The organism is Bacillus sp. M5A3_1b, assembly GCF_053345335.1.
This window is the reverse complement of sequence record NZ_JBKEZY010000008.1, coordinates 56,565-105,315: the sequence shown is the minus strand read 5'-3', so window position 1 is coordinate 105,315 and position 48,751 is coordinate 56,565. Positions and strand designations below refer to the sequence as shown.

At 34.4% G+C, this 48,751-nt stretch carries 49 protein-coding genes and 3 pseudogenes; 33 read left to right on the top strand and 19 right to left on the bottom strand.

Features of this window, described 5'->3' with window-relative positions; translation table 11 throughout:
• Positions 1–240 precede the first annotated feature (240 nt).
• The 6 genes and pseudogenes from ACLBWW_RS21855 to ACLBWW_RS21830 form a co-directional block, all read left to right on the top strand.
• Positions 241–1,359 (top strand): lysozyme family protein, encoded by a 1,119-nt coding sequence (locus tag ACLBWW_RS21855; protein ID WP_447614235.1) that lies wholly within the window; start codon positions 241–243, stop codon positions 1,357–1,359.
• 106 nt (positions 1,360–1,465) lie between these two features.
• On the top strand, positions 1,466–2,428 hold the full coding sequence (locus tag ACLBWW_RS21850) for a M23 family metallopeptidase (protein ID WP_048543936.1): 963 nt from the start codon (positions 1,466–1,468) through the stop codon (positions 2,426–2,428).
• Between the two features lie 383 nt (positions 2,429–2,811).
• The gene (locus ACLBWW_RS21845; RefSeq protein ID WP_048543935.1) at positions 2,812–3,108 is read left to right on the top strand and encodes a hypothetical protein; all 297 of its coding nucleotides are present in this window, start codon (positions 2,812–2,814) and stop codon (positions 3,106–3,108) included.
• A 78-nt stretch (positions 3,109–3,186) separates the two neighbouring features.
• Positions 3,187–3,423: a hemolysin XhlA family protein gene (locus ACLBWW_RS21840; protein WP_048543933.1), complete on the top strand. Its 237-nt coding sequence runs from the start codon at positions 3,187–3,189 to the stop codon at positions 3,421–3,423.
• Positions 3,423–3,662 carry a hypothetical protein gene (locus ACLBWW_RS21835; protein ID WP_048543932.1) on the top strand — a complete coding sequence of 80 codons (240 nt, stop codon included), beginning with the start codon at positions 3,423–3,425 and terminating at the stop codon, positions 3,660–3,662. Before ACLBWW_RS21840 ends, ACLBWW_RS21835 begins: the two co-directional genes overlap by 1 nt.
• A 13-nt stretch (positions 3,663–3,675) precedes the next feature.
• A pseudogene (locus ACLBWW_RS21830) lies at positions 3,676–3,762 on the top strand (5-deoxy-glucuronate isomerase); the annotation flags it as partial.
• A gap of 71 nt (positions 3,763–3,833) precedes the next feature.
• On the opposite strand, the pseudogene ACLBWW_RS21825 reads toward ACLBWW_RS21830, so the two are convergent.
• Both ACLBWW_RS21825 and ACLBWW_RS21820 read right to left on the bottom strand, forming a co-directional pair.
• Positions 3,834–4,941: pseudogene (locus tag ACLBWW_RS21825) on the bottom strand (IS3 family transposase).
• 81 nt (positions 4,942–5,022) lie between these two features.
• Positions 5,023–5,580 carry a CatB-related O-acetyltransferase gene (locus tag ACLBWW_RS21820; RefSeq protein ID WP_000898178.1) on the bottom strand — a complete coding sequence of 186 codons (558 nt, stop codon included), beginning with the start codon at positions 5,578–5,580 and terminating at the stop codon, positions 5,023–5,025.
• 139 nt (positions 5,581–5,719) lie between these two features.
• Here ACLBWW_RS21820 and ACLBWW_RS21815 point away from each other — a divergent pair, with 139 nt between their 5' ends.
• The 9 genes from ACLBWW_RS21815 (at position 5,720) to ACLBWW_RS21775 (ending at position 10,834) form a co-directional block, all read left to right on the top strand.
• Positions 5,720–6,061, top strand: a complete 342-nt coding sequence (locus ACLBWW_RS21815) for an ASCH domain-containing protein (protein ID WP_048543930.1) — start codon at positions 5,720–5,722, stop codon at positions 6,059–6,061.
• Positions 6,058–6,453, top strand: a complete 396-nt coding sequence (locus ACLBWW_RS21810) for an NUDIX hydrolase (RefSeq protein ID WP_048543928.1) — start codon at positions 6,058–6,060, stop codon at positions 6,451–6,453. The genes ACLBWW_RS21815 and ACLBWW_RS21810 overlap by 4 nt, the downstream gene beginning before the upstream one ends.
• Positions 6,454–6,539: 86 nt before the next feature.
• The gene (locus ACLBWW_RS21805; protein WP_000070936.1) at positions 6,540–7,160 is read left to right on the top strand and encodes an acetate uptake transporter; all 621 of its coding nucleotides are present in this window, start codon (positions 6,540–6,542) and stop codon (positions 7,158–7,160) included.
• Positions 7,161–7,299: 139 nt separating this feature from the next.
• Positions 7,300–7,743, top strand: a complete 444-nt coding sequence (locus tag ACLBWW_RS21800) for a flavodoxin (RefSeq protein WP_001062763.1) — start codon at positions 7,300–7,302, stop codon at positions 7,741–7,743.
• 16 nt (positions 7,744–7,759) lie between these two features.
• Positions 7,760–8,659: a WD40/YVTN/BNR-like repeat-containing protein gene (locus tag ACLBWW_RS21795; protein WP_048543926.1), complete on the top strand. Its 900-nt coding sequence runs from the start codon at positions 7,760–7,762 to the stop codon at positions 8,657–8,659.
• A 216-nt stretch (positions 8,660–8,875) separates the two neighbouring features.
• On the top strand, positions 8,876–9,076 hold the full coding sequence (gene cspB / locus ACLBWW_RS21790; protein ID WP_001179147.1) for a cold shock-like protein CspB: 201 nt from the start codon (positions 8,876–8,878) through the stop codon (positions 9,074–9,076).
• Between the two features lie 192 nt (positions 9,077–9,268).
• Positions 9,269–10,114: an exonuclease gene (locus tag ACLBWW_RS21785; protein ID WP_048543924.1), complete on the top strand. Its 846-nt coding sequence runs from the start codon at positions 9,269–9,271 to the stop codon at positions 10,112–10,114.
• A gap of 192 nt (positions 10,115–10,306) precedes the next feature.
• A complete protein-coding gene (locus tag ACLBWW_RS21780; protein ID WP_048543922.1) occupies positions 10,307–10,462 on the top strand; it encodes a hypothetical protein in 156 nt (51 codons plus the stop codon).
• 24 nt (positions 10,463–10,486) lie between these two features.
• Positions 10,487–10,834, top strand: a complete 348-nt coding sequence (locus tag ACLBWW_RS21775) for a hypothetical protein (RefSeq protein ID WP_048543919.1) — start codon at positions 10,487–10,489, stop codon at positions 10,832–10,834.
• 392 nt (positions 10,835–11,226) lie between these two features.
• On the opposite strand, the gene ACLBWW_RS21770 is transcribed toward ACLBWW_RS21775, so the two are convergent.
• The gene (locus ACLBWW_RS21770) at positions 11,227–12,318 is read right to left on the bottom strand and encodes a DUF3900 domain-containing protein (protein WP_048543918.1); all 1,092 of its coding nucleotides are present in this window, start codon (positions 12,316–12,318) and stop codon (positions 11,227–11,229) included.
• Between the two features lie 117 nt (positions 12,319–12,435).
• The gene (locus tag ACLBWW_RS21765; protein ID WP_001997954.1) at positions 12,436–12,777 is read right to left on the bottom strand and encodes a hypothetical protein; all 342 of its coding nucleotides are present in this window, start codon (positions 12,775–12,777) and stop codon (positions 12,436–12,438) included.
• A gap of 361 nt (positions 12,778–13,138) precedes the next feature.
• On the opposite strand from ACLBWW_RS21765, the gene ACLBWW_RS21760 reads away from it, so the two are divergent.
• Positions 13,139–14,050: a VanW family protein gene (locus ACLBWW_RS21760; protein WP_000488987.1), complete on the top strand. Its 912-nt coding sequence runs from the start codon at positions 13,139–13,141 to the stop codon at positions 14,048–14,050.
• A gap of 189 nt (positions 14,051–14,239) precedes the next feature.
• Positions 14,240–15,148 (top strand): VOC family protein, encoded by a 909-nt coding sequence (locus ACLBWW_RS21755; RefSeq protein WP_048543916.1) that lies wholly within the window; start codon positions 14,240–14,242, stop codon positions 15,146–15,148.
• A gap of 21 nt (positions 15,149–15,169) precedes the next feature.
• On the opposite strand, the gene ACLBWW_RS21750 is transcribed toward ACLBWW_RS21755, so the two are convergent.
• Together ACLBWW_RS21750 and ACLBWW_RS21745 are read right to left on the bottom strand one after the other, a co-directional pair.
• Entirely contained in the window at positions 15,170–16,087 is a 918-nt protein-coding gene (locus ACLBWW_RS21750) for a GNAT family acetyltransferase (protein WP_447614234.1), read from the bottom strand.
• On the bottom strand, positions 16,084–16,602 hold the full coding sequence (locus ACLBWW_RS21745) for a GNAT family N-acetyltransferase (protein WP_048543912.1): 519 nt from the start codon (positions 16,600–16,602) through the stop codon (positions 16,084–16,086). The genes ACLBWW_RS21750 and ACLBWW_RS21745 overlap by 4 nt, the downstream gene beginning before the upstream one ends.
• A gap of 305 nt (positions 16,603–16,907) precedes the next feature.
• Between ACLBWW_RS21745 and ACLBWW_RS21740 the strand changes: the two genes are divergently transcribed.
• The gene (locus ACLBWW_RS21740; RefSeq protein WP_098068282.1) at positions 16,908–17,585 is read left to right on the top strand and encodes an MgtC/SapB family protein; all 678 of its coding nucleotides are present in this window, start codon (positions 16,908–16,910) and stop codon (positions 17,583–17,585) included.
• Positions 17,586–17,788: 203 nt separating this feature from the next.
• Positions 17,789–20,704, top strand: a complete 2,916-nt coding sequence (colA, locus tag ACLBWW_RS21735) for a collagenase ColA (RefSeq protein ID WP_447614233.1) — start codon at positions 17,789–17,791, stop codon at positions 20,702–20,704.
• Between the two features lie 30 nt (positions 20,705–20,734).
• On the opposite strand, the gene ACLBWW_RS21730 is transcribed toward colA, so the two are convergent.
• The gene (locus tag ACLBWW_RS21730) at positions 20,735–21,238 is read right to left on the bottom strand and encodes a GNAT family N-acetyltransferase (RefSeq protein ID WP_098641720.1); all 504 of its coding nucleotides are present in this window, start codon (positions 21,236–21,238) and stop codon (positions 20,735–20,737) included.
• Positions 21,239–21,493: 255 nt separating this feature from the next.
• Between ACLBWW_RS21730 and ACLBWW_RS21725 the strand changes: the two genes are divergently transcribed.
• The 6 genes from ACLBWW_RS21725 to ACLBWW_RS21700 all read left to right on the top strand — a co-directional run bounded on the left by ACLBWW_RS21725 (position 21,494) and on the right by ACLBWW_RS21700 (position 26,085).
• A complete protein-coding gene (locus ACLBWW_RS21725) occupies positions 21,494–21,892 on the top strand; it encodes a DUF2871 family protein (protein WP_087984040.1) in 399 nt (132 codons plus the stop codon).
• Positions 21,893–22,063: 171 nt separating this feature from the next.
• Positions 22,064–23,455 (top strand): FAD-binding oxidoreductase, encoded by a 1,392-nt coding sequence (locus ACLBWW_RS21720; protein WP_048543905.1) that lies wholly within the window; start codon positions 22,064–22,066, stop codon positions 23,453–23,455.
• Positions 23,456–23,459: 4 nt separating this feature from the next.
• Positions 23,460–24,428: a bile acid:sodium symporter family protein gene (locus tag ACLBWW_RS21715; RefSeq protein WP_447614232.1), complete on the top strand. Its 969-nt coding sequence runs from the start codon at positions 23,460–23,462 to the stop codon at positions 24,426–24,428.
• Positions 24,429–24,440: 12 nt separating this feature from the next.
• The gene (locus ACLBWW_RS21710; RefSeq protein WP_048543902.1) at positions 24,441–24,788 is read left to right on the top strand and encodes a DUF4260 domain-containing protein; all 348 of its coding nucleotides are present in this window, start codon (positions 24,441–24,443) and stop codon (positions 24,786–24,788) included.
• A 23-nt stretch (positions 24,789–24,811) separates the two neighbouring features.
• Complete coding sequence (locus ACLBWW_RS21705; protein WP_000813602.1) at positions 24,812–25,339, top strand: GrpB family protein; 528 nt, start codon at positions 24,812–24,814, stop codon at positions 25,337–25,339.
• A gap of 137 nt (positions 25,340–25,476) precedes the next feature.
• Entirely contained in the window at positions 25,477–26,085 is a 609-nt protein-coding gene (locus ACLBWW_RS21700) for an FMN-binding negative transcriptional regulator (protein WP_048543896.1), read from the top strand.
• 146 nt (positions 26,086–26,231) lie between these two features.
• Here ACLBWW_RS21700 and ACLBWW_RS21695 read toward each other — a convergent pair whose 3' ends face one another.
• From ACLBWW_RS21695 to ACLBWW_RS21675, 5 genes are all read right to left on the bottom strand, one after another.
• Positions 26,232–26,366, bottom strand: a complete 135-nt coding sequence (locus ACLBWW_RS21695) for a Phr family secreted Rap phosphatase inhibitor (RefSeq protein WP_000735069.1) — start codon at positions 26,364–26,366, stop codon at positions 26,232–26,234.
• Positions 26,363–27,475, bottom strand: coding sequence for a response regulator aspartate phosphatase (locus tag ACLBWW_RS21690; protein ID WP_048543894.1), 1,113 nt, complete (start codon positions 27,473–27,475; stop codon positions 26,363–26,365). Before ACLBWW_RS21690 ends, ACLBWW_RS21695 begins: the two co-directional genes overlap by 4 nt.
• A 215-nt stretch (positions 27,476–27,690) precedes the next feature.
• Complete coding sequence (locus tag ACLBWW_RS21685) at positions 27,691–29,157, bottom strand: protein adenylyltransferase SelO (RefSeq protein WP_098078001.1); 1,467 nt, start codon at positions 29,155–29,157, stop codon at positions 27,691–27,693.
• 176 nt (positions 29,158–29,333) lie between these two features.
• On the bottom strand, positions 29,334–30,332 hold the full coding sequence (locus ACLBWW_RS21680; RefSeq protein WP_000646410.1) for an NADP-dependent oxidoreductase: 999 nt from the start codon (positions 30,330–30,332) through the stop codon (positions 29,334–29,336).
• 18 nt (positions 30,333–30,350) lie between these two features.
• Positions 30,351–30,695, bottom strand: coding sequence for an ArsR/SmtB family transcription factor (locus ACLBWW_RS21675; RefSeq protein WP_048543892.1), 345 nt, complete (start codon positions 30,693–30,695; stop codon positions 30,351–30,353).
• A gap of 519 nt (positions 30,696–31,214) precedes the next feature.
• Between ACLBWW_RS21675 and ACLBWW_RS21670 the strand changes: the two genes are divergently transcribed.
• Together ACLBWW_RS21670 and ACLBWW_RS21665 are read left to right on the top strand one after the other, a co-directional pair.
• Positions 31,215–32,834, top strand: a complete 1,620-nt coding sequence (locus tag ACLBWW_RS21670) for an FAD-dependent oxidoreductase (RefSeq protein ID WP_048543890.1) — start codon at positions 31,215–31,217, stop codon at positions 32,832–32,834.
• Between the two features lie 387 nt (positions 32,835–33,221).
• Complete coding sequence (locus ACLBWW_RS21665; RefSeq protein ID WP_048543887.1) at positions 33,222–34,166, top strand: glycerophosphodiester phosphodiesterase; 945 nt, start codon at positions 33,222–33,224, stop codon at positions 34,164–34,166.
• A gap of 48 nt (positions 34,167–34,214) precedes the next feature.
• On the opposite strand, the gene ACLBWW_RS21660 is transcribed toward ACLBWW_RS21665, so the two are convergent.
• From ACLBWW_RS21660 to ACLBWW_RS21650, 3 genes are all read right to left on the bottom strand, one after another.
• The gene (locus ACLBWW_RS21660) at positions 34,215–34,892 is read right to left on the bottom strand and encodes a YdcF family protein (protein WP_431122613.1); all 678 of its coding nucleotides are present in this window, start codon (positions 34,890–34,892) and stop codon (positions 34,215–34,217) included.
• A 93-nt stretch (positions 34,893–34,985) separates the two neighbouring features.
• Positions 34,986–35,495, bottom strand: coding sequence for a DUF3916 domain-containing protein (locus ACLBWW_RS21655; protein ID WP_048543882.1), 510 nt, complete (start codon positions 35,493–35,495; stop codon positions 34,986–34,988).
• 2 nt (positions 35,496–35,497) lie between these two features.
• Positions 35,498–36,340, bottom strand: a complete 843-nt coding sequence (locus ACLBWW_RS21650; protein WP_048543881.1) for a LysR family transcriptional regulator — start codon at positions 36,338–36,340, stop codon at positions 35,498–35,500.
• An 84-nt stretch (positions 36,341–36,424) separates the two neighbouring features.
• Between ACLBWW_RS21650 and ACLBWW_RS21645 the strand changes: the two genes are divergently transcribed.
• The gene (locus ACLBWW_RS21645) at positions 36,425–37,657 is read left to right on the top strand and encodes an MFS transporter (protein WP_098221488.1); all 1,233 of its coding nucleotides are present in this window, start codon (positions 36,425–36,427) and stop codon (positions 37,655–37,657) included.
• 108 nt (positions 37,658–37,765) lie between these two features.
• Here ACLBWW_RS21645 and ACLBWW_RS21640 read toward each other — a convergent pair.
• Positions 37,766–38,001 (bottom strand): annotated as a pseudogene (locus tag ACLBWW_RS21640) (hypothetical protein).
• Positions 38,002–38,263: 262 nt separating this feature from the next.
• Between ACLBWW_RS21640 and ACLBWW_RS21635 the strand changes: the two are divergent.
• From ACLBWW_RS21635 to ACLBWW_RS21620, 4 genes are all read left to right on the top strand, one after another.
• Positions 38,264–39,391: a serine hydrolase domain-containing protein gene (locus ACLBWW_RS21635; protein WP_098221487.1), complete on the top strand. Its 1,128-nt coding sequence runs from the start codon at positions 38,264–38,266 to the stop codon at positions 39,389–39,391.
• 277 nt (positions 39,392–39,668) lie between these two features.
• Positions 39,669–40,826: an agmatine deiminase family protein gene (locus ACLBWW_RS21630; protein WP_447614231.1), complete on the top strand. Its 1,158-nt coding sequence runs from the start codon at positions 39,669–39,671 to the stop codon at positions 40,824–40,826.
• Positions 40,827–41,204: 378 nt separating this feature from the next.
• Positions 41,205–42,155 (top strand): agmatine deiminase family protein, encoded by a 951-nt coding sequence (locus tag ACLBWW_RS21625; protein WP_048544261.1) that lies wholly within the window; start codon positions 41,205–41,207, stop codon positions 42,153–42,155.
• A 48-nt stretch (positions 42,156–42,203) separates the two neighbouring features.
• Complete coding sequence (locus ACLBWW_RS21620; protein WP_098706347.1) at positions 42,204–43,025, top strand: MerR family transcriptional regulator; 822 nt, start codon at positions 42,204–42,206, stop codon at positions 43,023–43,025.
• A 54-nt stretch (positions 43,026–43,079) separates the two neighbouring features.
• Here ACLBWW_RS21620 and pepF read toward each other — a convergent pair whose 3' ends face one another.
• Both pepF and ACLBWW_RS21610 read right to left on the bottom strand, forming a co-directional pair.
• Positions 43,080–44,867: an oligoendopeptidase F gene (gene pepF, locus ACLBWW_RS21615; RefSeq protein ID WP_431122605.1), complete on the bottom strand. Its 1,788-nt coding sequence runs from the start codon at positions 44,865–44,867 to the stop codon at positions 43,080–43,082.
• 117 nt (positions 44,868–44,984) lie between these two features.
• A complete protein-coding gene (locus ACLBWW_RS21610) occupies positions 44,985–45,776 on the bottom strand; it encodes an arylamine N-acetyltransferase family protein (protein WP_098706349.1) in 792 nt (263 codons plus the stop codon).
• Between the two features lie 215 nt (positions 45,777–45,991).
• Between ACLBWW_RS21610 and amyS the strand changes: the two genes are divergently transcribed.
• Positions 45,992–47,533, top strand: a complete 1,542-nt coding sequence (amyS, locus tag ACLBWW_RS21605; RefSeq protein ID WP_048543867.1) for an alpha-amylase — start codon at positions 45,992–45,994, stop codon at positions 47,531–47,533.
• 94 nt (positions 47,534–47,627) lie between these two features.
• Here amyS and ACLBWW_RS21600 read toward each other — a convergent pair whose 3' ends face one another.
• Positions 47,628–48,179, bottom strand: a complete 552-nt coding sequence (locus ACLBWW_RS21600; RefSeq protein ID WP_098068267.1) for a collagen-like exosporium glycoprotein BetA — start codon at positions 48,177–48,179, stop codon at positions 47,628–47,630.
• Between the last annotated feature and the right edge of the window lie 572 nt (positions 48,180–48,751).

The following is a 48,751-nucleotide window of genomic DNA, read 5'->3' as shown; positions in this document are numbered from 1 at the left end:
TAATGTTACCTTTTTGTAGGCTACATGCAGTGTACAGAAAGTATTGAAAAAGTGATTTATAGTAGTAATATAAGATTTCGACGAAAGAGCAACTATTTTATGGTTGCTCTTTTTGTTGTGAAAGAAGCTAAGTACTATGGAGTAATTCAATAGGTTAATAGGTATTTAGAAGTTAAAAGTACTTAGTAAAATAGTAGTGTTTGGTCCAAAAATAATAGGGAAATAAGGAGATGTTTAGTAATGGGTATGTTAGCTGCGTCAGTTAAGACAAAGAATTTGCCGCAACGGGTCCTCCGATGGCAGACAATGGTAGAAAATGAATGTAATGCACAAGGGGTACCTGAGTTAGTACCTTATGTATTAGGAATTATTATGGTGGAAAGTGATGGTAATGCTGAACAGACGCCCGATATTATGCAATCAAGTGAATCACAAGGGTGGCCAATGAATACAATTAAAAATCCTAAAGATTCAATTTATTATGGAGTAAAGCATCTAAAAGGAGCTTTTGATGATGCGAAAAAAAATGGTATTACAGATTTAAGTGCCATTGTTCAATCATATAATTTTGGACGAGCTTACCTTCGCTGGTTAGCTTCAAACAAGAAACAACATTCATTACCGGTGGCGGATCTGTATTCTAAAACGGTTGTTGCACCATCTCTTGGAAATAGCACTGGCGCAATGATTCGATATAGTCATCCTATTGCTGTGGCATACAATGGTGGCTACCGATATAAAAACGGAGGGAATTTCTTCTACGCTGAAATTATTAAGCAATATGTTGATTTTGATGGGGGAACTAATCCTTCTGAAAATAAAGAACCATCAGAGTGGGCGAGAAGTGCATGGAAGTGGGGATTAGAAAAAGGAATTGTAGATGGGAATTCACATCCACATGGAACGGTAGTAGAAGAAATCTTGGTACACATGTTACAACGTGTATACAACAACAAAGTATTTTTAGGTATTGGAAGTGCAGTATCCTTCGCTATTGATACAAGTTACCGGAATGGAGAACCGTCAGAATGGGCGAGAGACGCATGGAAGTGGGGTCTAGAAAAAGGGATTGTAGATGGAAATTCACATCCACATGGAGAAGTGACAGAAGAAATTCTGGTACACATGTTGCAACGTGTATACAACAACAAAGTATTCTCAGGTACTGGAAGCTCAGGAGCATTTGTCACTAATGTAAGTTATCAAAATGGAGAGCCATCAGAATGGGCGAGAGATGCATGGAAATGGGGATTAGAAAAAGGAATTATAGATGGGAATTCACATCCACATGGAAAAGTAACAGAGGAAATTTTAGTACACATACTACAACGATGTACAAATAATGGGGTATTTAAGTAATTATAAGACTTTCATATTATAAAGATTCTTGTCAAATAAAAAAGTAAACGAAAGTACTCATTTAAGTACCTTGATTATACTGTGCAAAAAAGAAAGGAAGATTAGTATGGCAAAGTTTATTTATCCAACAGATACAACGAGAGTAACAAGTGGTTTTAGAGGCAGCAGACCAAATCACCATGGGATAGACCTTGCTGAAGCAGGGTATCATCCGATTTATGCAGCGGCTAATGGAAAAGTTAGTCGCTCGTATTTTTCATCTAGTTACGGTGAATGTATTATGATCGTGCATACTATTGATGGAGTTACATGGGAGACTGTATACGCTCATATGCGTAGTGGTTCTCGAACGGTGAACGTAGGAGATTCTGTTACCCAAGGACAAACTATTGGAGTTATGGGGAACACTGGGGATTCTAGTGGCCAACACTTACATTTTGAACTGCATAAAGGCGGCTGGAATATTAATAAGAGTAATGCTGTGAACCCATTAGACCATTTAGGAAAAGGACCTGATCCTTCTGAAAATAAAGAGCCATCAGATTGGGCAAAAGATGCATGGAAATGGGGATTAGAAAAAGGAATTGTAGATGGAAATTCTCATCCGCATGGAACAGTTTTAGAAGAAATTATAGTACACATGTTACAGCGTGTATACAATAACAAAGTATTCTTAGGTACTGGAAGCGTAGTATCGGTTTCTATTGATACAAGTTATAGAAATGGGCAACCATCGGAATGGGCGAGAGATGCATGGAAATGGGGACTAGAAAAAGGAATTGTAGATGGAAATTCTCATCCACATGGAGAAGTGACGGAAGAAATCCTGGTACACATGCTGCAACGTATATACAATAACAAAGTATTCTCAGATACTAGAAGTACAGTGTCAATCGCCTCTAATGTGAGCTACCAAAATGGAGAGCCATCAGAATGGGCGAGAGATGCATGGAAATGGGGATTAGAAAGAGGAATTATTGATGAGAACTCACATCCACATGGAAAAGTGACAGAGGAAATTTTAGTGCACATTCTACAACGATGTGCGAATAATGGAGTATTTAATTAAATAAAAAGCTTGATTCTTATTCTACTAATCCCTGTCTAATAGACAGGGATTAAAATTTATAATTAGAAGATTTAAATTCACAAATCGTTTGTTTTTAGTGTAGCTGAACTAAGTGTATACAATCTACGTTGTGTTTTAAAAATAGTATATGTTTACTAGAAACATATTTTTGATATTAGGTTACGACGTAAGTGATCCGAATTGGTAGTTTTTCTGTTAAATACTGCACTCATTAAATGTCTGAATATTCTTTCGAGTCGGAGAGTAAATATTACTCCTTTAATTAAATTAAGATATTATTTTGCAAACTACATAGCAAAATTTACGTACTAAATGAGATTGTTAGAAAATCAATAAACAAAATTAAAACGGGAGAGGAAGATATGACAAATACACATCCAGAGGAAAATCAATTTCAGAACCAAATTCTAAATCAAATCATGCCAAGTGATGACAATAAATTTATGGAAATTGATGACGTTGTGGATAATTTAGTGAATGCTGGGATTATTACCGCTAGCAATTTTAACGTCAACGTGGAGCTGTTTAGAGGAAGTTCAATTACTGTTTCCATTGTAAAAACGGGAAACCCAGCAACAGAGGTTCCTACAAAAGTAGTTACCGAGGATATTATTGAGGGACAAATTGAGGTGGACGTTAAACCAGAAGGGATTAAATAATGAGATGGAAAGACAAGTATATGCATATTAAGATTTTTAATTTTTAATTAAATACGAAGTAGGAAAGAGGTGGAAATAATGGATGGTTTGCAAGAGATGAAAGGTGATGTTCAGGAAATAAGACAAGATATTAAAGATATACGATTAGAGATTAGAGGTCTAGAAATGAGGACAGCAGGTAATGAAAAAGACATTATTAATATCAATAAGCAATTAGATAAGATTAGTGCTAATACAACATGGATCTTACGCCTTATTATTGGTGGATTAATTGGAGCAGCTCTGACCTTCCTCTTGAAAGGTGGCGGTATGTAATGATTGAAATTACGGCCATGATTGGGGTTGTTGTAGGGTTATCACAAATTGTAAAAATAAATGGATTGCAAACAAAATATATTCCAATATTTAATTTGACGCTTGGCATTATGCTAGGTGTTTTATTGTTGTCTCAAGATATCAAAATGAACATATTTCAAGGAATGATTATCGGTTTGTCAGCAAGTGGATTGTTTGACCATACGAAAATTATGAAAAAGGATGACAATAGGAACTGAAAAAGAAATCCAAATTAACCCATGGAATGATCGTATCATGGAAGAAGAACACAAGTGGTTATTAGAACCAAACGCGAAAATTTGGCCCGAAAAGGAATAGACGAAAATAAAAACGAGCACTCCTATTTATAGTGATGAAGTGACCCCTAAAAGTTAGACACGGTTATTTTATCAAGCTGCCTTAATCCGTTTTGTATTATAATAATCTATATATTTTTCTAATTCTATTTTAAAATGCTCTACACTTTCAAATTCTTTTATGTAGAGGAACTCCGACTTCATAATTCTGAAGAAATTCTCTATTACTGCGTTGTCGTAACAGTTACCTTTTCGAGACATGCTCTGTACAATAGCTCTTGATTCAAGTGTACGGACGTATTGTCTCATTTGATAATGTCACTCTTGATCAGAATCCATCAGTAGTTGGTGATTTTCAGGCAAATGTTCTAATGCATTCTCTAACATCTTTGAAACAAGTGAATACGTCGGTCTAGAACCAATTGTATAGGTAATAATTTCACCATTATACAAGTCTAATACAGGTGATACATACAGTTTCTCTCTAAACAATGTAAACTCTGTGATGTCCGTTACCTATTTTTGATTCGGTGCATCTGTATAAAAATTACGCTCTAAAATATTAGGTGCAATTCTACCGACTTTTCCTTTATAGGATTTATATTTCTTCATATGCACAACACACTTTAATCCAAGCTCTTTCATAATGCGTTGCACCTTTTTGTGATTCACTTTCTGACCACGATTCGTTAATTCATCACGAATGCGACGGTAACCATAACGACCTTCATTTTCCTCATAAATCGCTTTCATCTCAGCTTTCAAATCGGCATCTACATCTGGACGATTCATTTTCTTTACTAAATTATAATACGTGCTTCGTGGAATATTAGCTAGCTCCACGAGTGCCTTCACCGAATATTTATGCCTTAATTCATAAACTACTTGCGCTTCGTCTGGTCTCGTGATTTTTCCAAACAGAAATCGTTGAAGGGGCAGGAATGTTAAAAATAGCTGCCGTCTCAAATAAGGACATACCGTTTTCAATCATAAAGTTTAGTACGTCTAGTTTAAATTGTTGTGTGTAATTTGTACAACGTTTTAGAAAAGCTTCCACACCATTCTGTTTATACTGGTTTACCCAATTCAAAATAATTGTGTTACTTATACCGATCGCTCTACCCATTTTTCGATAACTTTCATTTCCGTTCAAATACCGTAGAACGATTTGTATTTTTTCATCAGCTGTAAATTTAGCCATAGAAAAACTGCACCTCCAATTGTTAGACTGTGTCTAACAATTGGAGGTGCAGTTCAGAATAGGATGCTCTTTTTGTATTAATCACATAGATTCATTTTCGGGTGAGGTAAAAAACTCGTTGATTTTGTTGGAAAGTAGAAATGGAATGGCTCCTTTTATAACAGAAATATCCCAATCCCACCATGCAAGATTCTCTAGTTTGTCAATCGTTTCTTGCGGGAAACGATATCGAATAAATTTTGCAGGATTACCAGCTACAATTGCATATGGAGGTACGTCTTTTGTGACAACACTCTTTGCCCCAATAATGGCTCCGTTACCAATTGTAACACCAGATAAAATGCAGGATTGATAACCAATCCATACATCGTTGCCGACTACGATGTCACCTTTTGAAGAAGGATGACCCGTAATATGTGCTCCTTCATTAAAAAATGCATTAAATGGGTATGTCGTTATCCAGTCTGCGCGATGTTCACCGCCAAGTATAAAAACGACTTCTTCTCCTAATGAACAAAACTTACCTATTTTTAATTTTGTTTCATCATTCCAAGAAAAAATGGTTGGACCTACTTTACTATAAGTATAATCACCAATATCATATTTATTATATTCAGGTTTTTGATTTAAAAATAACATAACCAATTTAGCATCCTCTCTAAAGCAAGTAATGGATATGGAACATTATATGCAACTTGGAATAAGTCGAACTGTGTTGTATGAATTGGTAATGCACAAAAATAGTAGTAGGCGCAATGCATAAAAAGGAGTGGAATGAATGATATACGAAATGGGATTATATAATAAACCTTTTCAATCAATTCAATTAGGAAAAAAAGTATATGAAGTACGTTTATACGATGCAAAACGTCAACTTATTAAACAAGGCGATCATATTGTATTTACGAACCTTACGACAGAGGAAATGATGACTGTAAAAGTAACGGAAATAAAACGATACGCAAGCTTTAAAACAATGTACGAACAAATTGATCACAAATTATTGGATTGTGAAAATGATAGTTTAGAGGAAATGCTAGAAAGTACATACAAAATATATACGAAAGAACAAGAAAAAAAGTGGGGAACAGTTGCGATTCGTATTGAGGTAATAAAATGATAAGAAATCGCGGCGGGGCTATCATTGTGCAGGAAGGGAAAATTGCTCTTATAAAACGTACTCGAGAAGGGGAAACATATTATGTTTTTCCAGGCGGAGGAATTGAAGAAGGAGAAACAGCTGAAGAAGCAACGAAGCGAGAAATTTATGAAGAATTAGGGGTACATATAGAAGTGGAGCATCTGATTGCAAAGGTGGAGTATAAAGGTACGGAGTATTATTTTAATGCCCATATTATAGATGGAGTTTTCGGAAGTGGTAAAGCTGAAGAATTCAAACTGAAAGATAGAGGGAGTTATATTCCGTTGTGGTTGCCGATACACGAGTTGGAAAAAGTGAATATAAAACCGTATGAAGTGGTCGGAAGTATATGTAATCATTATAAAAAGTAAGGTCTGACAACATACAAAAAAAACCATTGACATAGTCTTCTGATTTAAGTATTGTATTCGAGTATGTTTATAATCAGGAGGTTTATATGAGCAATCAAACAACTACACATCATGTGAAAATGACAACAGCAGATCCATCTGGAATTGGTCTATTTGGATTAGCGATGGTAACACTTGTAGCATCATCTCAAAAGTTAGGCTTAACAGATGGCGTTTCACTTGTATTACCGTGGGCAATCTTTTTAGGAGGATTTGCACAAATTTTTGCGTGCATTCACGATGCAAAGCATAACAATACGTTCGGTACAACAGCATTCGGTGCATACGGCCTATTTTGGTTAGGTGTTGGAATGACTTGGTTAATTCAACTTGGAGTATTTGGCGAAAAATTAGCACAAGCTGCAGATTCAAAACAGCTGGGTGTAGCCTTTATTGGATATTTGATTTTCACAATCTTTATGACAATTGGTGCAATGGAAACACATAAAGTATTATTTATGATTTTCGTCCTTATTGATTTCTTATTTATTGGTCTTTCATTAAGTACTTTAGGTGTTATGCCGCATGCAATGCATAATTTAGCAGCGTATTCTGAACTATGTATTTCATTATTATCTTTCTATGGTTCAGCAGCAGCAGTGTTAAATACACACTTCGGTAAAGTTGTATTACCAGTTGGAAAGCCGTTTGGTATTTTTAAAAAGTAATAAAAAAGCACAGGTGATTGTATAGTCATCTGTGCTTTTTTGTATGGAATAAATAAAAATGAAAAATATAATTGAAATTGATTCTCATTATTAATATAATGAGAATGAGAATCATTTATTGTAAGAGGGGGATGCCGAAGTGGCAAAAATTTTAATAGCTTATGCAAGTATGTCAGGAAATACAGAGAGTATTGCTGATTTAATAAAAGTTAGTTTAGATGCTTTTGATCATGAAGTAGTATTGCAAGAAATGGAAGGCATGGATGCTGAAGAATTATTAGCCTATGATGGAATCATTTTAGGATCTTATACGTGGGGCGATGGTGAATTACCGTTTGAGGCGGAAGATTTCCATGAGGACTTAGAAAATATAGATTTATCAGGAAAGAAAGTAGCGGTATTCGGATCAGGTGATACGGCGTATGAACTATTTTGTGAAGCGGTAACGATATTTGAAGAAAGACTTGTAGAACGCGGTGCAGAGCTTGTGCAAGAAGGATTGAAAATCGAACTAGCTCCAGAAGACGAAGAGGATGTTGAAAAATGCAGTAATTTTGCAATTGCATTTGCTGAGAAGTTCTAAGAATGGGAGTGTCAACGTGGAGACAATGTTAAGTGCGACCGCTATTACAAAGTTAAGAGATGGAAAACTTATGTTAGCTACTACATATGATGGCTTATTTATTGAACGAGACGGAGAATGGAAACAAATATTAAAAGGTTTTCAAAAACGAATTAGGGATTTACATAGCGAAGATAATGTAGTGTATGGTGTAGGTGACGAAGGGATTTTTATTCGTAGTATGAATGGCGGAGAGAACTGGACGGTTCAGCGTTTTCCAACAAAAGCAACGAGTTGGAATGTGTGTAGTAATGTACAAGGAACAGTCATTGCTCATGGAGATAAAACGTTGTATCGTTCTAATGATTTTGGTTCGACATGGGAAACCATTCATCCATTTCTTGAGTATGGTGGCGGGGCACCATCTATTCGATCGTTATTTTTATATAAACATTACTTATTTATCGGTACGAAAATACATGCTAAATATGGTGGTGTTTGGCTCTTTAATTTGGAGACACGTAAATTAAAGAGGATTAAAATCGTGATGAATCAGATGATCTCAGCGTTGACTGTACACAATTCTTATATAGTAGCAGCGAGTGGATCGTGCAAGGGGATTAGCGGGAATATTTCTTTTTGTAAAATAGATGAAAGTATTGAGAGTGAAAAAACATATTGGCACACATGTCAAAGTGAGCAGAAAGCAAGTAGCTATTTAGCCTTGAGTGTAGATCAACATGTGCTATATACAACGTCAACGCAAAATAAGGCGGGGATTAGTACGGTTTGTCGTGTACTTCTAGAAGAAAGACTTGTTACAGTGTGTGACTCAGTTAAAGGGCATGGCTGGCGCATCGTTAACCAAAAAGAGGGTTATGTTGTAGCTGGATCAGGTGAATCAAAAGCGATGCAATGGAAGAAAAAAATTATATAGCAAAAAAAACTTTACTTTTATTATATTGATATGATATAGTTACTTTAAACCATTTTACTTTTAATAATATAGAGATTTAAATGAGCTGTAACTTCCGAGGAGGATAGCAATGTTAAATCTCCTCTGGGGTTGCAGTTTTTTAATGTTTGAAGTATTATTGTAAAGTGGTTGAAAATGAATATGTACATATAGGTACATTGTAGGAGGATTTTTTAAATGCAAAACGGTAAAGTAAAATGGTTTAACGCAGAAAAAGGTTTCGGTTTCATCGAAGTTGAAGGCGGAGAAGACGTATTCGTTCATTTCTCAGCTATCCAAGGCGACGGCTTCAAATCTTTAGAAGAAGGTCAAGAAGTTACTTTCGAAGTAGAACAAGGTAACCGTGGACCTCAAGCTACAAACGTAAACAAGAAGTAATTACGGAAAAAAGAAGGGCTTGCCCTTCTTTTTTTTGCATTTTTATTGAATAACCTCCTATGTACATATAATAATGAGATTAAATTTTCGTTTATTAGACGAAGTATTTCATGCATAAAGTGTATGAATGAATAAATAAATACTGAAAATAGAGTATGTGTGTGAAAAGGAATTTAGAAAGAGGTAAATAAATTGGAAAACGCTACACATTTTATTGTGTTCGATATAGAGAGAAATTTCAGGCCGTATAAATCAGAAGATCCGTCAGAGATAGTTGATATTGGAGCTGTAAAAATAGAAGCAAGTACAATGAAGGTAATTGGAGAATTTTCGGAGTTAGTAAAGCCGAGTGCACGACTCACTCGGCATACGACAAAATTAACGGGAATTACAAAGGAAGATTTAATTGGTGTGGAGAAATTCCCGCAAATTATAGAGAAATTTATTCAATTTATCGGAGAAGACTCTGTATTTGTTTCATGGGGTAGAGAAGATTATCGTTTTCTATCTCATGATTGCACGTTATACGGTGTAGAATGCCCATGTATGGAAAAAGAGAGTAAATTTGATTTGCAGAAGTTTGTTTTCCAAGCGTATGAAGAGTTATTTGAGCATACACCAAGTTTACAATTTGCAGTAGAACAGCTCGGTTTAACGTGGGAAGGGAAGCAGCACCGAGCTTTAGCGGATGCTGAGAATACAGCGAATATACTTCTTAAAGTATATAGCGAGAGAGACATTCATAAACGGTACAAAAGACATGGTGAGCTTGAACTTGTAGAGAACGGAAAACTAACAGAAAAAGCGAAAAAAAAGATGCGAAAATGGGTATTTAAAGAAATGAGAAAAAATACAGAGCGTCCTTTCGTTTGGAGTGCATTTGAAAATAGTGACACGTGGGAAAGTATAACGGAAAGATATTATATAAGTGAAGCTACAGTAGAACTTCTGAAAAAGCATTTTCGTACGGCGGTGAGAAAAGCGGAAAGACAGATTAGATATTTGGCTGAGATGGAGGAGAATGTAGAGGTTAAATGACATTCTCCTCTATTTCTAGCTACATAAATTTAACGTCATTGTATTGATGGATGAATAAAGTATTCATATTAAATAGGAATTGATTTGTTGTGATTGGGCCATTATAATTGCTTTGAAAATTAAGGTGTGGTAAGGATTTTTAAATACATTCATAAAATTAGAGCCCATAGAAATAAAAGAGGGTAGAGTTAAATGGAAGCAATCTTTAACATTGTAACAGTTTTAGTTTTTGGGATAATATTTACCACGCTATTAGCAGTAATTACACTTCCTTCCATAGCAAAGAAGAAGAATTGGGAAAAGCTTAATATATCTTTAAAGCGTGGTGTATTAAAGAGTAAAATATGAGTTTTATACAGGGGAGGTGTGATAGTGATAGACTTGGATATTAAAGACGTCGCCGTACAGATGGAATTAAACGGAGTCTTTTGGGATGAGCATGGGATTGCTGAAATGACCGTGACTACAAGAGAAGAGCATTCTCTTCTTCTTCGTCTAGTAGTTGACTTAGAAAGTAAAACTATTAGGGTGACGAGTGCCGAAATAGTGAATGGATTCTGCCCTCTGTGTAAACAGAAAAGGGACGAATGTAGTGAACTTAATGACTTACAAAACAAAATGGATATTTTAGAAGAAGCTTACGATTGGGTGAGAGAGCATCCAGAATATCGTTTTCAACTATCTTTTTACGAGTACAATAAATTTGAGGTAGTGAAGTGAAATTTTCATTTTACCGATATACATAGTGACTACTCTAATGGAAATACACTTGTACAACAAGAAACGCATTTACTGGTGGATCCTGCGAAAAATGTCATCTTGGATTAAAAATAAGCATATTTTGTTTTAAAGCAGAAAAACCGATTCTTAGAAGAATCGGTTTTTTTATATAACTGTCAACTATGTCCCAAATAAAAGAGCGCTTATTAACAGCGCTCAGTAAAAATAGATATATGGAAGCATTTATCCCGCATTAACGGGCAGTAAGCCCCCCCTTAAAATTCAGCTGAAGCAACGAAGTTAGGTGGGGGATCAACTGCCCGTAAAAGCCCGATTGGTTCAACTAATAATCAGTGGGGATGAACAAAACCCCCACTGATTAAAGTTTCACTTTATTCAATCCCGTTCGGGTCATAAGAATACTGTTGCTTATTCTCAATCCGCTCAATCACATCTTGCAATTCATCTGGCTTCAGAAACTCAATTGGAGAGAAGCCTTTTTCAAACGTAAGTGTATCAGCCTCAATCATTAATACGTACCGGTCATTTACCTTTGCGATATGTATTTGATCCCCAAAATCAGCAAGCAGGGCCTTTACGGAGATATGATCTGCTTTTAGCTTTAATTCCACTTCAGGAGCATGCTCGACAATTTGAGCGGTAGCTTCCATTACTTCTTCGGTTGAAAATTGTTCCATAATTTCGCGTTTTGGACTGGCAGCCCATACTTCCATTGCTTGGTCGAATTGTTCACGTTCTTCCGTACCTTCTTCAAATACATCTTCGATTTGGTCGTATACCATGTCCATTACTTGCGTTTTCATAATTTCAGGCATAGAGCGTTCGTACTCGACGAATTTTAAGAAGTCTTCAAAGTAGCGGGCGTGTGATGCTTGGTGAATTTTTAGTTCGCCCACTTCAACGATACCTTCTTCAGGCATGTACGGATATTGGATAGATTTCATATTTTTTGTTGTGATGGCCATTTCAACGTTACGAATCAGTGTGGATTCATCTGAAATAGAAGCGACTTTCGGTTCGAAGTCACATTTCATAACGAAAACGAATGGATCATCAAAGTATTTGCGTAGTTTTGCTTGCGCAATTAAAAATACACCACCGCGTACAGCGCTTGTGTCCAGATATGTATAAACGAGAGGTTCACTCATATCTTTGAAGTTTTCTTTTGTTTCCGCAAAGCGAATGCGATTAAATAGGTTGTAATGAGGGTTTGAATCAAGTTCGTGCCCTTCTTCTACAATGAAGCGACCGATCTTTGTCGGAGCTTGTTCTGTTTTCGCATGACGTTCTACTTTTCGCTTTGAAATTTTTAATAATTCACCATTCAAAAATTCTTTTAAGGAGCTATCTTCATACTCTTCAGCGTCTAACGTTTGAAAATGTTTGTAGCGTTTATCAACAGCTTCACCTTTTCCTTCTACTTGTACAACATAAAAGGAAAGATAATTTATTTCAAAATCCATATTTATCACCTTGTTTCATTTCATTAACTCTTATCAGTATAGAGATGGAAAAAACTTTCGTCAATTTATATAAGGAAGGGGAAGCCCCCTTCCTTCATATATTTTTTATTTTCGAAATTAAAATCCGTCTTCTAATGCTGAAAATGGAATGTTCAGTCTGTTTTCTACTGTACGTAAACGTTGGTTTAAGCGGTTTAATCTACGTGTATGACGCTCAACCGTGTTTTCTAATTGACGTACTCTTTGTTCAAGCTCATTTACTCGTCTTTCTAATTGACGGTTTCCAGCACCAGGAAAAGAGATTGGAAGTTGGAATTGTCGAGTTTGATCATATGGATTAACTTGTTCTACTGGATCTATATATTGTTGGTATTGTGCTTGTAAATCATATTGAGGTTGATAACCAGTTTGGTTATATGGATCGTATGGATTGTAGGGGTACATAAAAACATCCTCCATTTCTTTAAAATAGGTTAATTCACCATAATGTATGTGTAAAAGCGGAGTGTGGCACGGCAAATACCTATTTATGTTCACAGGATGTTTTTTATAAATACGAATATGGAGTTTTACATTTGAATTTCGTTCGTTTTATGGTATATACTGGATAATAGGGAGGGGTTACATAAAAGTTACAATTCTATCAAACTCAAACTTTTATGTAAATATGTATAGACATTTGGAAAAGAAAAGAGTAATTTATATAGAGTAAAAAATAACTTGTAACAATTTATAAATATATTGTAAAATGATTGTAACAAAACATACATAAAAATGAAATAATACATAAAAGTAGTATTGGGGAAAAGGGGAGAGTATATTGTTCCGTAAAGTAAAGGGTATATTAGTTGGGGTGTTATGTGTAGCTGTAGTGAGTGGCTGTGGTACAAAAGTAAGTGATGTTGCATTAGTAAGTGATATTGGTGGCCACACGGTAGAGGCTAAAGCAGAAGTACAGGATTCTATTAGTTTAGTAGATGGTCGTACAGGTACGGAAGTGAAAAAGCTAGATTTGTCGAGTCTAGGTTATTTTGAAGATGAAGCGAAATTTAAAAAATCAGTTGAGAAGGTTGCTAGGGAAGTTGGGAAAAATGTTGACAAAAAGATGGTCCCTTCACGTCTAGGACCTGATGGAAGTTGGCAAGAAGGAAAACCTTCTTATGAATTAATGGAAAAAGAATTAGTAAATAAATTATTAAACGTAGGTATGTGGGATTCTTCATATCAATTACCTATTGTTGAGAAAAAACCTACCGCTACATTAAGTGATGCGCAAGGAAGTGGCACGGTAATTGGTAGATATGAAACGAATTTAGGTGGCTCAACAGGTGGACGTATTGAAAATATTCGTTTGTCAGCAGCGAGCATAAATGGAGTTGTATTAGCGAAAGGGGACAGTTTCTCTTTCAATGCATTAATTGGTGATACAACGCCAGATAAAGGATATCAATTAGGAAAAGAAATTGTAGATGGTAAGTTAGTAGATGGATATGGCGGTGGTGTTTGTCAAACATCATCAACATTATACAATGCAGCAGATCAAGCTGGTTTGAAAATGGTAGAGAGAACGACACATTCTAAAACGGTAGGTTACGTTCCACAAGGAAGAGATGCTACAATTGCATATCCATACTTAGATTTAGTGTTTGAAAACACGAATGATGCACCTGTGAAACTTTATATGGGCATTCAGGGCGGAAAGTTAGTTGCTGAAGTACATAAAATGCGATAAGAATTAGAACAGACTGTTTTTGTAAAGTCACCTTTTCTGAAAGTTAGAAGAGGTGACTTTTTTATTATGAATATAAAAAAAGTGTAAATTCTGACTTTTCTTATTTACATAGGATGATTTTAGTTGTATCCTTCATAGTAACGGTTATATGTAATGGGAAAATATTTGGATAAGGAGATGAAGTTACTCATGGTACAAATTCATCCAAAAACACGTATTGGTCATGTTGAATTTAAGGTGTTAGATTTAGAACGTCAAATTGCTTTTTACGAGAATGTTGTAGGTTTAGAAGTAATTAAGCAAGAGGGGAATAAAGCGTATTTATCTGGAAAAGGTGGAAAGAACACGTTACTTGTTCTTGAAAAGTTAGAGGACGGGGTACTGCAAGAGCCGCGTACGACTGGTATATATCATATAGCCTTTTTAGTTCCGACTCGTGAGGCTTTTGCGTCGGCATTATTTGGTGTGATTCGTAATAAGAATGTAATTGATAGTCCGGCTGAGCAAGAGGGACGTTATACATATTCAAATGAAATTTTACCAATTTCAAGGTTTAATAGTGCAAGTGATCATACGTATAGCGAAGCGTTTTATTTACAGGACTTAGAGGGAAATGGTATAGAAATTTATGCAGACCGCCCGCGTGATCAATGGGGAGAAGGACCAGGAGGAAGTACGCCGCTAGATTTAAAAGAACTGGCAACGCTCGTTGATTATGAGGTTGATGGATTACCTGCTAATACTGTCGTTGGGCACGTACATTTACGAATAGCAGATGTAGAGAAGTCACACGAGTTTTATGTAGAGACAGTAGGATTTGAAGTACAACAGCGTGAAGATGACTGCTTATTTATTTCTGCAGGAGGATATCATCACCATATCGGTGCAAATACGTGGAACGGAGTAAATAATCCGCACCCACCGGCATATGCAACTGGATTAAAAGTGTATACGATAGTACTGCCGCATAAAGAAGCGTTAGATGAAGTGAAAGAAAGATTAATAGAAAAACAACATGGAATAAATGAGATTTTAAATGGATTTACTGTAGTAGACCCGAGTGGTATTACAGTACAGTTTGAAATAGAAACAGCATAAAAGAAGTCGGAAGGTGTATAATTACCTTCCGATTTCTTTTTGATACGTAATCCAGGTAGCACAAGGATTGAAAGGAAAGGATTTTAATATCTCCATTGCATATATACTCGTTGAATCGAATTCACCTTGAATGAAAGAATAACCGTGTGTATTTGCATACATAGCTTGTTTGAAAACGAGAAGTTTCAGTAAGGATGCATTTTCTGTATTGTGAGTCCCGCACCATCCTAGTTCTACCGTATTATCCTTTTCTGATGTATGGAGGAAAGAGTACGCAATAATTTCAGTCTCTTCATCTATTATTACAAAGCTCCCATCTAGTAACACATCATCAGCTAAGATCTGTTCTTTCCAAGCTTCGAGCGGGAATGAGGCAACTGGGTTTGCTAAGTGAGTCTCTTCATAATTCGTTTTTACTACGTAGGCTAGTTTTTCAAAGAAGCTATTATTGGATAAAATGTTTGATAAACTTTGTACAGCATAATTTGAATGAAGCATTGTATCGATAGTTATGATTTTTCGTACGTCTAATATTTGCATATATGTTCTTCGGATTTCCGTAAAATTATGTTCCTCAAAAAACGCTTTTAAATGAGCTGATGTTTCCCATATAGAGGTTTGTAATGGTAGTTTGAAGTTTTCTCTTTTTGAAATCTCGTTTAATAAAAATTGTTCAATGTGTAGCTCTGAATAGAACGGATTTGTATACATTCGAAAGTATGTGCAGTATGGATGGAAGTTACTGTTCCACGTGAAAAAGACGCCTACTACATCTTTTTTATAGTAGGCAATATACGCACATTTTGTTTTATTCTCTCGTAATAAGTGAAATAGATAAGAGTCTTCATTATATAAATCAATAAGTTGTTTTACTTGTAGCTCATTACCTCTACTATACTTCTCTATAACAAGAGTATGTTTATTGGTGGACTTCTTCATAGCTCAATCCAAAACCTTCTTACTACATTCCCATCTTCCTCAGTGAAATCATCATCACGAAGCCCACCATTATGTAAAATTGTTTTTTCAGAAGCTGTATTCACTTCGTCACAAACGACAAGTACTTTCTCGATGTTTAATTCCTTCGTTTTTTCTAGAGATAATTTTAATAACTTCGTAGCATAACCTTTTCTTCTTTCAGAAGGGCGAATGCCATAACCGATATGACCGCCAGCGTTAAATAAATGTTCGGTTAAACTATGACGTATATTAACAGCGCCTACAATTCTATTATGATCTGTAACGAGCCAATACGTAGAATCTGGTACCCAAGATTCAGGGAGGTTTATTCCGTTATGAGCATCGTGAAGTTCTTGAATCATTGCCGTGAAATTAGAGGGATCTTTTGAGATAACCCATGGAATCATTGTTTCACCGCTATCTTTCCATTCGTTATAAAAATCTAAGTATTCTTCTTGTAAATCGATAGTAGGTGTAAGTAAAGAGACGTTCATTGTTAGTAAGCTCCTTTATTTATTTATTTATTTATTTATTTAGTATGTATAAAAAAATACGGCTTAAAATGTAAGCGTTTTCCAAACTTTCTCAACCTCATTTCATGGAATCCACCTTTGTTTTTTTAGAAAATTAGTGGAGTTTTAAAATTAGAAGTTATTTATTTTATGTTAATATTTAAAATATTAACATAAAACGGGCGGGGTATTAAGTGTATTTTAGCAAAATTCCTTCATATCGATAAAAGGATGTGTGTGATAATTTTTGTTTTATCTATCTATAATGAATGAAAGGGGGAAGGCTCGTGAGTGTAAATTTTGATTTGATTATACGAATCGGTGTTGCGGGTTTGTTAGGAGCAATAATCGGTATTGAAAGGGAAATTCGATCAAAAGAAGCGGGATTAAAAACACATTTCCTAGTAGCGGTAGGAAGTGCATTAATAATGGTCGTTTCGAAATATGCTTTTTCAGATATTATGAATGAGGAACATATGGCTCTTGATCCGAGCCGTATTGCAGCACAAGTTGTAAGTGGAGTAGGGTTTTTAGGTGCAGGTACAATTATTATTCAAAAGCAGGCGGTGAAAGGGTTAACGACAGCGGCTGGTTTATGGGCTACAGCAGGAATTGGATTAGCAATTGGCGCTGGCATGTATGTAGTAGGCATTGGAGCGACGATTCTAGTTTTAATTGGTTTAGAGATTGTGAGCCGTATTTTTAAGGTGCAATTTTTATTTCCGAAAAATATAACAGTGCAAATGTGTATAAATAAACATGAGGCGGTACAACAAATAATAGAAACTCTACAAGTGAAAGGTATTCCAATACTGTCATATGAAGTGGAAGCTCTACAGCGAGGTACAGAAATAGTTTATAAGGTAGGGATGCAGCTGAAAAATATATCGTCAGAAGAAAAGAATGAATTTATTCAGCGTATGCAAACATTACCGGAAGTTACGTTTATAAAGTTAAAATCATAGCGTTCAAAACGAGGATAGATATAGCAGGAATTTCGCTATTATCTATCTTTTTTGATATAAAATTCACATAAAGTCAAGTGTTAATTTTGCGCGGTATGGATACATATGTGAACGTTCCCTTATTTTTTTCTCAATACAGAATAAAAAGTAAGAATAGTAAAATAATGGTGCGGGACACTAAAAAATGTAAGGTAGGGGAGAGCATGAAAGGCTATTCAAAAAAAGTGTTAGTAGGGGTAAGTTTTGCTAGTTTAATGTTAGGGAGTTTTCAAGGGAGCACATTGGCAGAAAGTAAAAAGGGAGAGCAAGTTTCTTATCGGAATGTGCTCAAAATGGAGCCAGTTGGTGTACAACTGCCAATGCAAGAATTAGCTCATTCATCAAAAGTGCTTGAAAATAAGTCTTTTGAGAAAAGGCTACAATTTGCTGATTTGTCGCAAAGGCCACCTGAAGTAAAAAAAGAAAGTAAGCAATTAGCTGCAGCGAAAACTTATACAATTGCTGAATTAAATCAATTAAACAATCAGCAATTAGTAGATCTACTCGTAACAATTGATTGGGAGCAAATTACAGGTCTATTTCAATTTAATAAGGATAGCCTTGCATTCTATCAAAATGATAGTAGGATGCAGGCAATTATTGATAAATTGAAGCAGCAAGGACAAGCTTATACGAAAGATGATTCTAAAGGGATTGAGACTTTAGTAGAAGTATTACGTTCAGGGTTTTATTTAGGATTTTATCATACAGAATTAAGTAAACTAAATGAGCGGAGCTATCATGATAAATGCTTACCTGCATTAAAAACGATTGCGAATAACCCGAATTTCAAACTCGGTACGTTAGAACAAAATAGAGTAGTATCATCATATGGAAAATTAATAGGAAATGCTTCGAGTAATGTGGAAACGATAACATCAGCTGCAAAGATTTTTAAACAATATAACGATAGTTTTTCTACATTGGTAGACAATCTTTCAGCTGGAAATGCAATTTACGATATTATGCAAGGTGTTGATTACGACATTCAATCGTATTTGTACGATACGAGAAAAGCACCGAAAGACACAGTATGGTACCAAAAAATTGATAGCTACATTAATGAATTAAGTCGTTTTGCCTTAATTGGAACGGTGACAGAGAAGAATGGTTGGTTAATTAATAATGGTATTTATTATACAGGTAGACTTGGTACGTTCCATAGTACAGGAACGAAAGGATTGCAAGTTGTAACGGACGCAATGAAAATGTATCCGTATTTAGGAGAGCAATATTTCGTAGCCGCTGAGCAAATTGCGACGAACTATGGCGGGAAAGATGCAAATGGAAATGTTGTGAATTTAGATCAAATACGAGAAGATGGGAAGAAAAAGTATTTGCCGAAAACGTATACGTTTGATGATGGGGCAATTGTTTTAAAGGCTGGAGATAAAGTGGCAGAAGAAAAAGTAAAACGTCTATATTGGGCGGCAAAAGAAGTGAAGGCACAATTCCATCGTACAGTTGAAAGTGATCAACCTTTAGAAAAAGGAAATCCTGATGAGGTATTAACGATGGTTATTTATAATAGTCCAGCTGAATATCAATTTAATCGTCAATTGTACGGATATGAAACGAATAACGGTGGCCTTTATATAGAAGGAACAGGTACGTTCTTTACTTATGAACGTACGCCAGAAGAAAGTATTTATAGTTTAGAAGAATTGTTCCGACATGAGTTTACTCATTACTTACAAGGTAGATATGAAGTACCAGGGCTTTGGGGACAAGGTAAGATGTATGAGAATGAGAGATTATCTTGGTTTGAGGAAGGGAATGCGGAGTTTTTTGCGGGGGCAACGAGAACGGATAATGTTGTACCGAGAAAGAGCATTATAGGGGGAATATCTTCAAATCCAGCAGAACGTTATACGGCAGAGCGAACGTTAAATGCAAAGTATGGAACGTGGGATTTCTATAATTATTCATTCGCTTTACAATCGTATATGTATAATAAGAGATATGATATGTTTGACAAAGTTCATGATCTTATTAGAAAAAATGATGTAACAGCATATGATGCATACCGCTCTGCATTAAGTAAAGATGCGAATTTAAATAAAGAATATCAAGACTATATGCAAATGTTAGTCGATAACCGAGAGAAATATAATGTTCCATTAGTATCAGATGATTATTTAGCAACTCACGCACCAAAACCAGTTTCAGATATTGCGACAGAAATTACAGCAGAAGCAAAATTAAGTAATGTATCAGTTAAGAAAAATAAATCACAGTTCTTTAATACATTTACACTGCAAGGAACGTATACGGGTACTACTGCAAAAGGGGAATATGAAGACTGGAAAACAATTACACAACACGTAAATGATACGTTAAAACGTTTAAGTGCAAAAGAATGGACAGGCTATAAAACAGTAACAGCTTACTTTGTAAATTATCGTGTGAATGCATCAGGACAATTTGAATATGATGTTGTATTCCATGGTATGAATACAGAAGAAGGTGCTGTGAATAAAGCACCAGTTGCGGTTATAAATGGTCCATATAACGGAAATGTAAATGAAGCAATTTCGTTTAAAAGCGATGGATCAAAAGATGAAGATGGGAAAATTGTTGCTTATAAATGGGAGTTTGGTGATGGTACTGTAAGTAATGAACAAAATCCAACTCACGTGTATACTAAAGAAGGAACGTACACTGCAAAATTGACAGTAACAGACGACAAAGGATTAACGAATACTGTTACAACGAATGTAACGCTTCAAAAGAAAGAAGATAACAGTGTAGAAAAAGAGCCAAATAATTCATTCCAAACAGCAAATAAACTGCAATTAAATCAAGTTTTACGTGCTAGTTTAGGAAATGGTGATACGAGTGATTACTTTGAAATAAATGTGGAAACTGCGAAAAATCTACAAATTAATGTAACGAAGGAAAATAATATCGGAGTAAACTGGGTTCTTTATTCAGAAGCAGATTTAAATAATTATGTTACGTATGCCCAGCAAGAAGGGAATAAGTTAGTAGGAAGTTACTACACATATCCAGGGAAATATTATTTACATGTGTATCAGTATGGCGGGGGATCAGGGAATTATACGGTAGAAGTGAAATAGTAAAAAGGTCGCCGTGAGTGGCGACCTTTTTTACGCATTATACCCGAATAATTTTAAATCTTCTCCTGAGTCTGAAATGATCTTTTCGAACTGAAATCCTACTTTTTCTAGAAGCTTTCCGGAATTGATGTTATCAATAGTAGTAATTGCTACAATTCGTTTTAGTCCTAGTTTTTGTACTCCGTATTCGATTACAGCAGAAGTTGATTCAAAGCCATACCCATTTGAACGGAATTTCTCTAAAAAGGCAAAGCCGATATCGACATCTTCTAATGAATCTCTTTTAATAAGTCCGCACATACCAAGTGGAGTGAGATCTTTTTTTCGTTCAACTAAGTAAAGGCCAAATCCCATTTTGTTATACATATCAACAGGGCCGTTTAAGATGTATTTTTTTGCATCTTCTAAGTCTTTAATCCTTTTATCACCAATAAACTGAATCCATGCAGGATCGTTTACTAATTCAAGAATAAATGGAGCGTCTTTTATATCAAACCAGCGAAGAACGAGTCGTTCAGTTTCAAGAACTATCAATCCATTGCACCACCTTTAATAGTTATAACAATTAGTATGGGTTGCGAAATACAAAAGTGCAACATATTTTCATTATGCTCTGCTTGTTCACATAAAGTTCGTTTGTTTTGTATAAAGGGATATCCTATAATTAAAATTGATTGTAAAGAGTGAGATGCTTATACAATGACTCCTAGGTGACTAGGAGTTTTTACTATATAACTATCATTATTACTAAATATGACACACTACACATTCTACTCAAGGAGGTACATAATGAAGAAATTATATAATGCATCATTTACGTATTTGATTATCGGTTTATTATCAGGAATTTTCGCCAGGGAGTATGGAAAGTATAAGGGGATTTTAGGCTCTACTTTGTTAAATTTATTGCATACACATACACTTGTACTTGGCTTTTTCTTCTTTTTAATTGCTTTAGGATTAGCAAAAGTATTCGCGTTTCATGAAGCGAAAAGTTTTAATAAGTGGTTTGTTGTACATAATATCGCATTAATTTTAATGTTAGGTTCATTGGCCGCAAGAGGGCTTCTTCAGTTAAATGGAGCGGACTTTAATGGGTTAACTTATATTGTAGGGTTTTCCCATTCGCTGATGGCAGTTACTTTAATTTGGTTTATGTTGTTAATAAAGAAGTCATTTAAAATGTAGTTTTATAGAAAAGAACTTGCGATAGGTATTGCAAGTTCTTTTTGTTTATTCGACAGTCTGAAACGAATTGCATATGTATAAAACTTGAATTATTTAATTTTTCGGATTATTATGTATAAAATAGTTAACATATTTTGTAATTCGAATTTATAGAAAGTAGGAGAGTGTAAGATGGAAATAACGGTAGAGCGTTTAGTAAATGAATTAAAGGGTGTACTTCCCGAAGATCGAGTAGTTGTAAATACGACAGTAAGAGAGTTACATAGTAAAGACGAATCTTATCATACTAGTAGTTTACCTGATGTAGTTGTTTTTCCGAAAACGACTGAAGAGGTTAGTAGGATAATGAAAGTAGCGAGTGAGCATGGAAAACCTGTCGTTCCTTTTGGGGTAGGTTCTAGTTTAGAGGGACATGTTATTCCATATGAAAAAGGAATTACAGTGGACTTTTCGCTTATGAATAAAATACTCGAAATAAGAGAGAAAGATTTCCTTGTAAGAGTACAGCCAGGAGTGACTCGCTCTCAGCTGAATAAAGAATTGAAAAAGTATGGATTGTTTTTTAGTGTAGACCCAGGTGCAGATGCAACGTTAGGTGGAATGGCTGCCACAAATGCGAGCGGAACGACAGCAGTTAAGTATGGGGTAATGCGTGATCAAGTTCGTGATTTAGAAGTCGTTCTTGCTGATGGGGAAGTAATACATACTGGAAATTTAGCAGCGAAGTCATCATCAGGTTACCATTTAAATGGTGTTTTCGTAGGTTCAGAAGGGACGCTTGGATGCTTTACAGAGTTAACATTAAAAGTATACGGCATACCAGAACATGTTATGGCTGCAAGAGCATCGTTTCCAACTATAAATGATGCAATAGAAGCTGTTATTAATATACTACAAGCGGGTATTCCAATTGCGAGAATTGAACTTGTAGATGAATTATCTATGAAACAAGTAAATCATTATAATGAAACAAGTTACAGGGAAGAACCTACACTGTTTTTAGAGTTTCACGGTAATGAAGCAGGACTAAAGCAAGATATTGAATTCACGAAGGAAATTGTTTTTGATCATAAATGTAAAGAAGTTGCTTTTGAAACGGAAACTGCGGCGAGAAATAAATTATGGGATGCGCGGCATAATCTAGCATACTCTTACGTTCATAGCTATCCTGGTAAAAAGCTTATGAGTACAGACGTATGTGTACCAATTTCAGAATTAGCTGGTGCAATCCAACATGCGAAAGAGACGTTAGATAAAGTAGGCCTTGTCGGTGGTATTCTTGGTCATGTAGGAGACGGGAATTTCCACGTGCTCTTAATGATTGATCCGAACGATAAAGAAGAAGTGGAAAAGGCGGACGAAATAAACGAAAGTATCGTTTTATATGCTCTTAAACGAGGTGGAACGTGTACGGGAGAACATGGCGTTGGAATCGGAAAACGGAAGTATCAAGAAGAAGAACATGGGGCGGCATTACTCGTAATGGAAAAAATAAAGAAAGCTCTTGATCCGCAAAATATTTTGAATCCGAATAAAGTTTTTCAGCTGAAGGATAGGGGATGATGGGGTGAAAGTACTAGAAGCGATAAGTAATATAGCTGGAAAGTATTTTGCATTTTGGGTTATTTGTATTGCAGCTATTGCATATTTCATTCCTGGGCCATTTCTTGGGTTAACTAGTTACATAACAATTTTACTTGGAGTTGTTATGTTTGGTATGGGGTTAACATTAAAAGCTGTTGATTTTAAAATCATTGCTACAAAACCATTGCCAGTTATTATCGGTGTATGTGCTCAGTTTATTATTATGCCACTTGTCGCATACGTACTAGCCTACGTTATGAATCTGCCAGCTGAATTAGCAGCTGGATTAGTGTTGCTCGGTTCAGTACCGGGTGGCACTGCGTCAAATGTTATGGTTTATTTAGCGAAAGGGAACTTAGCGTTGTCTATTGCAATGACGTCATTATCAACGTTATTAGCACCAATTGCTACACCTCTTATTTTATTATTACTTGCGGGACAATGGATGCCAGTGAATGCTATGTCTATGTTTCTTTCTATCGTACAAGTCATTATCCTACCAATTATTTTAGGATTAGTAGTGAAGAAATTTTTCCCTAATACTGTTACGAAAGGAATGACTGTTATCCCTTTCATATCAGTTGTAGCAATTATTATTAATGTTTCTGCAGTTGTTTCAGCGAATGTAAGTAGCATTACTTCTTCAGGCCTGCTTATCTTTATTGCAGTGATGCTCCATAATGCATTTGGCTTTTTACTAGGATATATAACAGCGTTCGTACTTGGACTAGACGAAGGGACAAGAAGAGCTATTTCAATAGAAGTAGGAATGCAAAATTCAGGCTTAGGAGTTGCGCTGGCAACAGCACATTTTGGAGCAGCAGCTGCACTTCCAAGTGTATTAGCAGCAGTATGGCATAATATTGCAGGGCCGATATTAGCAACCATCTGGTCAAAAAATGCAAAGAATACTTTTAGTGATGAAAATGTATCGGTAAATATAGAAAAATAGGAATGATAATTAATGCAAAAACGTATTGTACATTTTGAAGGACTAGTTGTTTTATTAACTACCATTTATACGTATTCGATATATGAATTTAGTTGGATTATATTTTTGATATTCCTTTTAGCACCGGATCTATCAATGTTAGCGTATAGTATAAATAATCATGTTGGTGCTAAAATTTATAATATATGTCACACATATATTATATCTATATTCATAGCTATCATAGGTGTCTATTTTAAGATAGATACCGTTATAATGATTGGGTTAATATGGACAGCACATATTGGGATGGATCGAATGTTTGGATATGGATTGAAATATGAGACGGATTTTAAGAATACTCATATTCAAAGGTTATAAATTGTTTTGGGGAGAGAGATACATTGAAACAGAGAATTACAATCGAAGAATATAACATCAAATGGGAAAGTGAATTCAATAAATTACAAACTATTATTAACGATGCAATGGAAGAACTTGTTTTATCCGTTGAACATGTGGGAAGTACAGCTGTTAAAGGACTTGTATCAAAACCAATATTAGATATTGCTATAGTAATAGAAGAGTACGAAATTTTTCCTGAAGTAGTAAAAAGCCTTGAAACGATAGGGTATTATCATCAAGGTGACTGGAGCTTCAAAGGGAGAGAGGCGTTTGGTAGAAAGGATGCTTTCGTTCCATGGAACGGGGAAAGTACAGTTTGGATGGAACATCATTTGTATGTGTGTGACAAAAATAGCGAAGAGTTAAGAAGACATATAGCGTTTCGAGATTACCTTCGTGAACATGAAGATGTTGCTGTTGAATATGGACGATTAAAGAAAGAATTAGCAAGAGAATCGAAAAATAGAGCGAGCTATAGTGAAGGTAAGACGGCATTTATTACAAATATATTAGGGAAAATAAACTAAGGCGGCATGGAATACATGCTGTCTATTCTTTTTAGAAAGCTGCCATTGTAAAACAAATACAAACTGGCCCTGTTGATTGATGCAATTACTAAATATAATAGGAAATAAAATAGAAAAGAGCGGAAAAGAGGGAGTTTATGTACATACCAAAACATTTCGCAATACAAGATGAAGAGATGAAGTACGAAATAATAGAACAAAATAGCTTTGCGACATTATTTTCTCAACATAACGGGGAACCATATGCAACGCATTTGCCGTTGTTATTAAATAGGGAGACTCTAACTTTACATGGCCATTTAGCGCGTCCGAATGAACAGTGGAAAGATAGTGGGAATCAAGAAGTATTAGCTATATTCCAAGGACCACATAGCTACATATCGCCGTCGTGGTATGAAACAAACAATGCAGTGCCAACATGGAATTACGTTGCAGTACATGTATACGGTGAATTAGAAATTGTTGAAGATGAACAGGAATTATTAAATTCTCTTCAAGATTTAGTACATACATATGAAAATCCAAAGAGTACCTATTCACTTGATGATGTAGATCCGAATTATATGGGAGGATTAAGTAAGGGAATAGTTGGGTTTAAAGTAAAGATAAATAAAATAGAAGGGAAAGCGAAGTTAAGTCAAAATCATTCTGTAGAAAGAAGAAAATTAGTTGTAGAGAAACTTGAGGAAGTTGGTAGTGAGGGGAGTAGGGGGATTGCTAGAATGATGACGTGGAATTCGTTGTGATAGAAAAAACAAGTTATATATTATTGATTTTGGTCATGTAAATGAAATAAGAGAGCTAAGAAAAAGAAGCAAAAGTTTCAACGAATAAAAATGAAGTCATACGATAATGCATGACTTCATTTTTTTCGCGTGAAAAAATGTATAGATCAACCGCCTCCATCACCTACAGAAAGGCTTTGTATCTTAGTATTAGAATGATCCAACTTTGTTGGACTTGTTATACCAGTACTAAATGCTAGAATTGTAACGATCCCCATAAAACTTAAGAGTAATTTTTTCATTTTAATCCTCCTTTAGCATTTGCTTTTTTCTTTGCTTGTAATGCCATATAAAAATATTTACTTGCTTCAGAATGTTCGTTTTCATCATAGAATTTAATTGCCAATGTTTCATATTGTTCCTGAACATCTTCATATAATTCTTCGCGTTCGAAATATTTAATTCCTGCTAATGCTATTTTTTCAAATGTTTTAGCAGGTGAACTGTTATTTAGTTCTTGTAAAATCATAAAGCGATGTTGGAACTCCTCTTGTTTTAGTTCGTTACTAATACTTAATCCCCTTTTTATTAGCTCGTCTGCGACGCTAAGTTCCTTTAATTTGTAGTATTCTAAAGCGCTAGCAAAGATAGCTTTATAATGATTTGGGGATTTCTCGATAACTTCAGAGAGATAACGAATAGCTAATGCATTAAGATTTTGATTTGAATACATCCATCCTAAGTTATGTCGAACCATTAAAATGAATTTTTCTTCTCCTGTTTTTTGGAATTGATTCATTGCAGCTGTAAAGTGTTCTTCAGCAAGTTCCCATTCTTTTAAGTTTATACATGCTAAACCTAAAATGTTATCACAAAAAGCTACATTCACTTCATATCCTAGATGATTAGAAAACATATCTTTAGCTTTTGTTACTTCTTTGATGGCTTGAAGTGCTTGCTGATTATCATAGTAGGAATATCCTAGTTTATAGTAGAACTCTGCTTTTTCAATTTCATCTGGAATGTATTGAAGCAAAGCTTCAGCTTTATCATAATGTTTTCTCGCTAGTATATAGTTTCCAATTGCATCTGAGTGAATAGCTTTAAAGAAATGATAGTAATATGATAAGAAATTATTTGTTGGAATTTCAAACGACTCAATTTTATTAAAACTGTCTTTAGAGACGCCTAAGTTATCAATTAAATAATTATATCGGAAATTTAGTAAAGAATAATAGAGCAATAAGTTTTGATCAGGTATACCTTTTGGATAGTCGTTTTTTAAAATGTTGATTTTATTATCTATTTGTTCTTTAAAACGGTTTGCGCTATCAATGCGTCTTAAACGGATTTCTATGTACCATTCATTTAATAGTTGTGTGATTTGTTCACTTTTAGTGGATGTAAACATGAAGATTCCTCCTTTTTAGAATATTCTTATAAATAATAATAACAAAAATAATAATACTAAAAAGCAAAACTTATATTTCTCAACATTTTTCACGAAGATAATCAATTAATATGATTGGAATAGTGATATATGTGTGGTTTGATTGGAGTACAATTTATGCCTATGTAAAAAATGTGCCTTCAATAATTGAAAGCACATTAAAAGAGATTAAACAATCAAGTCCCACAAAAAGTACGATAAGGACGATTCGTCGGTGCAGGTGGAATGCAGTATTCTTCTTGCTCTGTAGCATACGCATAAGGATTTGATAGAGCTTCAAGAAGTTTTTCCATTACGCTATAGTCGCCGTTTGTAACAGCTGCTTCTAAAGCTTCTTCTACGCGGTGATTCCTTGGGATGATGGATGGGTTATTATTTTTCATCATTTCGTAGGCATTTTCTTTCGATTCTTCTTGTTTTTCTAATCGAGATTGCCACAGTTTGTACCATTCTTTAAATTCTGGACTTTCGAATAGAGGCGTATTTTCTAACGTATCAAGAGTTAATGAACGGAATGTATTTGTATAATCTGCCTTATATTTCTCCATCATTTTTAAAAGTTGCTCAATAAGTGAATGATCTTGTTCTTCGTCGCTAAATAGTCCTAATTTCTTTTTCATTCCAATGAACCACTGTTTTTCATATTGTACGCTAAATTTTGAAATTTCGTCTTGAGCAATTTTTAATGCTTCTTCTTCATCTTCATGCAGAATTGGTATTAAAGATTCTGCTAGTCGCGCCAGGTCCCATGCGGCCATATATGGTTGATTTCCATATGCGTAGCGACCTTGTGTATCAATAGAGCTAAATACAGTTCCTTGGTCGTAATTGTCCATAAATGCACAAGGGCCGTAATCAATCGTTTCTCCACTAATCGTTATATTGTCAGTGTTCATTACGCCATGGATAAATCCAACAAGTTGCCATTTAGCGATGAGGCTTGCTTGTTTCTTTATGACTTCTCGTAGTAATGCAGTATATCGGTTTTCATGAGCTTCAATTTCTGGATAATGTCTTTTTATCGTATAGTCAGCTAGTGATTGTAGATCCTCGATAGAACCACGAGCAGCAGCATATTGAAATGTGCCGACACGTATATGACTGCTAGCGACTCTAGTTAAAATTGCTCCAGGTAACTTTGTTTCCCGATATGTTGGCTCGCCTGTTGTGACAACTGCTAAACTGCGAGTAGTTGGAATATCAAGTGCATACATTGCTTCACTAATAATATACTCACGTAGCATCGGACCGAGTGCAGCACGACCATCACCACGGCGTGAATACGGAGTAGGTCCAGAACCTTTCAGTTGAATGTCAAAACGTTTACCTGAAGGAGTAATTTGTTCGCCAATTAAAAGAGCACGACCGTCGCCTAACATATTAAAATGCCCGAATTGATGACCTGCATACGCTTGTGCTAATGGATGAGCTCCTTCTGGGAGTGCATTACCAGCGAAAATAGCAATTTCGACTTCTTTCTTCAGTTCTTCAGGATTAAAGCCAAGAGATATTGCTAGCGAATGATTTAGTTTAACTAGCTCCGGTGAACTTACTGGAGTAGGGGGGATTTCTGTATAAAATGATTGTGGTAAAGTTGTATAACTATTATCTAAATTCCAACCAGCTTCATTATTTTTAGTCATTTTATCTCCTCCTTGTTTATTTTTTATTATGTATTTGTACGTATGTATTCTTTGTAAAATTAGCTAAAAGTATAATATGATATTTCCCCTTAAAATCTATTGTAAGGACTTCAGTGTGCTATGTCTATTCAACAGCAAATATAAAAACTCCATTTAAAAAAATGGAGTTTTTATTACTACTTAATTTTTACGATTATTTTTCCTTTTGCTCTTCCACCCTCTGAATATTCCATTGCTTTTTGAGTATCTTCAAAAGGGAAAACTCGATCGATTACCGGTTTGATTCTTCCAGCTTCAATATAGTTTGCGATAGTACGTAATTGATCTCCGCTTGGTTTCATAAATAAAAATGAATATTGCACATTATGCTTTTTTTCAAGTGCAGTAAGTTTTCTACTTGCTAATGAAAATAAGAGTGTTTTAAAAAATCCGGAACCAAATTCTTTACCGAAACGAGCATTCGGCATTCCTGAAACGGAAACGATGTTGCCGCCACTTTTTATAATATTGAATGATTTTTCAAGTGTTGTCCCGCCGATTGTATCAAATACTGCATCATAATCTTTTAGTATTTCTTCAAAATTCTCTGTTTTGTAATTAATAATTTCATCTGCGCCAAGAGACTTTACTAAATTCGCACCAGCTTCACTAGCAGTCGTTGTAACAGTGGCACCCATTATTTTTGCTAACTGAATTGCGAAAGTACCAACACCACCAGATCCAGCGTGAATTAATATTTTTTGTCCTTTTTGTAAGTGCATAATGTCATGTAGTGCTTGATATGATGTTAAACCAACGAGTGGAATCGACGCTGCTTCCTCAAAACTTAAATTCTTTGGTTTTAAAGCTATATCATCTTCATGAATGGCTATATATTCCGCGAAAGTACCGATTTTATTTTTTCTTGGACGTGCATATATTTCATCACCAACTTTAAAACGAGTCACTTTTGATCCAACCTTTACGATGACACCGGAAAAATCATTACCAAGGATTAGGGGCATTTCATATTTAAGTAACATCTTTACTTTTCCATCACGTATTTTAAAGTCAATTGGGTTAATACTAGCTGCATGAATTTCTGCGAGCACTTCATGTTCATTTATTTCAGGAGTAGGTACTTCTGCCATACGCATTGGAACTTTCCCGTATTTATCAATTATCATTGCTTTCATTTCTTATACCTCCAAATTTCAATAAAAGTTGTGTAATAGCTTTTCAATATTTAATACAAGATTTTTTAATAAACTTAATTTTGTACGTATATCAATATAATAAAAGTTTTTTGTACCTTCTTTTCGCATTAAAATAATACCGGCTTCTCGTAAAATCCTAAGGTGATGCGATACTGCTGGTCGAGAAAGGTGTGTTTGTTTCGTAATTTCTCCTACACGTAATCCGGTTTGACATTCCGTTTTCATGAGAACTAACAAAATAGCTTGACGTGTTTCATCGCCAATTGCCAATAATACTTTTTGAGAATCAATAAAATCTTTTTTTATAACATTTAATTGTTCTTGTTTATTCATTTCAATCACTTTACCTCCTGGTAATTAGTCGAAAGGTTTAAGATGATGAACCATTACATCGATACGGTAATGCTACATGATTGTTGTATGAGCTGCAATATTGGGAAAGAAAATCGAGACGAATGAAATTATATGTGTTGATAATGGTAGGGGATAGAAAAAGGTTACATACTAGAATGGTAAAATTTTTAAAAATAGAAAATGATTTCATAATATACTGTTTACAGAAGATAAAGGATAAGGGTTTTATAAAAAATAAGCGGTCGTAACCCTGTATAACTACTTATAGGGTTACGACCGCTTATAGTGTTTTTATTATTTTGGTGTTTACTAAAGTGAGTTGTTTCGTTTTACTCTTTCATACATGCATAATGCAAGCAGATTATAGATGTATGAAAAAGTAAAAAGAATTTGGGGCGTAATCTATCTATATGATAATTAAAAATGAATTATAAGTCTATATCTTTGTTGTTTTTTTGATTATATTTATGTCACTGAGCTCAGAACAATGATGTGGAGGGTAAATATATGAAATCGAATTACGTACCAGTTTTAATTATTGGAGGAGGATTATCAGGGTTAGCATCTGCGTTATTTCTTGCAAAACATAACGTTGATTATTCACTGGTTGAAAGGCACCCGTCTACTGCAATTCATCCAAAAGCAGGTGGAATCACTTTTCGTACGATGGAGTTATTCCGGGAATTGGGTTTAGAACAAAGAATTAGATTGGCGGGTAAAGCGTTAGAAAATTGCCGAGGAAGAATAGCAGTTCATACAATAGCTGAGGTGAATAAGGAAGAATTGGCACAAATGAGGGCGAATCAGTATGGAAACGATGAAAAGTTACTTCGAAAAATAGAAGAGATTAGTCCATCAAAACAAACAGCTTGTTATCAAATTACTTTAGAAGAGATGATGTTACAAGAAACGAGAACATTAGGCGGAGAATTATCTTTTTATCATGAATTAGTTTCTTATGAACAAAATGAGCACGGAGTAATAGCAACGATTCGGAATCGTGAAACGGAAGAAGAAAGTATTATTCATTGTGACTATGTAATTGCAGCAGATGGGGCAAAAAGTAAAATACGTGAGCAACTAGGGATAAGTACTGAGGGACGAGGTACAATCGGTGGCTATTATGTGAATATTTATTTTGAAGCGGATTTAAGTGAGTTTATACAAGGAGATGCATTTGGTTTTTCTATGGTACTTCATCCGGAAGTTCTTGGTGCGCTTATTCCAGTTAATAACGAAAGAAAATGGATTTACCATGTATCCTACGATCCATTAAAAGGAGAGCGACCAGAGGATTTCACTATAGAACGTTGTAAACAAATTATTCAAACAGCAATTGGCAACACAAAGGTCGAGTCAAAAATAGTAAGTGTTTTACCATGGGAGGCGAGTGAAAGTACGGCTACAAAATTTCAAGATAATCGCATTTTTTTAGTTGGTGATTCAGCACATATTATGCCCCCAACTGGAGGATTCGGTTCAAATACAGGAATACAAGATGCGCATAACTTAGCTTGGAAATTAGCAGCTGTTATAAAAGGGAAAGCAAATCCAAATTTGTTAGAAACATATCATAAAGAGAGATATCCTGTTGCAAAATTAACGACAGAGTATGCGAGTAGTTTATTGTTCCGTGCTGCAAGTAGAGAGGAAGGCAGTTTGAATAATATGGATGGATTAGCTGTAACTGTTGGGTATCACTATTGTTCAGATGCGATAGTAGATGACTCAGCTACTCCACATAGAATGGATATCGTAGAGTTGAACGGAAGACCTGGAACGCGAGCACCACATTTTTTTGGAATGTATGAGGAGAAAGAAGTCTCTGTCCTTGATTTATTAGGTAACGATTTTGTTTTGCTTACTGGAGCAGAAAATGATTCTTGGGCTGAATCAGCACATACTGTTTCAGCTACATTAGGAGTAACTATAAAAGTGTATCGCATTGGTTTAAGTGGAGATTTTGTTGCTCAAGAAGATATTTTCAGAAAATTATATGGGATAGAGAATGGAGGAGCTGTATTAATTAGACCAGATGGCTTTATAGGATGGCATTCGGCAAAAGCAGTGGTAAATCCAGATGTAATGCTGGAAGAGGTAATGAGAAATGTATTATGTGATTTTTAAGTAAATACAGAAATACTTTCTTATATGTCTCACTTTACTGAAAAAATAATATTCACAAATTTTAATAGGTTTGGTATGATTAATTTCGACAAGTTAATCGAGGCCAGAGATATTTGAGATAAGCCATAAATTTATTTAGGGATACAGAAGTGTCCTCTAAATAATTTATGGCTTTTTTTATTGGATGAGCCGTACACAATAGAGAAGTTACATGTGGAAAGGAGGGCTATAGAAAATAAATAGTTTTCTATATTAATAACATAGAGAAAGTATATTCGTAAGACTGAAATTTTAATATAAGCTTATAAAAATAATGAAAATATATCTTCTATTTCGTGTAAATCTCATTAACTTGTTGAAATTTGCAGCGTAGGAAGGGTTAGAAGGATGAGAAAAATTATTAGCGCGTTCGTTATTTTCTTTATGATGGGAAGTATCTTTGCTGGGGGAGCTGTTCATGCGAAAGCAGAAGGGAAGCATGAATGGAATACGAATAAATTTTTAAATATTGCACATCGCGGAGCAAGTGGACATGCACCTGAGCATACTTTTGCTTCTTATGATTTAGTGAAAAAAATGAAAGCGGATTATTTGGAGTTAGATATTCAATTAACTAAGGATGGCCAATTAATTGCAATGCATGATACAGCAGTTGATCGTACTACAAATGGAACAGGGGAAGTACGAGATAAAACATTAAGTGAAATAAAAAGCTTAGATGCAGGATCGTGGTTCAATAAAGCTTATCCAGAAAAGGCTAAGCAAGAGTACGTTGGTCAAAAGGTTCCGACACTAGAAGAAATTTTCCAAAAGTACGGAAGAAGCATGAAGTATTACATTGAAACAAAGTCACCAGATGTGTATCCAGGAATGGAAGAGAAATTATTGGCTTTATTAAAAAAATATAATTTAGTAGGTCAAAACATGTCTTCTAGCCGTGTTATGATTCAATCATTTAGTAAAGATAGTTTAACAAAGATTCATAGTATGAATAAAAATATTCCGTTAGTTCAACTGCTTTGGTATTATCCAAATGAAAACAATGAGATTGTTGAATGGTCTGGCATTACACATGAACCGAAAAGTGTAACAAATGAAGATTTTCAAGAAATTAAAAAGTATGCAGTTGGTATTGGACCGAACTTACGCAATGATAACGGAGAACTAATTATTGATGAGTCATATATGAAAATGGCTAGAAATAATGGTCTGTTAATTCACCCTTATACAATTAATGAGAAACTAGATATGCGATTGTTAATTAAATGGGGTGCTACAGGAATGTTTACAAATTATCCTGATCGATTACATAGTGTACTAAAAGAAAAATAAGTGAGATAGGATAAAAGGTATACCGACGTTTTGGTATACCTTTTTCTATTATGCTAGATTATAGTAGTAGGATACATATTCTTCTAAGCCTTGAACTTCTTTTTCAGGCGGCTCAATGCCACCTTTTCTACCGTAGCAAATATTTCTCAAGTATTCTCCAAAAATCATAGAGCGGCTTTTCTCATTTTCCATCCAATTATATCTATTAATGATAAACTCGCCATCGAAACTTGTATCAAATGTATATGGAATACAAGTAACAGTGTTAGGAAGATGTTTTTTCAATACTCTATATTGCCGACCGGCTCCTAAACTTTTGCAAACAAATAGTAGCCGATTAATTTTTGTGAAATCAAAAATCTTTTTCGCTTCCATTGCATTAGCGATAGAATGGAGGGAATTTGTCTCGAATAGGATAGCGTCTCTGGGTACGCCATGTTCAATTAATTTATGTACAATTACTTCTGCTTCTGACAAATCCCCGTAATTCCAGCTTGGATGTTTCATGCCATGCAAACTAGTACCACCTGTAACGATAATTTTATTTCCTAAACCTTGTCGATAAGCTTTTAGTGGAGTTTGCCAATTGCCAGGATGAGAACCGCCGAAAACGAAAATGGCATCACATTTTTGTGGTGTTATTTCTTTTAGAAAAGTGATTTCTGTAATTTGATCGATTTGTTTTTTCGTAAGATTAGGGACATCAGGATATTTAGGGATTACCATTTGAAAACCTCCTATATAGTGAAGTGATAAATTTATTATATAGCGATTTTGTCAGGTGAAAAAAGGGAAGCTTTTCATTTGAAAGCTCCCCTTTTAAGATAACTCTCCAACAAACCAAATCTCTTTTTCATCGATTGTATTCTCATCATAAATGACTTCTTGAAAGTGCAACATTTGGGCAGTAGGGCAAATTGAAATTCCCCATGTTTCCCAAAAATCAATTTCATTTGAAAGAGGAATCCATGTTTGAAATTCATTATTTCTATTGGGGAAATTTTGAAAGTAGTCATCGTTTTTAAATACGATAATTTGCGATCTCCATAAATTTTCTATAGAAATTAAAACAACAACTCGATATGTATGTATATCGCTCGGTTTTATTTTTATTAAATGATTTGCTTGATTTAATAAGGTTTGTATACACAATCGTTTTACTTTTCTAGGTATTTTACATGAATTGATAAAAGATTGGGAAACTGGTAATAGCATATACCAATATTCATCGTTATAGAAAGCAGAAGGGAACGTTTTTGTATGTTCCTCAATGCGTTTAATCATAGTGTTTGTTTTTCGTTTCATACCACGTATTTTCTTTTCGCGCATTGTTAAATCATCTCCATAAATTTTTGTAATGCAGCTGATTGATATATATCGTTCCTAGTAATAAAAGTAGTAGGAACTTTTTTGAATCTATTAGGTAAAGGATTGAATGATAAGTTATGTGCATGACCACTTAAAATTGATTTCATCATAATTGCTACGCCCATATTTGATTTTACACAGGCGAGTATTGCTTCAATTGTTCCGAACTCTAATATTCGTTTAGGCGAGATGCCTTCTTCTTGAAGCCAGTCTTCTAATAAACTTCTATAATAGCAACCTTGACTAAAAGCGAGTAAATTCATATCTTCTATGTCTGTAAGAGAGGGTAAAGGTTTTTTACTAATGAGAACTAATTCTTCTTCACGAAATACACTTGTATGAAGTTCAGCGTGCTGAGTAGAGCCAGCTATAAACGCTCCGTCTAGTTTTCTTTCTAACACTAGCCTAATTAGTTGTTCGGTCGTATTTGTTTCTAAAATCAATTCGACTTTTGGGTGTTTCTCATAGTAGGCCGTTAATATAGAGGGAAGCCTTACCGCAGTTGTAGATTCTGTACATCCGATTTTCAACGTGCCCTTTGGCTCAGTTCCATTACTTTGAACCGCTTTTATAGATTGATCCATTAAGTGGATAATTTGTTTAGCGTATGTTAATAAAATCTCACCGTTAGAAGTTAAAGTTACACCTTTTCCGTTACGGTAAAATAAAGGCACACCTAATTCATTTTCTAGTTGTTTCATACGCATTGTTACGCCTGATTGTACATAGTTCAAATTTTTAGCTGCGTGAGAAATATTATTTTCCTTCGCAACTTCGTAAAATACAGTTAAATCTTTTATGTCCACGTATCATCCCTCCGAAAGGTATCAATTTTTTTGATGGATTATATGATGAATATTTATTTTATATGATATCAGAACTTTCATACGATGGAAGGGGGTGGAGGGATGATTGTGTTAATCGAAGAAAGGATGAAAAGTACTTATAAGTGGATGATGTTAATTGTTGCGACGATTGCTCAAACAACAGCGACGCTTATAACGTATGGTGTTGGAGTTTTGGTGTTATTTTGGAAAGAAGAATATGCGCTTACGAATATGGAGAGTGGATTGTTAGTAAGTGTTGTAAATGTTGGACCATTATTTTGTATGCTTTTTGTTGGGCGGCTACTTGATCAATATAATGAAAAGTTGTTAATTTCTATAAGTTCATTTTTGCTAGGAGGTTCGCTTTTACTAACTAATATAGTAAGTGGATTTAATGGACTGTTATTTGTACTTTTATTAGTAGGAATGTTTTATAGTGTTTCCCAGCCAGGAGGAAGTAAAGTGATTTTAAAATGGTTTCCAAAAGAAAATCGTGGATTAGCGATGGGAATAAGGCAAGCTGGTATACCGGTTGGTGGCGCATTAGCGGGAGTTTTAATCCCGTTTCTTACAATACAATATAATGTGACTTATGCGATAAATAGTATGGCATGCATTTGTATAATTGGAGGTTTATTATTTTTTATGTTTTATAAAGAGCCATATGTCCAAGAGAATGTAAGGAAAGAATATATTAAAAATTCTTTATGGATGCAGCTAAAAGTAGTGATATGCAAAAAAGAGTTGTATCCAATTTATATAACGGGTATTTGCATGATTTCATTGCAAATGGTGTTAGTTGGGCACTTCATGAAATTTTTAGTAAGGGAACAATCCATTACATCTATTGAAGCTGGAACAGTATTTTCAGTGATGTTCTTTTCTGGAATGATTGGCCGTGTTGTATTAGCAGCTAGTAGTGATTTGTTTTATAAGGGGAATCGGCGCACGCCATTATTTATAGCTGTCTGTGCTTCTATCGGTTTGATTCTATTGTTAGTCATGAGCATACATACAGTAACGAGTGGATTATTGTATGGTGTAAGCGCATTGTTAGGTTTCTTTTCGATTGGATGGTTTAGTCTTTTTATTGTCGAAGTTGCTGAATTGGCAAGTGAAGAATGTGTTGGAATAACAGTTAGTTTGGCACTTACATTCAATCAAATTGCGATTATTGTTGCACCTGTTTTATATGGTTATATTGTAGATGAGAAAGGGTATACATATGCGTGGTTATGTATAGTGGTATTATTAAGCATCTCGGCAGTGAGTTTATATAGTAAAAACAAAAAATAAAAGAAAGTTAGCAATGTAAATTTTTTATGAAGAAATTCTAAAGAAATGCCGAATGTGCGACATTTCTATTTTATATGTTATATAATCAAAAATAAATGAGATTCATTTTCAATGACGTTCATTGCCCCTTTTGAAATTACCTGTTACTTTAGCCATAATGAGTTGTTTTTTTGTATCGTTATGTTATGTGCATGATTTATTTTGTTTAAAAATTTTTCAGCATCATTTCCTTTTAATATTTTAATTTACTTTACGTAATATTCAATTAAAACTATGTTATTTTTTGTTACTCTGTAATGGAACATCATATCATTTAAACGATTGTGTTTATCGGTATTTTTCATCGTAACAACTCCATTTCTTATTATGTGTAACAAATGTTACATAAGCTGTTGAAATTATAGTAGGGTGTATCCGATTGTAAGGTGGAAATTTTACAAGAAAGAAATACAATAGAGAGTAGCCAAAAACTGAATATGAGAAAAAGGAATCTAGTTTAATTAGGTGAATAATAGATAGGTAATATTATAAAGTATTTGAAAATTAATATATATAGAATAGAATGGATGCGCGTTAAGTGAAACTAGATAAAAGAGGGTTCCTATTATGCTAAAGAAATGGTTAATTGTTTTCTTTATTTTTGCTATTTTTTGTGGGAGTGTCGTTGCACTAATACATGCAAATAAAGGTAAGAAATATGATATAAAGGCATTTTCTAATGTAAATAGTAAGCAAAAGAGCGATATGCAAGAAGTTGATGCAAATGAGAAAAAGCGCTATGAAGTTGTAGCTGGAAAACTAGATCAATATTTAAAAGATAAAGGATTTAATGGGAGTGTTCTTGTAGCCAGTAAAGACCATGTAATTTTACGAAAAGGTTATGGGTATGCGAATGTGAAAGATAAAGTAGTAACAACGCCAAGAACGAAATATCGCATCGGTTCAATTACGAAAACAGTCGTTGCAATATCTATTATGCAGCTAAAGGAAAAAGGGAAATTAAATATTGAAGACAATGTAAATAAGTATATTCCATCGTTTCCGGCAGATAAAAACATTACGTTACGAAATCTATTAACACACACATCCGGCTTGCCAGATCAAGGACAAGGTAGGGTGGATGCGGGGTCACGTTTAAAGTTAGTAACGTGGATTGGAGCGCAAAAATTGCAATTTCCTGCAGGGACAGGCTGGAAATATACAGACTATAATTATATGGTGCTTGCATATATTGTAGAAAAAATTACGAATAAACCGCTCGCTGAATACATCAAAGAAAATATTTTTACTTCTGCTGGCATGCATGAATCTGGAATGGGGGAGACTCTCCCAGAAGATATTTTTTTAGCAGAAGGTTATACGAGAAAAGATAATGAATTAATAGCTGCACCCCGCTTAAAAATGAACTGGTTGTATGGGTGTGGTGAAATGTATACGACTGTTGAAGATATGAAAAGATTAGATGAGGCAATAATGGATGGAAAACTGTTATCTAAACAAAGTGTATTAGATATGTTTACGGCATCACCTGCAAGAAAATATGGATTTAGTTTCTATACGTATCCAGATTATTATCATAACCACGGCGTATTGGCAGGGTGGAATACTTTTAATAATTTTAACTGGGATAAAAAAACGTTTGTCATATTATTCTCTAACGTACAAAATGGTATGGATGATGCATTTAATCAAGAGTTTAGGAAAATGGCGAGTGATTTAATAGAAGGAAAATAATGATTTTTAAATCGGTATTGATATGAATTTATCAATACCGATTTTTTTTGAATGTTCAACGAAGAAGTAACTATGAAGGGGGAATAGTAGAATAATTTTATTTAGGAAGTTAAATGATATGAATGTTAAATATAGGAAATCTGCTACGGGAAGTTTATCTATTCGTATTGAATTTATGAGGAAGATTAATTGGTGAATTTTACATTGATAAAAAAGCTTGAGCTTAACACTATGTGAAGCTTTACATTATTGGAGACAAGAACAGGAGGTTTACAAAATGAAAAAAATAGTAAAGTTTTGCTTAATGGCTACATTATCTACAACGATTATTAGTGGATGCTCTTTTGAGGGGAACAATGAAAATGCTACAGGGAAAGAGAGTGAAAAAGTAGAGGTACAGAAAAAAGTTGGAAAATATACGATGCCAGATGAAAAAGATAAGCATGAAGGTACTTGGCTGCAATGGCCTCATGAATACACATATGGTGAAGAGTATAAGCAGGAAGTTGAACCGATTTGGGTTAAGATGGCAAGTGCTTTAACCGAGGGTGAAAAAGTCCATATTGTTGCATACGATGAGGAAGAGAAAGAGCGCATCAATAATCTTTTAATAGATAAAGGATTGAATATGGATAAAATTGATTTCTTTATTGCTCCTACTGATGATGTATGGGCAAGGGATAGTGGGCCGATTTTTGTTTATGACAATAATAAAAATCTCAAAATATTAGATCCGGCATTTAATGGTTGGGGAAAGAAAACTCCATATAAGAATGATGCTCGTGTACGTGAAAATGTTAGTGAACAAGTAGGGATTGAAAGGATTGATTGGGGGAATTTTGTCCTTGAAGGCGGTGCAATTGAATTAGACAGCAACGGTACAGCGTTATTAACTCGGAGTGCTGTAACAAATAAAAATAGAAATCCGGATTTATCAGAAAAGGAAATTGAAAAATATATAAGTGACCTTGGAGTAACAAACTTTATTTGGTTAGATGGAGTACCTAATATAGATATTACTGATTTTCATATTGATGGATTTGCTAAATTTCATGGTAAATCTACCATTGTAACGATGAAAGAAGATGACCTAGCCGAATGGGGATTGTCAAACAAAGATATGGATACATTGTTAGATGCAAAAAGTGCGTCAGGGCAGAAATATAAGTATGAATACTTACCTCTTAGTAAAGAGAAAGTTATTTTAGAAAATGGAAAAGCTCTCGATTATAAGGGATCGTATATTAATTATTATATTGGGAATACAGTGCTATTGGTGCCTAATTATAATGATCCGAATGATAAGATCGCAAATGATACGATTCAGAAGTTATATCCAGATCGTAAAGTAGTTGGTATTGATGTGAGGGAGCTTTATAAAAATGGTGGCATGATTCATTGTGCTACACAGCAACAACCGATTCAATTGAAGTAATTGATTGAAATTTAGTAACATGCGGACAAAATAGGTACATTGTTACTTTTACCTATTTTGTTATGTTTTATTTTTCGCCAAAAAGGAGTAACAGCATTGAAAGAAATAGTATTAACTAGCTTTATAATGATAGGGTTTATGATTCTATTATTCAATTTCATACTTTCATATAAATTTTTAATATTGTATTTTAAAATCCCGTCAAGAGTCAACTTTCCGCTCAACTACAGGGATATATTTTTTATATAAATATATAATATTTCTCCGTGCTATAATCCATTCATGAAATGTGCACGTTTCGAAAATTGTTATGAAAGAGAAATAGTTGGCAAAGTGAAATTAGTTATTCAGCCATTATTAAAAAGCGAGGTAAATAATATGGAACAAAAACAAAATGGAATTATTTTTACTGCAATACCAGATAAATCAAATGAATATTATCGTCCATTTTATGAAGACCTGGTTTATTTTAATGAATACTTAAATGAACATAAATCTTTTACTGATCAACTTGTTTCTTTATCTGTTGAAGAGCAAGACTTTCAAACAAGCTTTTTTGAGTATGATGATATTTGGCTAAGAGATGTTGCACCAGTTGTCACAAATCACTTAGTTAAATTTAAATATGAACCGAATTACTTACCGAAAGATCAATGGCGATATTTAGATCAACAATTTAATAAATGGTTGAAAAAGAACGAATTTGAATATGTGAAGTCTCCACTGATATTAGACGGTGGAAATCTTATTTGGAATAAAAAAGATACTGTTATAGTAACGGAACGCATATTTGATGATAATGATGATTGGACGGAAGAAGAAATTATAGAGCAACTAGAATGGGATTTAGATGTGAGCCGAGTTATTATTATTCCTGCTGAAGAAGGGGACGTACTCGCACATGCAGACGGAATGGTTAAATTTATTGATGAGCATACGATGTTTATTAGTGATTTTTTAGGGGATCATGAATTTAGATATAATGTTCAAGAGATGATTCAAGAGCAAATGCCAGAAGCTAAATTTATAGTTGTTTCATCGTTATATACAGAAAAGGGACAATATGATGAAGAAATAGCATCGGCAAAAGGCTTGTATATAAATATGTTAGAAACATGTGATACGATTTATGTTCCTAAGTTTGGATTAGCTAAAGATAGGGAAGTTTTACGATATATTCAACAGCATACGGAGAAACAAGCTATTCAAATTCATGTAGGAGAAATATCGACAATGGGAGGTGCAATAAATTGTTTAACGTGGTATTGTCCTCGTCATTTATTACCTTCAAAAATGAGGAGATTGAACAATCAGAATGAAGATTTTTGATTGGTTTTAAAATAAGCTTATAAGAAAATGTATTCAAGGGGTAAGTATATGTATACAATTACTGAGTTTTCACAGATTTGTAAAATGAGTACACGGATGCTAAGGCATTATGACAAAGAGGATATATTAAAACCAGCATATGTGAACCCGGAAAATGGGTATAGATATTATGAGCAAGGACAGTTAGAAATAGCGTTGGAAATAAAAAAGTTAAGAGAGTATAAGTTCCCTCTACCAAAAATTAAAATCATTTTGCAGTCATCAGATCAAGACTCGTTTGTGAAACATATGCAAGCACAAATTATAGAGTTGTCTCACGAAGTGAAGCGAAATTTACAGGTTATTTCAGAAATGAATGAGATGGTAAATGTGAATAATGGCCTGTATATTGCTCGCCATAGAAGTTACGATATATTAATTGGAATGAGAAATGAAATAACGGTAATTACTCAAAGGTTACAAATAAATATAGATGATATGGATGATTATTTTTATGACTTATATGAAAAGGTACAAAAGCATAATTTTCCAATAGTCGGTTCGCCTTCTACAGTTTTTTATGATGAAGAGTATATCCCGAATGAAAGCGATATTGAATTAAGAATTCCAATTTTGTATGAGAACGATAAAGACGTAGTACAAGGATCCGAAATAAAAAAATTAAATCCGCATCAAATTGTTACTACTATGCATTATGGAAGTTACGACTATATAGGTTACGCGTATATAGCGTTAGAAAAATGGATTGAAAGAAATAGTTATGTAATAGAGGGGTCACCATATGAAGTTTACATTAAGGGACCTGAATGTGATTGTTTAGTAGAGGAGTATGTGACACAAATTTGTTTATTAGTGATGAAAATAGACTGAGAATAAAGTAACCGAAAAGAAAAAAGCATGCAGAGTATATACTCTGCATGCTTTTTATAATGCTGAAAACTCTTCAACAAGTGAGTTGAAACGATTTAGTGCACTTTCAATCGGTTCTTGCGTAGTTAAATCAACTCCAGCTTTTTTGAGTAGATTTAATGGATAGTCAGAACTTCCACCTTTAAGGAATTCAATATAATGTTTTTGAGCATTTGGATCGCCGCTTAATAACTTATCTGCAATTTGGATTGCAGAAGCGAATCCAGTTGCATATTTGTATACGTAAAATGGACGATAGAAATGCGGTATTCTAGCCCATCCATATTGTACTTCTTCGTCAAATACGAGGGAGTCGCCATTATACTCTCTAAACAAGTTTTCATAAACTTCGCTAAAGACTTGAGCATTTAATGGTTTACCTTGCTGCGCCATTTCATGTGTGATTTTTTCAAACTCAGCGAACATAATTTGTGTAAAGAAAGTGCCTTTAAATTTGTCGATAAAATGGTTTACTAAATGGTTACGTACATTAGCATCTTTTGCTTCTTTTAATAAATGATGAATTAGTAGCACTTCATTTACTGTAGAAGCGACTTCTGCAACAAAAATAGTATAGTGTGCAGAAATTCTTGGTTGGTATCCGTGTGAGTAGTGCGTATGCATACCGTGTCCACATTCATGAGTAAGAGTGAAAAAGCTATTTAAATCATCGTGATGATTTAAAAGAATGAAAGGATGAACACCGTATACACCAAAGTTATAAGCGCCGGAACGCTTTCCTGGCGTTTCTCTCACGTCAATATAACGTTTATCTTTAAAGCTTTTTAATGTTTCAATATATTCTTCACCTAATGGAGCTAGTGATTCAATCATGATGTCAAACGCTTTGTCATATGGAATGTCTTGTTTTACACCCGTTACTAAATCAACGCTCAAATCGTACTGGCGTAGTTCATCTACATGTAATTTTTCTTTTCGAAGTTCATTATAAGTATGTAGTGATTGAATATTTTTTTTCGTCGTATCAATTAAATTTTCATATACTTCTTTTGGAACCATGTCGCCAAATAATGATTTTTCTAAAGCTGATGGATAGTTTCTTAGCTTTGAAACAGTAACATTATTTTTAATAGCAGCAGATAAAGTAGAAGCGATAGAATTTTTTAATTGAACGTATGGTTTGTAATAAGCTTTATAGGCTTCCTTACGTTTTTCGCGATTCTCATCTTCTATTAACTTTGCATACATTCCGCGTGTTAAATTTACTTTTTCTCCATCATCATTTGTAATTTCACCAAATAGTATATCTGCATTATTTAACATGCCGTATGTATGCTGAGGAGAGGAAAGTGCTTCGCCCATTTGTGATAAAATCTCTTCTTGGTCTTTATTTAATACGTGTTTTTTATAACGGTATAATTCAAATAAGTCTTCTTTATAATATTGTAAGCCTTCTGCTTCTTCTATGTAAGAATGTAATGTGTTTTCATCTACGCTAAGTAAGAATGGGGAAAAGAAAGATTTAGCCGCACTTACTTTCACGTGTAATTGTGATACTTTATCGACAAGAGATTGAGCGTCAGTATCGCGCGTATCAAGATCAGATTGTAATCGTGCATAAGCGAACATTAAAGATATTATGCTAGAAATTTCTTCGCTCTTTGTTAAATAGGCTAATAAACTATTGCCATCGTGAATATGTCCATTAAACTCATGTAATTCTTTCGTTAATACTTCAATTTTATGAAAATCGCTTTCCCAATCTTCAATTGTATGATAAATATCCGTTAAATCCCATTTCTCTTTATCATCTACTTGTAGTCGATCTTTAAGTTCAGTCATAATCATTTCCTTTCTAAATATGTAGTTATATTCCTATATAACTATGAAATACAACAAATTGCAAAAAATCCCTGCTGGAAAATGAAAAGCCTTGCTAAAATGGCAAGGCTTGAAAAATTATAACGTAATTCCGAATTTTGAATGTAAAAGATTTTTATATTGCGCATTTGTAACATTTTTTTTCGTTTTTTTACCGTTTTTCGCTATTGTCAGACTATCCTTTGTTAAAGATGCATGCCCATCTGCAGTTAGTTTTACAATAAGAGGTACTTTGTTAAATGGTGAGCCCTCATGTTCAACGATAATTTTTTGTGCCGCATTTACTTTTTCTTCATTCACTTCTTCTATATGAAATGCATAGCCTAACGTCCAATCATCAGTAGAAGATTGATCCAAAAACTCATTATTTTTACGCATCTCTAACATGTAGTTTCCTTTTTCGGTCATTTCTTTACGAATACGATAATCTCCTGTAACGGAGTGAATGACTTCACCTGAGAAAGGGATAGGAGCAAGAGGTAAGTATGATCCGAATCCTACTTCAATTAAATAAAGCTCATTATGATGTTTTAAAATGGTTGCGATATGTCCGGAATCAACGGCCCATATGGAGTTTGCGGCGTTATATACTGTTCCTGAAACGAGATGAACATCAAATCCAGCATCTTTAAGGAAGTAGTACATAGTAGGATTGAGTTCATAACAAAGACCACCACGGTTGTTTACTAAAATTTTTTCTTTTAAATTTTCTTTTGATATTTCCTTAAAATTCTTTTCGAGTATATTTAAGTTTTCAAAAGGGACAGTTTGTGCCATCGCGTACATAATGTTAGGTAAATCTTCAAATGAAACTTTGTCTTTTTCTTCTATATGTAATCGTGCAAAAAATTGTTTTTGAAAGTCGGTCATAGAAATCCCTCCGTCATGCTTTTATAGATAAATTGTAAACAATCTTGAATAAGATGTGAAATAAAACTACTTTGAAGTATTTGTTAAATATGTGAAGTTAGACTAAAAAATAATGTGGGAGAGTGAGAGATTGCTACTTTACTAATTGTAGAACGAATATTATAATAATTTCGATAAACTATGCAAACGTTTTCTTGAAAGGGGATGGTGTAAATATGTTGAAAAGAATAATAGTAGTCGGCTTGTCGGTTGTTTTGTTTTTACCTAGTATATATGGGAGGAGTAAAGTATATGCAGATACGATTAACAATGGGACGTTAATGCAGTATTTTGAGTGGTATGCTCCGAATGATGGGAATCATTGGAATCGTTTGCATTCGGATGCTGGAAATTTAGCTCAGAAAGGAATTACATCTGTCTGGATACCGCCTGCATATAAAGGAACTACGCAAAATGACGTAGGATATGGAGCGTATGATTTATATGATTTAGGAGAATTCAATCAAAAAGGAACGGTGCGGACGAAATATGGGACAAAAGCACAGTTGAAATCTGCAATTGAAGCTTTACATAAGCAAAACATCGATGTATATGGTGATGTAGTTATGAATCATAAAGGTGGAGCAGATTATACTGAAACTGTAACAGCTGTTGAGGTAGATCGTAACAATCGAAATATTGAAGTATCAGGTGATTATAAAATTAATGCATGGACAGGGTTTAACTTTCCAGGGCGCGGAGATACTTATTCTAATTTCAAATGGAAATGGTATCATTTTGACGGAACGGATTGGGATGAAGGAAGGAAATTAAATCGAATTTATAAATTTAGGGGTATAGGTAAAGCGTGGGACTGGGAAGTGTCTAGTGAGAATGGAAATTATGATTATTTGATGTATGCAGACCTTGATTTTGATCATCCAGATGTTGCGAATGAGATGAAAAATTGGGGGACGTGGTATGCGAATGAATTAAATTTAGATGGCTTTCGTTTAGATGCTGTTAAGCATATTGATCATGAATATTTACGCGATTGGGTAAATCATGTCAGACAGCAAACGGGGAAAGAAATGTTTACGGTGGCTGAATATTGGCAAAATGATATCCAAACTTTAAATAATTATTTAGCGAAAGTCAATTATAATCAATCTGTATTTGATGCACCACTGCATTACAATTTTCATTATGCTTCAAAAGGAAATGGGAATTATGATATGAGAAATATTTTAAATGGAACAGTAATGCAAAATCATCCTGCACTCGCGGTTACTCTCGTTGAGAATCATGATTCGCAGCCTGGTCAGTCATTGGAATCTGTAGTAAGTCCGTGGTTTAAACCGTTGGCATATGCATTTATTTTAACTCGTGCAGAGGGCTATCCTTCAGTTTTTTATGGTGATTACTATGGGACAAGCGGAAATAGTAGTTATGAAATTCCAGCGTTAAAAGATAAAATTGATCCGATTTTGACAGCACGAAAAAACTTTGCATATGGTACGCAGCGTGATTATTTAGACCATCCAGATGTGATTGGATGGACAAGAGAAGGTGATAGTGTACATGCTAATTCTGGTTTAGCGACATTAATCTCTGATGGACCGGGAGGATCAAAGTGGATGGATGTTGGAAAGAATAATGCAGGGGAAGTATGGCACGATATGACGGGTAATCAAACAAATACTGTAACAATTAATAAGGATGGATGGGGGCAGTTCCATGTAAGTGGAGGATCAGTTTCCATATATGTTCAGCAGTGAATTGTTAATAGAAAAGAAGAGGTAGACTGAAATATAAGTTTTCCTCTTCTTTTTATATTGTTATCATTCCTAAATCGTTATTTTAATAAATGAACTAGTCGACTTTTGAGACAACAAGGGATGCGTTGGAATAAATAATGTCACCTGTGGCTTCTCTTATTCGTACTCGAAGAACATCTCCTTGGTTTAAAGATAATAGATCAGTTCTGGCGGATGTAGCTCTTACCCCAGGACCACCACCAAATCGTGATTCAATTGCGAATTGAATTGAATCGTTTATTGTAAGATTTAATATACTAGACGAAATAGCTTGTATCACAAATACGATTGAAAACGATACTGAGTATACACCAGTAGTATTAATTGTAATGGAGTTGTCTACTGGATTTAGAGTAGTTCCACTAACAGGTCCTGGAATGGTGAAAATAACATTTGTATTAACTACTGCTGAAAAACCGATACCTATTTCAGAAGTTATTGTTCCAAATACGGGGAGGATCCCTAAACCGGTTGCTCCAGTGGGACCAGTTATTCCAATTCCAGTAGGCCCGGTAGGGAATATAGATGGTGGAATTGGTGGTAGTGTGGGGCCAATTAAATCTGGTTCAAGAGCAGGTCCATGTAAAATAATATATTGTTCGCTCATATAGTAACCTCCTATGATTGCTTGTCATAAATATTAAATGTATTAGGGGAAGTAAATGACATTCGCAATAGCGGAGGCACTTATTTGATTTTTTCGCAGTGAAATGAAAGTTGGATTTAATTCAAGTGTATGCCGTGATATTGAAATGTTATAGATGCGTATTAATTAAGCATGACACCTTTACTTCTCACAAAACATATAGTATGATGATTTCAGTAAATTAGATTTCAATGACTATAATATAAATTAATGAGAGGTGCTTTTTGTGAGTGCGGTAGGTACTAAATAGGAAAAATTTAATGAAATAAATCGGATAAGAACAGGGGATTTTTATGTATATCATACCCCTAATTTTGTCATGGATTTATTTCGATACCTATGAAGATACCTACAATACTTTATAAAGCGTGTAATAATGGGATTGCCATCTGTTTTTTATGGCTTATTTCCTCATATGTTATTACACATGCCTTGTAAATGTAAAAGCTGCGGTATCCCCGCAGCTTTTTTGTATATATTTTTAATGTATAAAAATGGTAATTGAATCGTGTAGGGCTCATTGGAATCTAATG

Coding starts and splice junctions, on each gene's coding strand:
- ACLBWW_RS21855 (WP_447614235.1), top strand. CDS start 241: ATGGGTATGTTAGCTGCGTCAGTTAAGACAAAGAATTTGCCGCAACGG.
- ACLBWW_RS21850 (WP_048543936.1), top strand. CDS start 1,466: ATGGCAAAGTTTATTTATCCAACAGATACAACGAGAGTAACAAGTGGT.
- ACLBWW_RS21845 (WP_048543935.1), top strand. CDS start 2,812: ATGACAAATACACATCCAGAGGAAAATCAATTTCAGAACCAAATTCTA.
- ACLBWW_RS21840 (WP_048543933.1), top strand. CDS start 3,187: ATGGATGGTTTGCAAGAGATGAAAGGTGATGTTCAGGAAATAAGACAA.
- ACLBWW_RS21835 (WP_048543932.1), top strand. CDS start 3,423: ATGATTGAAATTACGGCCATGATTGGGGTTGTTGTAGGGTTATCACAA.
- ACLBWW_RS21820 (WP_000898178.1), bottom strand. CDS start 5,580: ATGTTATTTTTAAATCAAAAACCTGAATATAATAAATATGATATTGGT.
- ACLBWW_RS21815 (WP_048543930.1), top strand. CDS start 5,720: ATGATATACGAAATGGGATTATATAATAAACCTTTTCAATCAATTCAA.
- ACLBWW_RS21810 (WP_048543928.1), top strand. CDS start 6,058: ATGATAAGAAATCGCGGCGGGGCTATCATTGTGCAGGAAGGGAAAATT.
- ACLBWW_RS21805 (WP_000070936.1), top strand. CDS start 6,540: ATGAGCAATCAAACAACTACACATCATGTGAAAATGACAACAGCAGAT.
- cspB (WP_001179147.1), top strand. CDS start 8,876: ATGCAAAACGGTAAAGTAAAATGGTTTAACGCAGAAAAAGGTTTCGGT.
- ACLBWW_RS21780 (WP_048543922.1), top strand. CDS start 10,307: ATGGAAGCAATCTTTAACATTGTAACAGTTTTAGTTTTTGGGATAATA.
- ACLBWW_RS21770 (WP_048543918.1), bottom strand. CDS start 12,318: ATGGATTTTGAAATAAATTATCTTTCCTTTTATGTTGTACAAGTAGAA.
- ACLBWW_RS21765 (WP_001997954.1), bottom strand. CDS start 12,777: ATGGAGGATGTTTTTATGTACCCCTACAATCCATACGATCCATATAAC.
- ACLBWW_RS21755 (WP_048543916.1), top strand. CDS start 14,240: ATGGTACAAATTCATCCAAAAACACGTATTGGTCATGTTGAATTTAAG.
- ACLBWW_RS21750 (WP_447614234.1), bottom strand. CDS start 16,087: ATGAAGAAGTCCACCAATAAACATACTCTTGTTATAGAGAAGTATAGT.
- ACLBWW_RS21745 (WP_048543912.1), bottom strand. CDS start 16,602: ATGAACGTCTCTTTACTTACACCTACTATCGATTTACAAGAAGAATAC.
- colA (WP_447614233.1), top strand. CDS start 17,789: ATGAAAGGCTATTCAAAAAAAGTGTTAGTAGGGGTAAGTTTTGCTAGT.
- ACLBWW_RS21725 (WP_087984040.1), top strand. CDS start 21,494: ATGAAGAAATTATATAATGCATCATTTACGTATTTGATTATCGGTTTA.
- ACLBWW_RS21720 (WP_048543905.1), top strand. CDS start 22,064: ATGGAAATAACGGTAGAGCGTTTAGTAAATGAATTAAAGGGTGTACTT.
- ACLBWW_RS21710 (WP_048543902.1), top strand. CDS start 24,441: ATGCAAAAACGTATTGTACATTTTGAAGGACTAGTTGTTTTATTAACT.
- ACLBWW_RS21700 (WP_048543896.1), top strand. CDS start 25,477: ATGTACATACCAAAACATTTCGCAATACAAGATGAAGAGATGAAGTAC.
- ACLBWW_RS21695 (WP_000735069.1), bottom strand. CDS start 26,366: ATGAAAAAATTACTCTTAAGTTTTATGGGGATCGTTACAATTCTAGCA.
- ACLBWW_RS21690 (WP_048543894.1), bottom strand. CDS start 27,475: ATGTTTACATCCACTAAAAGTGAACAAATCACACAACTATTAAATGAA.
- ACLBWW_RS21685 (WP_098078001.1), bottom strand. CDS start 29,157: ATGACTAAAAATAATGAAGCTGGTTGGAATTTAGATAATAGTTATACA.
- ACLBWW_RS21680 (WP_000646410.1), bottom strand. CDS start 30,332: ATGAAAGCAATGATAATTGATAAATACGGGAAAGTTCCAATGCGTATG.
- ACLBWW_RS21670 (WP_048543890.1), top strand. CDS start 31,215: ATGAAATCGAATTACGTACCAGTTTTAATTATTGGAGGAGGATTATCA.
- ACLBWW_RS21665 (WP_048543887.1), top strand. CDS start 33,222: ATGAGAAAAATTATTAGCGCGTTCGTTATTTTCTTTATGATGGGAAGT.
- ACLBWW_RS21660 (WP_431122613.1), bottom strand. CDS start 34,892: ATGGTAATCCCTAAATATCCTGATGTCCCTAATCTTACGAAAAAACAA.
- ACLBWW_RS21655 (WP_048543882.1), bottom strand. CDS start 35,495: ATGCGCGAAAAGAAAATACGTGGTATGAAACGAAAAACAAACACTATG.
- ACLBWW_RS21645 (WP_098221488.1), top strand. CDS start 36,425: ATGGAAGGGGGTGGAGGGATGATTGTGTTAATCGAAGAAAGGATGAAA.
- ACLBWW_RS21635 (WP_098221487.1), top strand. CDS start 38,264: ATGCTAAAGAAATGGTTAATTGTTTTCTTTATTTTTGCTATTTTTTGT.
- ACLBWW_RS21630 (WP_447614231.1), top strand. CDS start 39,669: ATGAAAAAAATAGTAAAGTTTTGCTTAATGGCTACATTATCTACAACG.
- ACLBWW_RS21625 (WP_048544261.1), top strand. CDS start 41,205: ATGGAACAAAAACAAAATGGAATTATTTTTACTGCAATACCAGATAAA.
- ACLBWW_RS21620 (WP_098706347.1), top strand. CDS start 42,204: ATGTATACAATTACTGAGTTTTCACAGATTTGTAAAATGAGTACACGG.
- pepF (WP_431122605.1), bottom strand. CDS start 44,867: ATGACTGAACTTAAAGATCGACTACAAGTAGATGATAAAGAGAAATGG.
- ACLBWW_RS21610 (WP_098706349.1), bottom strand. CDS start 45,776: ATGACCGACTTTCAAAAACAATTTTTTGCACGATTACATATAGAAGAA.
- amyS (WP_048543867.1), top strand. CDS start 45,992: ATGTTGAAAAGAATAATAGTAGTCGGCTTGTCGGTTGTTTTGTTTTTA.
- ACLBWW_RS21600 (WP_098068267.1), bottom strand. CDS start 48,179: ATGAGCGAACAATATATTATTTTACATGGACCTGCTCTTGAACCAGAT.